Annotated in this window: 48 protein-coding genes and 1 pseudogene (2 of these 49 cut by a window edge); 25 read left to right on the top strand and 24 right to left on the bottom strand. The window is 42.3% G+C overall.

The window, feature by feature from the left end; genetic code table 11:
• On the bottom strand, positions 1–534 hold the 5' end (the start) of the coding sequence (locus MAE_RS12385) for a bifunctional orotidine-5'-phosphate decarboxylase/orotate phosphoribosyltransferase (protein WP_012265870.1). The gene continues 900 nt to the left of window position 1, outside the view; only the first 534 of its 1,434 coding nucleotides appear in the window; its start codon is at positions 532–534; its stop codon lies beyond the left edge, outside the window.
• Positions 535–545: 11 nt separating this feature from the next.
• Positions 546–1,550: a CHAD domain-containing protein gene (locus MAE_RS12380; protein WP_002798949.1), complete on the bottom strand. Its 1,005-nt coding sequence runs from the start codon at positions 1,548–1,550 to the stop codon at positions 546–548.
• A 118-nt stretch (positions 1,551–1,668) separates the two neighbouring features.
• On the opposite strand from MAE_RS12380, the gene MAE_RS12375 reads away from it, so the two are divergent.
• Complete coding sequence (locus tag MAE_RS12375) at positions 1,669–3,198, top strand: glycine betaine ABC transporter substrate-binding protein (protein ID WP_002798948.1); 1,530 nt, start codon at positions 1,669–1,671, stop codon at positions 3,196–3,198.
• Here the strand turns inward: MAE_RS12375 and cysS are convergent.
• Positions 3,181–4,623, bottom strand: a complete 1,443-nt coding sequence (cysS, locus tag MAE_RS12370) for a cysteine--tRNA ligase (RefSeq protein WP_012265869.1) — start codon at positions 4,621–4,623, stop codon at positions 3,181–3,183. The two genes, MAE_RS12375 and cysS, sit on opposite strands and share 18 nt — an antisense overlap.
• A 546-nt stretch (positions 4,624–5,169) precedes the next feature.
• Between cysS and MAE_RS12365 the strand changes: the two genes are divergently transcribed.
• Complete coding sequence (locus tag MAE_RS12365) at positions 5,170–5,445, top strand: hypothetical protein (protein ID WP_002768833.1); 276 nt, start codon at positions 5,170–5,172, stop codon at positions 5,443–5,445.
• Positions 5,446–5,702: 257 nt separating this feature from the next.
• On the opposite strand, the gene MAE_RS12360 is transcribed toward MAE_RS12365, so the two are convergent.
• Positions 5,703–6,860, bottom strand: coding sequence for an NAD(P)/FAD-dependent oxidoreductase (locus MAE_RS12360; protein ID WP_012265868.1), 1,158 nt, complete (start codon positions 6,858–6,860; stop codon positions 5,703–5,705).
• A gap of 121 nt (positions 6,861–6,981) precedes the next feature.
• Here MAE_RS12360 and MAE_RS12355 point away from each other — a divergent pair, with 121 nt between their 5' ends.
• Both MAE_RS12355 and MAE_RS12350 read left to right on the top strand, forming a co-directional pair.
• Positions 6,982–7,623: a Uma2 family endonuclease gene (locus MAE_RS12355; RefSeq protein ID WP_012265867.1), complete on the top strand. Its 642-nt coding sequence runs from the start codon at positions 6,982–6,984 to the stop codon at positions 7,621–7,623.
• 24 nt (positions 7,624–7,647) lie between these two features.
• Positions 7,648–8,289 (top strand): Uma2 family endonuclease, encoded by a 642-nt coding sequence (locus tag MAE_RS12350; RefSeq protein WP_002798941.1) that lies wholly within the window; start codon positions 7,648–7,650, stop codon positions 8,287–8,289.
• 3 nt (positions 8,290–8,292) lie between these two features.
• Here MAE_RS12350 and recN read toward each other — a convergent pair whose 3' ends face one another.
• The 3 genes from recN to MAE_RS12335 form a co-directional block, all read right to left on the bottom strand.
• Positions 8,293–10,020 carry a DNA repair protein RecN gene (gene recN, locus MAE_RS12345; protein ID WP_002798940.1) on the bottom strand — a complete coding sequence of 576 codons (1,728 nt, stop codon included), beginning with the start codon at positions 10,018–10,020 and terminating at the stop codon, positions 8,293–8,295.
• Positions 10,021–10,266: 246 nt separating this feature from the next.
• The gene (gene rppA / locus MAE_RS12340) at positions 10,267–10,947 is read right to left on the bottom strand and encodes a two-component system response regulator RppA (protein WP_012265866.1); all 681 of its coding nucleotides are present in this window, start codon (positions 10,945–10,947) and stop codon (positions 10,267–10,269) included.
• Positions 10,948–11,042: 95 nt separating this feature from the next.
• Positions 11,043–12,101, bottom strand: a complete 1,059-nt coding sequence (locus MAE_RS12335; protein ID WP_012265865.1) for a DUF2157 domain-containing protein — start codon at positions 12,099–12,101, stop codon at positions 11,043–11,045.
• Positions 12,102–12,279: 178 nt separating this feature from the next.
• Here MAE_RS12335 and MAE_RS12330 point away from each other — a divergent pair, with 178 nt between their 5' ends.
• From MAE_RS12330 to MAE_RS12320, 3 genes are all read left to right on the top strand, one after another.
• On the top strand, positions 12,280–12,750 hold the full coding sequence (locus MAE_RS12330) for a DUF29 domain-containing protein (protein ID WP_004158521.1): 471 nt from the start codon (positions 12,280–12,282) through the stop codon (positions 12,748–12,750).
• An 816-nt stretch (positions 12,751–13,566) separates the two neighbouring features.
• Positions 13,567–14,007 carry a Fur family transcriptional regulator gene (locus MAE_RS12325; protein WP_002798934.1) on the top strand — a complete coding sequence of 147 codons (441 nt, stop codon included), beginning with the start codon at positions 13,567–13,569 and terminating at the stop codon, positions 14,005–14,007.
• A 58-nt stretch (positions 14,008–14,065) separates the two neighbouring features.
• The gene (locus MAE_RS12320; protein WP_012265863.1) at positions 14,066–15,712 is read left to right on the top strand and encodes a DUF3685 domain-containing protein; all 1,647 of its coding nucleotides are present in this window, start codon (positions 14,066–14,068) and stop codon (positions 15,710–15,712) included.
• A 190-nt stretch (positions 15,713–15,902) separates the two neighbouring features.
• On the opposite strand, the gene lysS is transcribed toward MAE_RS12320, so the two are convergent.
• Both lysS and MAE_RS12310 read right to left on the bottom strand, forming a co-directional pair.
• On the bottom strand, positions 15,903–17,624 hold the full coding sequence (gene lysS, locus MAE_RS12315) for a lysine--tRNA ligase (RefSeq protein WP_002797240.1): 1,722 nt from the start codon (positions 17,622–17,624) through the stop codon (positions 15,903–15,905).
• 275 nt (positions 17,625–17,899) lie between these two features.
• On the bottom strand, positions 17,900–18,469 hold the full coding sequence (locus MAE_RS12310) for a TIGR04376 family protein (protein ID WP_002797241.1): 570 nt from the start codon (positions 18,467–18,469) through the stop codon (positions 17,900–17,902).
• Positions 18,470–18,838: 369 nt separating this feature from the next.
• On the opposite strand from MAE_RS12310, the gene MAE_RS29540 reads away from it, so the two are divergent.
• The 5 genes from MAE_RS29540 to MAE_RS12285 all read left to right on the top strand — a co-directional run bounded on the left by MAE_RS29540 (position 18,839) and on the right by MAE_RS12285 (position 23,747).
• A complete protein-coding gene (locus MAE_RS29540) occupies positions 18,839–19,687 on the top strand; it encodes an IS630-like element ISMae21 family transposase (protein ID WP_012264307.1) in 849 nt (282 codons plus the stop codon).
• A 159-nt stretch (positions 19,688–19,846) separates the two neighbouring features.
• Complete coding sequence (locus tag MAE_RS12300) at positions 19,847–20,761, top strand: alpha/beta fold hydrolase (RefSeq protein ID WP_012265861.1); 915 nt, start codon at positions 19,847–19,849, stop codon at positions 20,759–20,761.
• A 34-nt stretch (positions 20,762–20,795) separates the two neighbouring features.
• Positions 20,796–22,016 (top strand): (E)-4-hydroxy-3-methylbut-2-enyl-diphosphate synthase, encoded by a 1,221-nt coding sequence (gene ispG / locus MAE_RS12295; RefSeq protein WP_002798930.1) that lies wholly within the window; start codon positions 20,796–20,798, stop codon positions 22,014–22,016.
• Positions 22,017–22,325: 309 nt separating this feature from the next.
• Positions 22,326–23,372, top strand: a complete 1,047-nt coding sequence (hisC, locus tag MAE_RS12290) for a histidinol-phosphate transaminase (RefSeq protein WP_012265860.1) — start codon at positions 22,326–22,328, stop codon at positions 23,370–23,372.
• 102 nt (positions 23,373–23,474) lie between these two features.
• Positions 23,475–23,747: a hypothetical protein gene (locus tag MAE_RS12285; RefSeq protein WP_002798928.1), complete on the top strand. Its 273-nt coding sequence runs from the start codon at positions 23,475–23,477 to the stop codon at positions 23,745–23,747.
• A 128-nt stretch (positions 23,748–23,875) separates the two neighbouring features.
• Here MAE_RS12285 and truB read toward each other — a convergent pair whose 3' ends face one another.
• The 3 genes from truB to MAE_RS12270 all read right to left on the bottom strand — a co-directional run bounded on the left by truB (position 23,876) and on the right by MAE_RS12270 (position 27,765).
• On the bottom strand, positions 23,876–24,757 hold the full coding sequence (gene truB / locus MAE_RS12280; protein WP_002798927.1) for a tRNA pseudouridine(55) synthase TruB: 882 nt from the start codon (positions 24,755–24,757) through the stop codon (positions 23,876–23,878).
• A gap of 280 nt (positions 24,758–25,037) precedes the next feature.
• Complete coding sequence (tsaD, locus tag MAE_RS12275; protein WP_002798926.1) at positions 25,038–26,072, bottom strand: tRNA (adenosine(37)-N6)-threonylcarbamoyltransferase complex transferase subunit TsaD; 1,035 nt, start codon at positions 26,070–26,072, stop codon at positions 25,038–25,040.
• Between the two features lie 121 nt (positions 26,073–26,193).
• On the bottom strand, positions 26,194–27,765 hold the full coding sequence (locus MAE_RS12270) for a hydantoinase B/oxoprolinase family protein (RefSeq protein ID WP_012265859.1): 1,572 nt from the start codon (positions 27,763–27,765) through the stop codon (positions 26,194–26,196).
• A gap of 226 nt (positions 27,766–27,991) precedes the next feature.
• Between MAE_RS12270 and MAE_RS12265 the strand changes: the two genes are divergently transcribed.
• Positions 27,992–28,174: a hypothetical protein gene (locus tag MAE_RS12265; RefSeq protein WP_002763844.1), complete on the top strand. Its 183-nt coding sequence runs from the start codon at positions 27,992–27,994 to the stop codon at positions 28,172–28,174.
• On the opposite strand, the gene MAE_RS12260 is transcribed toward MAE_RS12265, so the two are convergent.
• Positions 28,175–28,630, bottom strand: a complete 456-nt coding sequence (locus MAE_RS12260; protein WP_012265858.1) for a response regulator — start codon at positions 28,628–28,630, stop codon at positions 28,175–28,177. It abuts the gene before it with no gap.
• Between the two features lie 818 nt (positions 28,631–29,448).
• On the opposite strand from MAE_RS12260, the gene MAE_RS12250 reads away from it, so the two are divergent.
• Entirely contained in the window at positions 29,449–30,030 is a 582-nt protein-coding gene (locus MAE_RS12250; RefSeq protein ID WP_012265857.1) for a DUF1997 domain-containing protein, read from the top strand.
• Between the two features lie 8 nt (positions 30,031–30,038).
• Entirely contained in the window at positions 30,039–30,389 is a 351-nt protein-coding gene (locus MAE_RS12245; protein ID WP_012265856.1) for a Rieske (2Fe-2S) protein, read from the top strand.
• A gap of 377 nt (positions 30,390–30,766) precedes the next feature.
• Here the strand turns inward: MAE_RS12245 and MAE_RS12240 are convergent, their stop codons facing one another.
• The 3 genes from MAE_RS12240 to MAE_RS12230 form a co-directional block, all read right to left on the bottom strand.
• A complete protein-coding gene (locus MAE_RS12240; protein WP_041804084.1) occupies positions 30,767–31,579 on the bottom strand; it encodes a DUF362 domain-containing protein in 813 nt (270 codons plus the stop codon).
• 15 nt (positions 31,580–31,594) lie between these two features.
• The gene (gene dusA, locus MAE_RS12235) at positions 31,595–32,590 is read right to left on the bottom strand and encodes a tRNA dihydrouridine(20/20a) synthase DusA (protein WP_041804723.1); all 996 of its coding nucleotides are present in this window, start codon (positions 32,588–32,590) and stop codon (positions 31,595–31,597) included.
• Between the two features lie 334 nt (positions 32,591–32,924).
• Positions 32,925–34,289, bottom strand: a complete 1,365-nt coding sequence (locus MAE_RS12230) for a hypothetical protein (protein ID WP_041804083.1) — start codon at positions 34,287–34,289, stop codon at positions 32,925–32,927.
• A gap of 206 nt (positions 34,290–34,495) precedes the next feature.
• On the opposite strand from MAE_RS12230, the gene MAE_RS12225 reads away from it, so the two are divergent.
• A complete protein-coding gene (locus MAE_RS12225) occupies positions 34,496–35,785 on the top strand; it encodes a glucose-1-phosphate adenylyltransferase (protein ID WP_012265852.1) in 1,290 nt (429 codons plus the stop codon).
• 398 nt (positions 35,786–36,183) lie between these two features.
• On the top strand, positions 36,184–37,281 hold the full coding sequence (locus tag MAE_RS12220) for a patatin-like phospholipase family protein (RefSeq protein ID WP_002798918.1): 1,098 nt from the start codon (positions 36,184–36,186) through the stop codon (positions 37,279–37,281).
• A gap of 194 nt (positions 37,282–37,475) precedes the next feature.
• Here MAE_RS12220 and MAE_RS12215 read toward each other — a convergent pair whose 3' ends face one another.
• From MAE_RS12215 to MAE_RS12205, 3 genes are all read right to left on the bottom strand, one after another.
• Entirely contained in the window at positions 37,476–37,997 is a 522-nt protein-coding gene (locus MAE_RS12215) for a TolB family protein (RefSeq protein WP_002798916.1), read from the bottom strand.
• Positions 37,998–38,166: 169 nt separating this feature from the next.
• Complete coding sequence (locus tag MAE_RS12210; RefSeq protein WP_002761945.1) at positions 38,167–38,703, bottom strand: TolB family protein; 537 nt, start codon at positions 38,701–38,703, stop codon at positions 38,167–38,169.
• A gap of 12 nt (positions 38,704–38,715) precedes the next feature.
• Positions 38,716–39,531, bottom strand: coding sequence for a Ycf66 family protein (locus MAE_RS12205; protein ID WP_012265851.1), 816 nt, complete (start codon positions 39,529–39,531; stop codon positions 38,716–38,718).
• 687 nt (positions 39,532–40,218) lie between these two features.
• Here MAE_RS12205 and MAE_RS12200 point away from each other — a divergent pair.
• The 8 genes and pseudogenes from MAE_RS12200 to MAE_RS12165 form a co-directional block, all read left to right on the top strand.
• A complete protein-coding gene (locus tag MAE_RS12200; protein ID WP_002798913.1) occupies positions 40,219–41,901 on the top strand; it encodes an iron uptake porin in 1,683 nt (560 codons plus the stop codon).
• Positions 41,902–42,057: 156 nt separating this feature from the next.
• The gene (gene pyk, locus MAE_RS12195) at positions 42,058–43,833 is read left to right on the top strand and encodes a pyruvate kinase (RefSeq protein ID WP_012265849.1); all 1,776 of its coding nucleotides are present in this window, start codon (positions 42,058–42,060) and stop codon (positions 43,831–43,833) included.
• Between the two features lie 185 nt (positions 43,834–44,018).
• A complete protein-coding gene (locus MAE_RS12190) occupies positions 44,019–44,831 on the top strand; it encodes a HEAT repeat domain-containing protein (RefSeq protein WP_012265848.1) in 813 nt (270 codons plus the stop codon).
• Between the two features lie 55 nt (positions 44,832–44,886).
• A complete protein-coding gene (locus tag MAE_RS12185; protein WP_012265847.1) occupies positions 44,887–45,318 on the top strand; it encodes a DUF29 domain-containing protein in 432 nt (143 codons plus the stop codon).
• A gap of 148 nt (positions 45,319–45,466) precedes the next feature.
• Positions 45,467–46,090 (top strand): HEAT repeat domain-containing protein, encoded by a 624-nt coding sequence (locus tag MAE_RS12180; protein WP_012265846.1) that lies wholly within the window; start codon positions 45,467–45,469, stop codon positions 46,088–46,090.
• Between the two features lie 63 nt (positions 46,091–46,153).
• Positions 46,154–46,927, top strand: a complete 774-nt coding sequence (locus MAE_RS12175) for an ABC transporter permease (RefSeq protein WP_012265845.1) — start codon at positions 46,154–46,156, stop codon at positions 46,925–46,927.
• A 166-nt stretch (positions 46,928–47,093) separates the two neighbouring features.
• A complete protein-coding gene (locus MAE_RS12170) occupies positions 47,094–47,987 on the top strand; it encodes an ABC transporter ATP-binding protein (RefSeq protein WP_012265844.1) in 894 nt (297 codons plus the stop codon).
• A 124-nt stretch (positions 47,988–48,111) separates the two neighbouring features.
• A pseudogene (locus MAE_RS12165) lies at positions 48,112–48,310 on the top strand (DUF4277 domain-containing protein); the annotation flags it as partial.
• 506 nt (positions 48,311–48,816) lie between these two features.
• Here MAE_RS12165 and MAE_RS12160 read toward each other — a convergent pair.
• The 5 genes from MAE_RS12160 to MAE_RS12140 all read right to left on the bottom strand — a co-directional run.
• A complete protein-coding gene (locus MAE_RS12160) occupies positions 48,817–49,566 on the bottom strand; it encodes a PEP-CTERM sorting domain-containing protein (RefSeq protein WP_012265842.1) in 750 nt (249 codons plus the stop codon).
• A gap of 200 nt (positions 49,567–49,766) precedes the next feature.
• Positions 49,767–51,044 carry an NAD(P)/FAD-dependent oxidoreductase gene (locus MAE_RS12155; protein WP_012265841.1) on the bottom strand — a complete coding sequence of 426 codons (1,278 nt, stop codon included), beginning with the start codon at positions 51,042–51,044 and terminating at the stop codon, positions 49,767–49,769.
• A 64-nt stretch (positions 51,045–51,108) separates the two neighbouring features.
• Positions 51,109–52,278 carry an MFS transporter gene (locus MAE_RS12150; RefSeq protein WP_231859776.1) on the bottom strand — a complete coding sequence of 390 codons (1,170 nt, stop codon included), beginning with the start codon at positions 52,276–52,278 and terminating at the stop codon, positions 51,109–51,111.
• A gap of 38 nt (positions 52,279–52,316) precedes the next feature.
• Positions 52,317–53,891: a PfaD family polyunsaturated fatty acid/polyketide biosynthesis protein gene (locus MAE_RS12145; protein WP_002761929.1), complete on the bottom strand. Its 1,575-nt coding sequence runs from the start codon at positions 53,889–53,891 to the stop codon at positions 52,317–52,319.
• Positions 53,892–54,036: 145 nt separating this feature from the next.
• Positions 54,037–57,671, bottom strand: partial view of a 3-hydroxyacyl-[acyl-carrier-protein] dehydratase FabA gene (locus MAE_RS12140; protein WP_012265840.1) — the 3' portion only. The gene runs 1,369 nt beyond the window's last position; the window shows 3,635 of its 5,004 coding nt (coding positions 1,370–5,004); its start codon lies off the right edge, out of view; the stop codon is at positions 54,037–54,039.

Genomic DNA, 57,671 nt, shown 5'->3' with positions numbered 1-57,671 from the left:
TTCGGGAGTTCCCCAGGTGCAAGCTTCTTTGACGACTTGCAGATAAAAAGGATTGTCGCAACTGGGAAATTCTTGCAGATTAATTGCGCCTTGATTGGAAGTATGACAGAGGATAAAAGCGCCATGCTCGGGGTAAACTAAAAAAGGAGCAACGTGATCCTGTCCGGAGTAGGGATTGAGAGTAACCGCGTCCACCTGCCAAGTTTTAAAGATAGTCTCGGCTAAAACACTGCTAGTATTAATATCGCCGTGTTTAGCATCCAAAATTACTGGGATATGAGGGGGAATTGCCGTTAAAATTCGCTGTAATAATTCTAATCCCGCTGATCCCAAAGCTTGATAAAAGCCTAAAGTTGGTTTGTAGGCACAGACAAAAGGGGCGGTTTCATCGATAATAAACTTGAGCCACTGTTCTAAATTAACAATTAATTCTCCCGGGGTGGAGGGCATCATTTCGGGGTTAGCATCTAAACCGAGGACAAGTAGAGTCTGGTTTTGACTAATGGCGTGGTTTAACTTTTGAAAAAAATTCATCGGTTCTAATCTCAGGATTCTGGATTAGTTTCTAATTTTACACTATTTGGCCGAAAAATAGGCTGTAAAATTGTCTGGTGCAGACTTTTTCTGGTGTCAGCGTCAAGGAATTTCTTTTGTAGCGGTTGCCATTCTTGCCATTTTTGGTGACGGATATTTTGGAAAATTTCTAGTAAGGTGGGCATTTCCTTGGCAAGACAATTGGGGAAAATTTGGCTAAGAAAATCCGAGAGAACACAACAATCCTGCATTTCTCCGAGAATACCTTGAAGGTTTTTAATATCTTCTAGGTACTCTTGATATTTGTCGCCATAAAACTGAGTGAATAACTCCATATTATAGCGGGAACGCTTGGCTTCTTTACGGAGATCGTGCAGTAATAATCCTTCTTTTTCCAATAAGTCATCAATTTCTTGACTAGAAAACTCTCGTAATCTTTTATAGTCCTCTAAATTTACCCCAACTAACCAGCCTTCATGGAGTAAAAAGCGACTCGCTTGCGGTAATAATAAGTCTGGTAAAACTGTGGCAATATCTAATTTTCCCATCGGTTGATAGGTGGGATTATCCAACCAACTGGCAAAATCTGCCTTAAAATTGAGAAATTTATCGGACTTTAAGAGTTTTTCTACCTTAGCAAAAGCCTTCTCCCTTCGGTGTTCGAGAACTTGTAAAACTTTCTTCAGTAAATCCTGTTCTTTCGGGGGTAAAATTGGCTGATAATGACCGACAAAAGCCGATTTTAACACATCTAAATCCCGCAATTCTCCTAAAATTCTGCCCAGATTACCCACCCGTTTTTGATCGGCAGATTTCGGCATGGTTAAAGCGGGGGCAAAACCAGTTAAGGTACTGCGAAGACGGCGCATTCCCACACGAATTTGATGTAATTCTTCCGTATCCTGATCGAGTAAAACCCCAGCTTCGTGTTTAAGAACTTTATGAAAATGTTTATCAATACCGATATAGGCCCAATCGGCAACAGTTTTAGCCCGAGGATTAAATTTGTTAGTCATTGGTCTTTAGCGAGGAAATAATGTCAAGATGGTGATAGAATCTTTAAATCAAGACTGGAAATAATAGATCCCATTTATTCTACACAATAGGATGAAGCAGCAGCTTTAAGAGAAGTTTATGGATAGTTTTTGGCTAGATTATGCGGGGGAAATCGCTTTTCGCACTGGAGAGCATCTTTTCTTGACGGGAATAGCCATGGCTATGGGTAGCTTAATCGGGATTCCTCTAGGTATTTTAATTAGTCGTCAAGCTATTCTCGCCCCACCAATTATAGCGATCGTTAACACCCTACAGACCATCCCCAGTTTAGCCCTATTTGGTTTTTTAATTTCCGTGCCTTTTTTGGGAGGAATCGGCAAAATTCCCGCTATTGTTGCCCTAACTCTCTATACCTTATTGCCAATTGTTTTAAATACCTATCTGGGCATCAAAAAAGTTGATCCCGAATTAAAATTAGCCGGGTTATCCCTAGGCATGACCGACGGTCAAATCCTGCGCTATATCGAATTACCCCTGGCCAGGGCGACAATTTTGGCAGGAGTGAGAATTGCGACGGTGATTGCTATCGGTGTGGCTACGATCGCAGCTGCCATCGGTGGCGGTGGTTTGGGAGTGTTTATTTTTCGCGGTATTGCCACGGTCAACAATCAGTTAATTTTGGCGGGGGCAATTCCTGCCGCTTTTTTAGCCCTTGTTGCCGATTGGAGTCTCGGTCGGCTAGAAAAGACCTTTTCCCCTTCGCAACGTCCGAAAAAGCCCTCTAAATGGCAATGGGGCTTAGGTTTAATCGGGTTAGCCCTGCTATCTTTCCTCTTGACTCAAATTTTCCATTCATCCCCCGGCACAGTGGTGATCGGTTCCAAAAATTTTACCGAACAGGTGATTTTAGGGGAAATTTTGGCACAGGAGATCGAAAAAGAGACGAATTTACGGGTTGAACGTCAATTTAATCTCGGTGGTACTCTGATCTGTCATGAAGCGGTGAAAGCGGGTAAAATCGACGGTTATGTGGAGTATTCTGGCACGGCTTTCACGGGAATTTTGCAAGAAAAACCCCTTAACGATGCCCGATTAGTCTTTGAAAAGCTGCAAGAGATTTATCCAGAAAAATTTAATCTAGAAGTCTTTCCCAGTTTAGGATTCGAGAATACTTTCGCCATTGTTATCCGGGGAGAAACCGCCAGTCAATACAATCTTAAAACTCTCTCGCAAGTGGCTAAATATACACCCAATTGGCAAGCGGGTTTTGGTTATGAATTCTTGGAAAGGGAAGACGGTTATAAGGGATTAGCGAAGACCTACGGGCTAAATTTTGCCGGACCCCCGAAAGTGATGGATTTAGGGTTAATGTACCGCGCTTTAGCCGAAAAACAAGTGGATTTAGTGGCGGGAAATTCCACCGATGGCTTAATTCCCGTGCTAGATTTAGTCATCCTAGAAGATGATCAACGCTATTTTCCTCCCTACGAAGCGGTACCGATTTTTAACCGGGATAGTTTGCGAAAATATCCGCAATTGCGACAGGTTTTAGCGAAACTCACTGGCAAAATTACCTCCACAGCTATGCAGAAATTAAACTATCAGGTGGATGGACGCGATCGCAAAGTGGAGGAAGTGGTCAAAGAATTTCTAGTCTCCCTCTCTTAACCATTTAGTTACTCCCCCGGGTTGGTCGATTAAAGTAATGCCTTGGGCTTTTAATTCTGCGCGAATGCGATCGCTTTCGGCGTAATTTTTCGCTTTTTTTGCCTCTGTCCGTTGTTGGATGAGATTTTCGATATCCGCTGCACTAATTCCCTCAGAAACAGGGGTTTCTCCCTGGTCAGCGGCCATTTCTAAGCCCAAAACCCTAGACAATTTCACCAAAGTATGCCATTTTACCGCTAATTGGGCTAGATTGCTGTCTGTCTTACCCGCATGGGTTAAATTATTACCTTCCTTGCGTAATTCCTTAGCGATTTCAAATAACACCGCTAAACCACCGGCAAAGTTAAAATCGTGATTTACCGCCTCTTGAAAGCGATTTTCTAGCTCTTGGTCAGTAATTGCGGGATTATCTGGCGGAAGATGCTTATAACCAAAGGATAAACCCTCTTGTAAAGTATGCCAGCCATTAGTGGCCGCCTGCAATCCCTCATCGGAAAAATCGATCGGTTTGCGGTATTGGGCGCCTAAAATTAATAATCTCACGGCTAAGGGGTCATATTTTGCCAATAACTCGCGAATAGTGATGAAATTACCGAGGGATTTCGACATTTTTTCCCCAGCCACCTTAACCATGCCATTATGTAACCAATAGTGGGCCAGAGGTTTACCCGTAGCCGCTTCACTTTGGGCAATTTCGTTTTCGTGGTGGGGAAAAATCAGATCACTTCCCCCCACATGAATATCGATAGTTTCTCCCAATTGTTCTTTGACCATGGCCGAACATTCAATATGCCACCCCGGACGACCTTGACCCCAGGGAGAATCCCAACTAGGTTCCCCCGATTTTGCCCCCTTCCAGAGGGCAAAATCAAAGGGGTCTTGTTTCTTAATTGCTTCCGGGTCGTCGGTTTCTACCCGGCCGCTGGCGCCGGCTTGCAGATCATCCAGTTTTCGCCCTGATAGTTTGCCATAATCAGAAAAACGACGGACGGAATAGTAAACATCGCCATCGCTGGGGTAAGCATAGCCTTTTTGTTCTAATTCATAGACTAGGCGCTTGATACCGTCGAGGGTATGAGTGGCCCGGGGATAAGCGTCCGCCGGTCTTACTCCTAATTTTGCCATATCTTCAAAGTAGGCCTCGATAAATCTCTCGGCCACGGCTGCCATGGTGGTATGTTCATTTTTAGCCCGATTGAGAATTTTATCGTCAATATCGGTAAAATTCTGAATATAGCGCACTTTGTAACCGAGATACTCTAAATAACGCCGCACCACATCCCAAACCACACAGGTACGCGCATGACCCAAATGGCAATAATCATAGACGGTAATGCCGCAGCAATACATGGAGACAATGCCGGGGATGAGGGGGGTAAAGGGTTCTTCGCGACGACTGAGGGTGTTGTAGAGGATTAAGGTCATGGAGGGGGAATTTTTTTCTGGGGAAAAAGGCTAGTCCAATTTTATAGCAGTTATCAGTGATCAGTTATCAGTAATCAGTTATCAGTAATCAGTTATCAGTGATAACTGATCACTTTCCCCAGGGTGAGCGCATCTCAAACCCTATTGACAATTGGCCAATTTTGTGATACGCATGGGCATTTCAAGTGATACCAGTCAATCAGAATAGTTAGGAACTCGACCTATTTGGTCGATTGTTGCTCAACAATTGAGATGGCGAATTCTCCTCAAATATGCCTGAATCGTGGGTAGGCAACTCAGATAAAGTTCATTTTGTCAAGGATTGTCTAAGATGAGCTTACCCTGAATTTCCTTACTATATTTTGTGTTTTTTGTCAAGAGGTTTTTAGGGTTTTAGTAAAGATATGACGGTAAGATTCGAGAAGATAGGACTGTTTTGATGACAACTATTATTGATAGAATCGATAGAATAACGAGAGGAAAGCTTGATTGTTTGCCTCAACCGACAATTTTTAATTGTTAATAAACTTTGACCAGACCCTAACTATGAATGAACCACCTAATAGCGCTGGCGATGAAATCCAATTACCCCGGGGAGAAAGAGTTGACCAGCTAAGAAATCTCATCGAAACCCTACGCATTGCCGATGAAGTGGCCAATCGCGGTTATTTGATTACCAGCGCCGAAGTGGCCGATTTAATGGATATTAATCCAGGGGCCGTTACCAGTCGCGGCGACCATTGGCCGTGGCGAAATTGGGTAATCTCCCGGGTCAGACGCGAGGGAAACCAAATTCTTTGGCAGTTGGAAAAAGTCGATTAGGATTAATTGCAACCATCAGTTAATTTCTCTCTTAACTTTTGTCAATTAGCAATTAGGGTTTGCTAAATAAATCTAAAAACCTTGTTGGGTAAGACTTTTAGACTTTTGGTCAATCAAAAAGTCCCAGATCTGGGAGGGATCGGGGGGAAAATCCCTGGACTTTTTCCCTGAAAATTAGGTAATTTACCAGATGAAAATGGGTAAAAACCTACACCCCACACCCCACACCCCACACCCTGTCCCCACGAAAAACTTTTTCAGCAAACCCTAATTATCTCGTCATTTTCCCCGAGCAGATGACGCGCAAAACGTCGGGCCAGGGGCGGAGCCGATACAAGTGTACTGGTAAAACCAGAAAATACCTGCAATCCCAGTTTATCGGCGATCGCTCCCACTAGAGGCCGTCCCGAGGGAGCAAAGGCCACTAGACAATGATGACAGCTGCCGGGGAGAGAGGCTAAAGAGGGCAGCAATGTCCCCACGGCGGTGCGGATTGCTTTTTCCCCGGCCAGAGGGTTTAAAATCGCATCTGGATCGGTGATAATGGCGCTAATTTGCCCTAGATAAAGACTTTGATCCCGGAATTGTACCGCTCCCGTTTCTAAAACACTGGCAATTATTTCTGGGGTTTCTCTCTGCCAAATGCCCTGCTTTTCTAGTTGGGTGATTTTTTGCTCTAATAGCAATCTAGCAGCAATTGCGGGCATAACTAGGGTGTTTAATTTGATCTCAGTGGGGGGAATTTTGATCACCTGGGCATGGGTAAAATAGACGGGAGCAGCAATACCGGATTTTTGCAGTAAAGACCGGGTTAATCCCCCGGCACAGACGATTGTTTCCCCAGCAGAATAATTATTTTTAGGAGTTTTTACGCCGGTAATTCTCGATGCAGTTTCAATTAATTCGATGACAGCTTCCCGAATAATCTTGCCTCCTAGACGCAGAAAAGCTTGTTGATAGGCAAGATTAGTTTTTTCGGCGTCAATGTGACCGTGGGGCAGTCGTAAAACTCCGGAGATAGCTGCGGGATTTAATAGGGGTTCTAAAGCGATCGCTGCTTGCGGATCGAGAATTTCGGGAGTAATAGCAAAGATAGCAAATTTTTCGGCCACAGTGGCTGGGTCATCTTCAGGGTTCACGGTGAGAATTAGCTCTATGTCCCGGTATTCGTTATCTATGCCCAATTCCTGCGATAAATTGCGCTGAATTTCTCGACCTTCTTGATATAATTTTCTCTGGATTTCTGTGGTGGCCGACCAATAGGCTAAACCCCCGTAACTGTAGAAAGTGGCGTTGAGGGGATGGGTTTCTTTTTCTAATAAGAGGACTCGACTGCCTAGGTTAGCTAGTTCATAACTTAAGGCAGAACCGGTGATACCACCACCGATAATTATGTAATCATAAGTTGTGGTCATAATTGGGCTAATTTTTTCTCAATTAATCTATTCTATCATTATACTTGCTCAGTTCCCTGGTTCTGATTTAAGCAATAATTGCTATAATTAGAGAAAAAGTTCAAAGCGGGATAGGATAACTATGCAACAGCTAGAAACTAGGGGGATAACTGACTCATGGATTAAAGGTAGTTGGGAAGAATACTTAGAAGCAATTAAAAACTTCCCAGAGAATCAAGGAAAAAGTTATTATTACAATGGCTATTATCGATTAGAAATGACTCCTATTGGATTTGAACACGCTAGAGATCATCATGTTGTCTTTTTGGGGGTGAGTCTCTACGCTATCCTCAAAGAAATTCCTTTTCAAGGACTCCCTACTTGTTCCTATCGCAAAAGAGGAATTAGAGAAGTGCAGCCAGATATATCTTACTATCTAGGAGAGAAAGCGAATCTGATACCAAATGGGACTTCGATTATTGATTTAAATCAGTATCCTCCACCAGATTTAGTCATTGAAATCTCAAAATCTACCCTCAATGATGACTTAGGTAATAAACGCTTACTCTACGAAGAATTAGGGGTTAGTGAATACTGGAGTGTTAAGGTAGATGATCCTCAAATATTCGCTTTTGAAATAATCGATCGAGGTAGCAAAAGAATTGATATATCAAAGGTTTTACCTAATTTAAAACTTGCGGTTTTAGAGTCAGCTTTACAACAGGCACGCAGCAAGGATCAAAGTCAGGTGGGACGTTGGTTAATCACTCAATTTCAAGGTTAACCCAATAAAATCGAGGCTAAGATTATGCAACAGCTAGAAACTACTATCTCGACAGATTTATGGATTAAAGCTAGTTGGGAAGAATACTTAGAAGCAATTAAAAACTTACCAGAAAATAAAGGAAAAAGTTATTATTACAATGGCTATTATCGATTAGAAATGACTCCTATTGGTAACGATCATGCCAGCGATCATGCTATTTTGATCTTCGCTGTTAGTCTCTATGCTACCCTAAAAAATCTGGCCTTTAATGCCAAAGATAATTGCAGTTTTCGCAGGTCTGGTTATCGAGAAGTCCAACCGGATATATCTTATTATTTTGCAGAGAAAGCTAATCTGATTCCCTACGGTACTTCGATGATTGATTTAAATCAGTATCCCCCACCAGATTTAGTCATTGAAATCTCAAAATCTACCCTCAATGATGACTTAGGCAATAAACGCTTACTCTATGAAGAATTAGGAGTTAGTGAATATTGGAGTGTTAAGGTAGATGATCCTCAAATATTCGCTTTTGAAATAATCGATCGAGGTAGCAAAAGAATTGATATATCAAAGGTTTTACCTAATTTAAAACTTGCGGTTTTAGAGTCAGCTTTACAACAGGCACGCACCAGAGATCAAAGTCAGGTGGGACGTTGGTTAATCAGTCAATTTCAAGGTTAAATCTTACTGTTTTTTGGCAGCCGCTTTCTCCAATAAAGACTCGGCAAAAGCGATGGCATCTGCTGCCGAATTTCCTCCCGTTAATTGTGCCAATTCTTCCCTTCTCGTCTGACGATTATCAAGAGAAGTAACCCGGACAACCGTGCGAATTTCCGAGAGATTAGTGGGATTATCTTCGGCAATCATTTGTTTATAAACTCGAAAATGGTGATCAGCTAAAGCAGCCACTAAAGGTTGATGGGTAACGCACAAAACTTGATATTGTTGACCTAATTGATCTAATTTATCGGCAATTGCCTGGGCAACTTTTCCCGATACTCCCGCATCGATTTCATCAAAAATTAGGGTTGCCGCTGCCGATTGGGATTGGGAAAAACAGGACTTTAACGCTAGGAGAAAACGACTCATTTCTCCTCCGGAAGCGGTACTGGATAAAGGTTGGATTTTTTCCCCTGGATTGGGACTAAAATAAAATACCACTTGATCGACTCCCAGACTGCTAGGATTACCCGGGGCAATCCGACAGACAAAAATCACCTTTTCCATGGCTAAAGGTTTTAATTCCTGTACCAATTGTTTTTCTAGTTGACTAGCGGTTTCTTGTCGCAAAAAGGTCAACTGGGTGCTAGTTTCTCGATAGATGTTTTCCTGTTGCTGACAAATTTTTTCTAATTCTTCAATGGATTGTCCTTCTCCCGTCAACTCCGCTAATTCCTGCTGTAATTTCTGATAATAATCGAGCGCTTCGGCTAAACTTGGGCCATACTTGCGACAAATGCGCTTAAGTTGGACAATTCTCTCTTCTATCTCGTTCAATCTCTCGGGATCTGCCTCTAGACTATCCCCATAAACGTTGATTTCCTGTCCCGCTTCCACCACCTGATTTAATGCCGATCGCACCATCTCTAAAATTGGCTCTAAACTTGTATCATAAACCATCATATTTGTCAAGATATTTTCAGCTTTTCCTAACAAATCGGCGACGGCCGGTTGATCGCGATCGTTTTGGTAGAGTAGTTGATAGACTTGATAGCTGGAATTTTGCAAATCGACAGCGTGGGAGAGTCGGTTTCTTTCCTGTTCCAACTGTTCCAACTCGTCAGCGTCAGTTAAATTAGCTGATTCTAGTTCTTTTAGTTGATATTCTAATAAATCTAATCTCTGTAGGCGATTTTGTTCCGATTGCAACCTATTATTTAAAATATTCTTGCTTTCTTGCCAGTTAAGGTAGGCTGTGGCTACCTTTTCCCGCTGCCGCAGCAGCGATTCACCCCCGTAGAGATCTAATAATTCCCTCTGTCGATTAGCGTCCATTAACTGAACTGTTTGACCTTGGGCGGTGATTTCTACCAAAAAATCTCTTATTTGCGCCATTTGTTGGCGATTAGCGACGACTCCGTTAATCCGAGAACGAGAACGCAAGGAATTATTAGTAATCACTAATTCCCTGCTAATGGTCAGACTATTATCCTCTAATAGGTCAATTTCCTGACTTTCTAGCCAAGCAATTAATTCTGGAGTTAGAGAAAAAGTCGCTTCTAGGGTTGATTGTTGGCTTCCCTGACGGATGACGCGATGATTGACTTTACCCCCGAGAACAATATCGATCGCATCTAATATAATTGATTTTCCTGCCCCCGTCTCACCGGTCAGTACATTTAATCCGTTCCCGAAAGTTAATTCTAAGCGATCGATGAGGGTAAAATTTTCAATTTGTAGGCAGGATAACATATATCAGTAATCAGTAATCGGTAATCAGTTGCTAAGTAGGTAGGCGTTAAAAATTATCAGACACCCCCCTTATTAAGGGGGGATTAAGGGGGGATCCCCCCGCCTATCGGCACCCCCCTTATTAAGGGGGGATCCCCCCGCCTATCGGCACCCCCCTTATTAAGGGGGGCAGGGGGGATCGAACCTAAAATCCATTTTTAATTTAATTATAACCAGTTACTTATTCTCATTATCTTTCAGCATTCCCTAATTTTCCCCGAAACGGTAGCCCTTCCCATAGACAGTATTAATTAGAGGTGTTTCTCCGGCCGCTTCGATTTTACGACGCAGCAAACGCATCAGGGCAGGAACCACATTACTATTAGGTTGCTCTCCTTCTGACCAGAGATGCTGATAAATTTGTTCATGGGTGAGAAGTTGACCAGGATGGGTCATAAATAAAGTCAACAATTGTACTTCTTTTGCTGATAAACTGATCGTGCGACCGTGACGATAGGCCACTTGATTTTCGCTATCGAGTTCTAAATCAGCAGATTTTAATTTACTGCTATTACTAGCTTCAAAATTGGGAGAACGACGCAATAAAGCGCGGACTCTCGCTAATAATTCTCGCAGTTGAAAGGGTTTGACTAAATAATCATCAGCACCGGCATCTAATCCCGCCACTCGATCGTCTATGGTATCCTTAGCGGTTAGAAACAAAACGGGAGTGGTGTCCCCTTGATTGCGTAAATATTGACAGATTTGTAATCCGGATTGCTGGGGTAACATCCAATCGAGAATTAAGAGGTCATAATTATTCTCTTGTGCCAATTCTAAACCCGTCCGACCATTATCAGCAATATCAACTTCATAGCCTTCTTGAGCAAGAATTTGTTCTAAGGGTTCGGTTAATTCTTTTTCATCGTCAACAATAAGTATTTTCATAAAAGTAAAAAAGATGGTGTCGGGTGTTGGGGTGTTGGGGTTTTGGGGTTTTTTAGTTGAATCTCCCCATTTCCCCATATCCCCATTTCTCCTAATTATCGATCTTTGGGTAATAAATTGCGCCATTCGAGAGGGATATAACTTTCAATAAATCTAGCTAGGGTTGGGTAATGACGCTGATATAAAACTCCCATATAGATAATACCAAGTCCTAGGACGGTTAGGGCAAAGGGAAAAAAAATTGAATCGGCAAAGAGACGATAGGAGAGATAGGAAAGATAGCCAAATACTCCGATCCCTCCGAAAACCACAAATAATCTTCTTTTTAGCAGGACGGATAATAACATCAATCCCAAGTTAATTAGACAGTACAAAAATCGTTGCGCTTCATTATCATCGATGAGGAGAGATAGACTAAACCAAAACATAATTAATCCGAATAAGTACAGCCAAAAAGCAAAATCTCCCCGACTGCGACGCTGACGTACATCAATTAAATAGGCAGTTATTAAACAGGCAATTCCAAACCAAAAGGATACCCACAGTCGTACTTTCCATGTATATTCGTTCTCTCCAAATAGTAAAGGGGTTAAGTCCATTGACATATACCACAGACTAAAGGCAATGGGTGCAGTTAAAAAAGGAAATTTAACAAATCGCAAAGTTATTAATCCTGCGATAATCGTGCCTAATTCCATTAAAAACCAACCGCCTTTAGTCCAGGTATAGAAATCTGGATAAATGGCCATATTTCCGGCTTGCCAGTATCCTGTCCAGCGTTGTAAACCGTAGATTGCTAAGGGAGTCATTGCCACTGCCATGGTAAATAAAAGGCCGCCGGGGATTTTGAGATTTTGCTGAAAATAGAGATTTTTACCGGTGAAAATAAAACAAATTGCATAAAACAGGGCGATAAAAAATAGTCCCGCACCGCCGAAACTCTCCCAAGCTTTGTTCATAAACCACCCCAGGGCGGAGATGACAATTAACGCCCCAAAATAGTAGGCTACATTAGCAAAATTAAAGCGAGGGCGATTAACTTCATCTTCTTGGGGATAACGGGATAAAAAAGCCGTCCATAAATTTTCAGCTTGGCTGGCAGTAATTAGGTTTTGTTGTACTGCCCAATCAAAATCTTCTCTTTCTAGTCTCATAATATTCTCTAGTCCTTAAGCTAAGATGTATTTTAACCGCTTATCCTAAGGATAAGGGAATAGGGCATAGGCGCAGATGTTAAATCCTGTAGTAAAACTTAATATTTACCGCTAGAAACATCCGAAATCCGCAAAATAGAGTATAATTCAGTCTAGATTAACTATTATCGAAGCAATTATGATAACTAAATCAGAACTCTATGAACAAGATTTTCAATTATGGCTGATAACAACAATAGGTCAGTTAGAACAAGGAGATTTTCAGGCATTAGATGTATCTCATTTGGTTGAGGAGTTAAAAGAATTGGGTAAATCAGATAAAAATGCCTTGGAAGGAAATTTAATGATTTTGCTGGCTCATTTACTGAAATTAAAAGTACAATCCTCCGCCCCTGAAAGCATGAAATCTAGCTGGTATAGCTCCATTGTCGAACACAGGGAACGAGTTATCGCCTTACTAGAAAACACCCCTTCTTTGAAATCTCATCTAGCAATCGCTATCGATAAAACCTATCCTAAAGGTCGCAAAATTGCCATCAAGGAAAGTAAATTGGCTGACTTTGGAATTGCGATTCCTCCAGAGGAAGCATATCCCTTAGACTGCCCTTTTTCCTTAGAACAGATTCTTGATGAAGATTTCTATGGCTGATAATTTATATTAATCCATCGGCTAAGACCCATTCAAAATGCTTCTAAAAAGTCTTCAAATCTCAAAAACTGGGAAGCTATACAAGTCACATCTGTCTCCCGATACTAAGCGATTCGACTGACTTTAAATAGAGCTTACAAGCTTTTTTGCCCAACCCTAGTTAATCAGCTTTCAAGAATAAGTAAAAATTATAAATTTAAGGTAAATAATTAAAATATTTAAATATTTGGGGCGATTAGTTCAATGTAACAAGTAAGTTACAAGATTTTGATTTTCCCAGAATTTGCCAAAATTTGGCTGTAAATCGGGGTTGCCTACATTTAATAATATGGTATAATCGTGGTATGCTGTTGGCTTAGTTTAACCTTTAAGCTTTAAATCAACGGAAAACCAAGGCAATCAGGGGACTATATCGATTCTCTTGCCCAAAAAAAGCCGCTAGTGGTGACATTTTTTTATGTTGCAATTTTTGAAGTTTTGTAAAGGCTATTGACTTAAAGCCAGAATTGTGTATGCTGTACTGCATTTAAACTGCCTAGGGAGAATTGTAGTACAAATGCTCGAACTCCTTCTCCCTGCTCCCTGCTCCCTGCTCCGGTGCTTCCATACACTCTTAACAAGTAATTTAGATAGTCAACAGCTTAACTTACCCACTGATAACTTACCCACTGATAACTGATAACTGATAACTGATAACTGATAACTGTCTCCTGTCTCCCCAAAACGATAAAAACTGGGGCAATGTGGACATCGATCGAAAGACTAAGCTAAACTGGTAATGACTATGTATTAGGGCGGAGGTCAACGGATACAACTATGGACAATTTGGAGGTAAAACAAAAACCGATCCGGTGTTTAGAAGATGCGATCGAAAGGTGTCAAACTTTAGGAATGCGGGTTAGTCGTCAGCGTCGCTATATTTTAGAATTGCTGTGGCAAGCGCAGGAACACCTATCAGCGAGAGAAATTTATGATCGTCTCAATCTGCAAGGAAAGAACATCGGTCATACCTCAGTGTACCAAAACCTAGAGGCCCTATCGGGTCAAGGCATTATCGAATCTGTGGAACGCTGGGACGGCAGACTCTACGGTAACATCAGCGATTCCCACAGTCACGTCAATTGTCTGGACAGCCAACAAATCATCGATGTGCATATCGAACTTCCCCCAGAATTAATTAAACAGGTCGAGGCATCAACGGGGGTAAAAATTACCGATTATCGCATCGATTTCTATGGCTATAAACAAAACAAATGAGCCAGATAACTGTATAATTGACCCTGTGAATAGTATCCGTTGACAGGCTGCAACTCTTGTGATCGATCGCCCTCTCACCTTAATTATCATCGATAATGACCCGATTTTCCGCTTGGGTCTGGTGCAGGCCTTGTCGCAGATAGAAAATATTAGTATCGTCACCGAAGGGGATTTAGAAACAATTTTCGCTTTGACTCTTAATCCGGCCCCCGAAATTATCCTTATCGATCCTCTCTTTGATTGGTCTTACTGTGAAATTCTCCACTCTCGCTATCCCGAAAGTAAAATTGTTCTATTAACCTTTCCTCTCGATTCCCGACAGCAACTAATCGCCAGAGAATTAGGCATCGCCGGTTATATTCCCAAAGGCACAAACCTAGAGCAATTTATCACTATTTTAGGACAAATTTCCCGGGATGAAACCCACGATGTTGCCCCTTCTGCTCTCACCATTGCTACCCGTCCAAGTTTAGCTCCTAGCCATTGGTTAATCACTGCCGGAAAAACGGGATTAAATCGCATCGAAAGTGAATTACATTTAATTGATCTCCACCTCAATCAACAGTCTTTATCCGGCTTTGATCGCTTTTATTGGCAGGGGAGAAAACGAGAACTTTTAGCAGCCCTATGGCTAGTGAGAAAACTAATTCCCCTGGAAGGTAGCTATTACAATTCACCTTCAGCGACACCTCCGATAATAATTAACAATATCGATCGGGAATTACCAATTTTAAGCCGCGAGCGTCCCCTGTGTGTTTCGGCGGTTTTTGAGTCCACTTTAGCGGTCATTCGATCGCCTTTAATTAATAGAACAAAGATTAGTTTTGAAATTGATGTTTTACTGGATAATCGGCAACGGGAATTATTGTATTTAGTTCTCGATGAAATTCGTAAAAATGTCGATGAAATGAGATATTTACAGATTAGCAGCGGGGAATTAACCAGTCGCTTAAATCTGATTATTTACGATATCTGGGAGAAAGTTACCCGTAAATTTTTAGAAATTAATGCCTCGGTTTATGATGAAATTAGTAAAGGTAGACTTAACGAAATTATTCTGGAAGAAAGAGAGGCAATTCAAACAGAAATCCTCAATAAAATTCCTTTTACTCTTGACTTATTTTCCTATTTAGTGTACGAAAATAGTTTAACTATTGACGGAGTAGGATACCGAGCTAATGCTCCTGAAACTATCGCCAGAGCCGAAATTCTCCTGCAAAATCTCATTCATAATATTGCCAATGCAGTGACGGTAATTATTCTCAATAACTTCTCGGAATCCGAAAGAGTCAAACAAAAACTTTACCGGTCAGAATTTCTCATCGCCAGAAAATTAGCTAAAATCCGCAATGAATTATCTTGGAAATACCGACGGCAACAATACTGGCAAGACCCCAAAGATATATTTGAAAGTCAATATCAATTATTTCACTATAGCGAGGGAGAAATCCAATCTCTAGCCATTTATTCCCCTCGACAGGAAGAATTAAATAGTTTAACAGGCATACCCTGGTTAGTTTCGATCGCCTTAGAATTAAGAGACTCTTTATCTCCTCGTTTACGCGCTTTTTTTCGGGTGGTGGGTAAGGGAGTAGTCTATATTCTTATCCAAGTTATCGGTCGCGGTATTGGTTTAGTAGTTCGCGGGGTTTTACAGGGAGTTGGTAACACTTGGCAGGAAGTCAAAGGTAAGAAGGGATCATGAATGATAACTGATAACTGATAAGTAAGTAGTTATAATTAAATTGAAGATGGATTTTGCCTCTGATCCCCACTGCCCCTAGGGTTGATTCATAGTAGGGTTGATTCATGAATCAACCCTACCCTGCCCCTTGATAAGGGGGGTGTCTGACAACTTTTAACACCTATCTACTTAACTGAAGTGACCCTAACTTTTACAATTCCTTGTCAAAACTGTATTTATCGCGAATTTGTCCGACAAAAAACTGTCCTTTCGATGGTGCGGACTGAAAATCTTTATATACTGCCAAAGGTAGATCATGATAAAGATAGATACCACCGTGATTAAATTCCACTTTCAGAATTTTTTTGTCCTGATCGTAGTCAAAAGATTTAATCGCCGTACTTTGGCTTTTTAATAAGGGGAAAGCAATCACATCGCGAATACTGGCAGAATCGGTTAATAACATGATCAGGCGATCGATGCCAATTCCTAAGCCTCCCGTGGGGGGCATTCCGTATTCTAAAGCGGTTAAAAAGTCCTCATCAACTCCCTGCGCTTCCAAATCTCCAGCCGCTTTTTTGAGTGCCTGTGCTTCTAATCTTTGCCGTTGATCGATGGGATCGGTTAACTCAGAAAAACTATTAGCTAATTCCCGTCCAACCACATATAATTCAAATCTTTCCACGAGGTCAGTTTTTGAGCGATGAGGTTTAGCCAAAGGGGAAATTTCCACGGGAAAATCTAGCACAAAAGTGGGCTGTATTAGGGTTTCTTCGACTTTTTGCTCAAAAGCTTCATTTAAGAGCTTACCGATGGTTTTACAGTCCTCTGGAACGCCAATGCCGGCATTTTCTGCGGCAATACGAGCCGACTCGAAATCCTCAAAACTATTCAAGTCAACCCCAGTTATTTCTTGGACTAATTCGTGCATAGTCACTCGTCGCCAAGGAGGAGTTAGGTCAATTTCCCTGTCTTGATAGGTGATTTTCAGCGTACCTAAAACATCTTGTGCAGCGTTAACAATAATGTTTTCGGTTAACTCCATCATGTCATAATAATCGGCATAGGCCTGATAGATTTCGATGGAAGTAAACTCGGGGTTATGTTTAGTAGAAACCCCTTCATTGCGAAAAATTCTGCCTAACTCGAAGACTTTTTCAAAACCACCCACTATTAATCTTTTTAGATGTAACTCGGTGGCAATGCGGAGATATAACTCCATCTCCAGCGTATTATGATAGGTGATAAACGGTCTAGCATCGGCTCCTCCCGCTTCACTTTGTAGCACGGGAGTTTCAATTTCAATAAAACCTTCTTGGTCTAAATATCTGCGAATGGCAGCGGTAATTTGGGCGCGACGGCGAAAAGTTTGTCGCACTTCGGGATTAACAATTAAATCCACATATCTTTGTCGATAACGTTTTTCTACATCGGTTAAACCGTGCCATTTATCCGGGAGAGGTAAGAGGGATTTGGTGAGAATTTCGTACTCGTTTACATAGATAGATAATTCCCCGCGTTCTGTGCGTTTAATTGTGCCTTTTGCTCCTAAAATATCCCCCGTATCGGTCAGTTTAATCACCGTGTTAAAGGCATTCGGCACGGCGGCCATGGTTTCACTAATGCGTTTTTTATCGAGGTATAATTGAATCGTTCCCGTTTCATCTTGCAGGTTAAAAAAGGCTAGTTTACCCAGAATTCTTCGGGCAATAATCCGACCAGCAATTGCTACTTCAGCGCTAATTTCTTCCCCCGGTGCTAAGTCAGCGTACTGCTCTTGTAGTTGTTGAGCGTGAGCGGTAGATTTCCACTGGTAAGCGTAGGGATTTAAGCCAGCTTTTTGCAATCCTGCCACTTTTTCTAAACGAGCGTCCCGGATTTCTTCGAGGGTAGAGGAGGGTTGATTTTCAGGATTTTGTGCTTGAGATGCCATCGTTTTCTAAGAGGAACAATTCTGGGGAATTTTTTAGGTGTTGGGTGTTGGGTGTTGGGGTTTTAGGGTTTTAGGGATTTCAGTTATCAGTTATCAGTAAACAGTTAAGTAAGTGGTTTCAATTAAATTGAAGATAGATTTTGTCTTTGATCCCCCCTTGATAAGGGGGGTGCCGATCCCCCCTTAATCCCCCCTTGATAAGGGGGGTGTCTGGCAATTTTTAACACCTACCTACTTATCAGTTTACTGTTTACTGTTCACTGCTCACTGAAAAATTATCGTCCCATTTCTCGCTTTAATTTTTTCAATTCTTCTTCCATTTCCCATTCTTTAAATTTTAGATCGAGATTATCGTAGTTCGAGCGCTGATAGTCCGATTCTTGGGGTTGATCCCAAAAAGTGGTTTCCCAGTCACGGGACTGATTTTTAGGGGCTTTTTCGGCTTTAATTTGCACTTCTTGACGACGTTGTTGGACCTGTTGCAGTAACTCTTGGGATTGACTCAGACGTTTTTTCACCCCTTCCATCCGTCCCCAAAGTTGATTACCCTGACGAAATAGGGCCGCCTCGCGTTCACTAGCAGCCTTCAGCAAGTCCTGCCGTCCAGCAGCCTTAGCCTTATCAATTCTAGCGTGCCAAGTTTGGATATCTTGGGCAGTGGCCAAAATTTGCTGTTCGAGACGTTGACGCTCATTTTCTAGGGCGCTAATCAGTTTAGCAGTATCGCGCTCCTGTTCGCGCAGTTGTTCTACCAGTGCCTGTAATTCTAATTGGGGATGACTTCTGAGAAATTCTTCCAGTTGGGTTTCAAGAAAGCGACTGACATCATCAAATAGATTGCCCATCTGTGCAATATCCTAATTTTTCAATTAAAGTCTAGGAGCGATTTTAGTCCCCCTCTTTTTAGCATAGGCTAGATCAACCCTAGATTTAAATAGGGTCTGCTGAAAAAGTTTTTCGGTGGTGACAGGGTGTGGGGTGTGGGGTGTGGGGTGTGGGGTTTTACCGGTTTTGAAGTGGCCAATTACCTAATTTTCAGGGAAAAAGTACCTGAATTTTCCCCCTGATCACTCCCATGCCTGGTACTTTTTGATTGACAAAAAGTCTAAAAGGTTTACCCAACAAGGTTTTTAGATTTATAGTCATTTCAAATAAGTGTGAGACGAGGGAAAAATAAGGTAAAATCAAGAGAAACGAGCAACCCATACAGAAAAATGTCTTATAGCCTAGACTTGAGAAAAAAAGTAATCGATTATGTAGAGAATGGGGGAAGCATAACCAAAGCCGCCGCTCTATTTAATATAGGAAGAGCGACGATATATAGATGGCTAGGTAGGGAAAAACTGGAAGCAACAAAGGTAAAACACCGTCAGAGAAAGCTGGACTGGAAAGCACTGTCAAAAGATGTCCAAGAAAATCCCGAGGCAAGATTAAGAGACAGAGCCGAGAAATTTGGAGTGAGACCAAGTGCCATTTGCTATGCCTTAAAAAACATGAAAGTTACCAGAAAAAAGAAGGAACTTCGTTATAGAGAAAGAAACCGAGAAGAAAGAATGAAATACTACAGAGTGCTGAGAGAATTGATTAAAATATATGGAAGTGAAAGCCTTGTATTTATTGATGAGTCAGGGTTTGAAGAATTTCAAGCCTGTTTTTATGCTTGGTCAAAAAAAGGGAAGAAAGTCTTTGGAGATAGACAAGGAAAACGAGGAAAAAGAGAGAACCTTGTCGCTGGTAGAAGAAAGGGAAAAAAAGACTTTATTGCACCGATGGTATTTACGAGAAGCCTGAATGCCGAAGGTTTTGAAGGGTGGTTATCTTTATATTTGTTGCCCTCTCTAACCATAACATCAGTATTAATTATGGATAATGCACCAATTCATCGGAAGACAGTCATTAAACAACTGGTAGAGGAAGCAGGTCATCAGGTCGTGTTTTTGCCAAAATACTCTCCTGATTTAAATGATATCGAACATGATTTTAGTGCATTAAAGAGGGCAAGAATGTATGCTCCTGTGGGGACACCCCTTGATGAAATTATTCGTACTTATTGTGTCGCCTAGTGTCTCGTTCTTATTTGAAATAACTATATTCAGCAAACCCTAAATATATTTGGGAAAAGTAGTACAAAAATGTTATTCGGCTGCCGGTTAGGGACGGGGAAACCAGTATAATCAAACTAGAATAATATTTCCTGAAAACCTCTTAATTGTTTGACTTAAGTGACAACTTCACCAGCTTGGACAGAACGCATCGGTTATCAACGGGATTGGGTGTGGCGCGGTTGGCAGATTCGTTATAGTTTTATGCCGGCAAAAAACCCCCAAGATGCCGATAAACCCCCTTTAATTTTACTGCATGGATTTGGAGCGGCGATCGAACATTGGCGCCATAATATTCCTATCCTCAGCCAAAATCATCGAGTTTACGCAGTAGATTTATTAGGTTTTGGTGGTTCGCGCAAAGTACAGGTTCCCTATAGCGTTAATCTCTGGGTGGAACAAATACACGATTTCTGGCAAACTTTTATGAATAGACCGGTGGTATTAGTGGGAAATTCGATCGGTTCTTTAGTTAGTATGGCCCTAGCGGGTAAATACCCAGAAATGGTAGCCGGATTAGTTATGCTCAGTTTACCCGATGTCAGCCGTCGGCGGGAAATGATCGCCGATTGGTTATTAAATATCGTCACTCCCATCGAAAACTTTTTCACTTCTCCTTGGCTATTAAAACCGATTTTTTACTATCTGCGTCGTCCGCAAGTCTTGAAAAAATGGACAGGAATCGCCTACGAAGACAAGAAAGCAGTCAGCGACGAATTAGTACAAATTATCGCCGCCCCAACCCTAGATGAGGGGGCAGCCGAGGCGTTTATTTCCCTAGCGCAAGCTGTCAATCATCCCGAATATTGTCCACCGGCAAAGTTAATTTTACCACGTTTAGAAATCCCGATTTTATTGTGTTGGGGCAAGCAAGATCGCATGGTTCCCGTCCAGTTAGCCCAGGGTTTTGTCTCCCTTAATCCTAGGATTAAATATGTAGAATTTGACCGGGCTGGTCATTGTTTACAGGATGAATGTCCTGACCGTTTTAACCCAATTTTATTAGAGTGGCTAGAATCTGTTGCTGTTCTTTGAGAGAATAGGGAGAGTGATTGTTGGTGATAGTCCTATGCAAACCTTGGAATCGACGCTCAACCCTCCCGCAACTGCCTCCGAATTCGACACCACGATTCACCGGCGCAAAACCCGTCCCGTCCAGGTAGGTAGCGTTACCATCGGTGGTGGTCATCCCGTGGTCGTGCAGTCGATGATTAACGAGGATACCCTTGATATAGATGGTTCCGTGGCAGGTATCCGTCGCCTCCATGAAATCGGCTGTGAAATTGTCCGCGTCACCGTGCCGAGCCTGGTTCACGCCACCGCTTTAGCTAAAATTAGGGAAAAACTGCTCGCCACCTATCAACCTGTGCCGTTAGTAGCCGATGTACATCACAACGGCATGAAAATCGCCCTAGAAGTGGCCAAGCACGTCGATAAAGTGCGGATTAACCCCGGTTTGTACGTTTTCGAGAAACCGAAAGCCGACCGCAGCGAGTATAGTCAAGCAGAATTTGATGAAATTGGCGAAAAAATAGCCGAAACTCTGAAACCTTTAGTAGTTTCCCTGCGAGATCAAGATAAAGCGATGCGAATCGGCGTTAACCACGGTTCTCTGGCCGAAAGAATGCTCTTTACCTACGGTGACACCCCCGAAGGAATGGTACAGTCGGCTTTAGAATTTATCCGCATCTGCGAATCCCTCGATTTTCGCAATCTGGTCGTTTCCCTGAAAGCTTCCCGGGTGCCAGTTATGGTAGCCGCCTATCGTCTCATGGTTAAGCGCATGGACGAGTTGGGTATGGATTATCCCCTGCATTTGGGTGTTACTGAAGCAGGAGATGGGGAATACGGACGAATTAAATCCACTGCCGGGATTGCCACTCTCTTAGCGGACGGTATCGGTGATACGATTCGCGTTTCTCTGACGGAAGCTCCCGAAAAGGAAATTCCCGTCTGTTACAGTATCCTCCAGGCCCTGGGACTGCGGAAAACCATGGTCGAATACGTTGCCTGTCCTTCCTGTGGTCGCACTCTTTTTAATTTAGAAGATGTCCTGCAGCAAGTGCGCGCAGCGACTCAACACCTCACCGGACTCGATATCGCCGTTATGGGTTGTATTGTCAACGGACCGGGAGAAATGGCCGACGCAGACTATGGTTATGTAGGGAAACAGGCCGGTTATATCTCCCTTTATCGCGGTCGCGAGGAAATTAAACGCGTCCCCGAAAGTGAAGGTGTAAGCGAGTTGATTAATTTAATTAAAGCCGATGGCCGTTGGGTAGAACCTTAATTAGGGTTTGCTGAAAAGTTTTTCCTGGTGGCAGGGTGTGGGGTGTGGGGTGTGGGGTGTGGGGTTTTACCCATTTTCAGGGAGTCAATTACCTAATTTTTAGGGAAAAAGTCCCTGAATTTTCCCCCCAATCACTCCAATCGCTGGCACTTTTTGATTTCAAAAAAGCCTAAAGATATTATCCAACAAGGTTTTTAGATTTATTCAGCCAACCTTAATTAGTTTTACCGGTAGGGGTTGACATCTATTCAACCCCTGATAATCAGCTATAATAAAAAGCTTGCTAGAAATTGCCGCCCCAGAGAGTTCATGCTACCCACACGCGATTGTGTTCGTCAAACCCCCGCCTACACTCCGGGAGAACAGCCCCAAACCGCGGGATTTACCAAACTTAACACCAATGAGAATCCCTATCCCCCACCGGCGGAAATTTTTGCCCACTTGCAAGAGCAATTAGAGAAAGTCCGACTCTATCCCGATCCTATCTCCAAAGAGTTACGGCAAACGGCGGCGGAATTATACGGCATAGCAGCCGATCAGATAATCGCGGGTAATGGCTCCGATGATATCCTCAATATCGCCCTGCGAACTTTTGTTAACCCTTGCGAAAGCGTCGCTTTTTTAGATTTAACCTATTCCCTTTACGAGACAATTGCCCGGGTACACGGGGCAAATATTATCGAATTTCCCACTAATGATAAATTTGCATTGGAAGGACCGATTATTTGTCCGGAAGCTAAATTAATTTTTCTGGCTTCCCCTAATCCTCCCCTCGGTAAACATCTTGATCGCGACTATTTAGAAGCAACCTGTGCTAATGCGTCGGGATTGGTATTAATTGATGAAGCTTATGTGGATTTTAGTGATGACAATCATCTCGATTTTCTCTCCCGTTACGATAATGTCATCATTAGTCGCACTATGTCGAAAAGTTATAGTTTAGCGGGGTTAAGAGTCGGTTTCGGGTTTGCTTCCAGGGCCATTATCGAACAGATGGATAAGGTGCGTGATTCCTATAATTTAGATCGCATCGCTCAAACTTTAGCCACAGCAGCTTTAAAACACCATAATTATTTTGAGCAAGTTTGGCAAAAAGTCCGTCAAACCCGCGGCCGTTTAATTACTTCTCTGCGCGAGTTGGGATTTATTGTTTTTGACTCGGAAGCTAATTTTATCCTCGCTTCTCCCCCCCAGATTAGTGCCAGTGAGTTATATAATCAACTCAAAGAGCGTCAGATATTAGTGCGATACTTTAAACATCCTCGCATTCAGAATTATGTGCGGATTTCTATCGGGACCGATGGGGAGATTGATCGCCTTTTATCTGCTATTCAAGAGATTATGGGAACAAATTAATCTCTATTTCCGTCAAGGTTTTATTAACACTTTAAACCCTGATAACTTCTTGAAAAAAAAGGCTAGATCGATCGGAACAAAGCAGCGACAAACAAGGGTCTAATGGCCTGTCGTTTCTCCCGATTACTAGCCTTGGCTATCAAGATTATTAGTCCGACAAAAGGATTAAATACTAGCGCACAAATTTTTGAACTTATGCAATTTTATCCCCAAGGAATCACAGTTCAAGAATTGAGCCAACGCTTAAATCGTCCCGTTTCTATGCTCAATCTTTGTCTAAAATCTTTGGTTGCTTCTAAAAAAATCGTGGCCAAAAAAAATCATAATCAGTGGGTCTATACTAGACCTATTGTAAAAATCAAAAACTGTTGTTAGGGTTAGGAGTCGGTCGTCAGGAGTCAGGAGATAGGAGATTATTTTATTTATTCTCCCCACACCCCACACCCCACACCTCACACCCTGTCCCCACGAAAAACTTTTTCAGCAGACCCTAATTATTACCCCTATTGCTGAATAACTATTTTAGGCTGTAGATAGTATTCATCTTCTGCGACAACTATCTCACCAATGCCGAGAAATTGAGCCTCTAAAGACTCCACAGCAACCAGAGAACCGATTATAACATTTGTATCGGTGAGATTAATTTTTCTGCCGTGAAACCAATCGATAACTCTCTCTGGTGTGAAAGAAATCCAGTCTAGATGTGCCAAGGCAATGCGAGGCGAAATTAAACCCTCGGAATTAACCATTAAAGCTTCGAGATTAATACTATCAGCTAATTGAAAACCACAGCTTTCCGTGCGAGTTAAACTGGCTAAAGTGCCACCCACAGCTAACACCTTGCCCAAATCTCTGGCCAGGGAACGGATATAAGTCCCCGATCCACAGTGAATATCTAGCTCTATTTGTGGAAATTCGCCCTCTAACCAGTCTAAAACCGTAATTTGGTCAATTTTGACCTGACGAGGCTCCACTGCGATTATTTCCCCTTTGCGCGCCAATTCGTAGAGACGGCGACCATCCTTGTGAATAGCACTATACATCGGCGGAATCTGGGCAATATTGCCAATAAATTCCGCTAAATGGGGCTTAACTGCCTCTAAAGTTAAATCGGGCCAGGGACAAGTAGCGATCGCTTTTCCCGTAATATCATCGGTATCGGTGCTGAGTCCTAACTGGATTTTTGCCCGATAAGCCTTATTTTCGGGTAAATAGGCCAGTAATCGGGTGGCAGCCCCGACGGCGATCGGTAAAACTCCCGTAGCCATAGGATCTAAAGTTCCGCCATGGCCGACTCGTTTTGTCTTAAGAATTTTTCGGACTTTGGCCACGCAATCGTGAGAAGTCCAATCGGGGGGTTTATTGAGATTTAAAAAGCCAAACATTATGAATTATCAATTATGAATTATGAATTATGAAGTGGGGTGGTGGGGTGATGGGGTGATGGGGAGAATAGATAAAAGCAATCTCCTCAATTCTGAATACTGACGGCTGATATCTAAAAATCTGACGTATTAAGTAGGGAGGCGCAATTATTTATAGGATGGGTTAGCGGTAGCGTAACATGATCGGGCGTTGGGCTTCATGCTGAAAATAGTTAAAACCCTACACCCTACACCCTACACCCCACACCCTGCCCCCACCGAAAACCTTTTGCCGCAAACCCTACTTATATAATTGCATAACTTCGCTTAAAGGTAAACGGGAACGAACACCGATAGAAAGGTCAGAAAAATGACCAAGATCATAATGATCAACGGCAGCACGAGCAATCATAGCGGCGTTATCGGTACAGAGTTTAAGCGGCGGAAAATAGACGGTTAAATGATGATTTTTGGCGGCAGTTTCCAGATGATTTCTTAAGGCACTATTGGCCGCCACTCCTCCCCCGATTGCGATAGTTTTTAAGCCATAATCTAAGGCACAATTGATTGTCCGACGGGTTAAACTTCTGGCTACCGTATCTTGAAAACTAGCGGCTATGTCAGCTACAGGTAAATTATCTGGCTCGAATTTCTCTACTAAGCGCAAAACAGCAGTTTTTAAACCACTAAAACTGGAATCGTAGGCATGAAAACCGCCGGTTGGTAAAGATATTTTACCCTCAGGTAAGGGAAAAGCTTGCGGATTACCATCTTTAGCCATGCGATCGATTATCGGACCACCCGGATAACTCAAGTTTAATAATCGTGCCACTTTATCAAAAGCTTCTCCGGCTGCATCATCTCTAGTGGTTCCTAATTGTTGATATTTGCCGCAGGCCTGCACATGGATTAAACTGGTATGACCCCCAGAGACTAAAAGAGATAAAAAAGGAGGTTTAAGATCAGATTCAGCGAGATAGGAAGCATAGATATGACCTTCGAGATGATGAATGCCGATAAAGGGTTTATCGTGAACAATAGCCAGGGTTTTAGCCGCCGTCATTCCCACCATTAAAGCACCTACTAAACCGGGGGCAACTGTGGCGGCTATTCCATCAATTTCTGACCAATTTAACCCCGTTTCTTGCCAAGCTTTTTCTAGACAAAAATTAATGGTTTCTAGGTGTTGTCGGGAGGCCATTTCCGGCACAACACCGCCATAGAGACGATGGAGATCAATTTGAGAAGAAACCACACTACTCAACACCAGGTTATTGTTAACAATAGCCACAGCCGTTTCATCACAACTGGTTTCGATCGCTAAGATAATTGTCATAAATTAATCAGTAAATCGTCAGACACCCCCCTTATTAAGGGGGGATTAAGGGGGGAGCCATCTTTAATTTAATTATAACCACTTACTTAATTTTGCTTAGGTACTTAATTAAAGTTATCGTTCAGCAATTTCCATAGCCACCACCGCCGGGGGTTTCAATAATAAAAATATCACCAAGGTTCATTTCTACAGTCGCAGTACCGGGCAATTCTTCGATAGTTCCATCGTTTCTTTCCACGGCATTACGTCCTATTTTACCGGCTTTTCCTCCCGCTAGTCCAAAGGGGGGAATCTGGCGATTACCCGATAAAATATTAGCAGTCATGGACTCTTGAAATTTAATTCTTCTAATCACACCATCACCTCCAGAATATTGTCCCTTGCCGCCACTATCGGGGCGAATGCTAAAACTTTCTACTAACACAGGATAGCGCATTTCTAATACTTCCGGATCGGTGAGACGGGAATTAGTCATCTGGGTTTGCACGGCAGCGGTTCCCGCAAAATTTGCCCCCGCACCAGAACCGCCACAAATAGTCTCATAATATTGATATTCTTGATTGCCAAAAGTGAAATTATTCATCGTCCCTTGGCTGGCTGCTTGAATGCCTAAAGCACCGTATAAAGCATTAACTATTGCCTGGGAAGTTTCTACATTTCCCGCTACTACGGCCGCTGGATAAACGGGATTAAGAAAACAGCCAGACGGGATAATTAAATGGAGGGGTTTGAAACAGCCAGCATTTAAAGGGATTGCCTCCTCCACAAGGGTACGAAAAACGTATAAAACTGCCGCTCTTGTCACTGCTAGGGGTGCATTAAAATTATTATTTAACTGGTCAGATGTGCCAGTAAAATCAATGGTTGCTTGACAATTATCAATATCTATGCTAATTCTGACCTTGATGACAGCACCGTTATCCAGATAATAAGTAAATTCACCATCTTTCAGGACAGATATAGCTTTTCTAACCGCTAATTCCGCATTATCTTGAACGAACTGTTGATAGGCTTTAACCATAGCTAATCCGTAGCGCTCAACCATATTATGTAATTCTCTTTCCCCCTTGGCATTAGCGGCTATTTGTGCCTGAAAATCGGCAATATTTTGGGCGATATTGCGTGCAGGAAAAGGACTATTAGTTAAGTGATTAATTAATTCTTGTTCCCGAAACTGTCCCGCTGCTACCAGCAAAAAATTATCGAATAAAATTCCTTCTTCGCTAATATGGACAGAATGGGGAGGCATAGAACCGGGGGTAATTCCACCGATATCAGCTTGATGTCCCCGGGAGGCAAGATAAAATAATATTTCCTGATTTTGGCGGTCAAAAATAGGACTAATTACTGTGACATCCGGCAGGTGAGTACCGCCATTATAAGGATTATTAGCCAGATAAACATTCCCTGGACGAATCGTCTCACCTTTATCCTGAATTAAGCTTTTGACACTATCGGCCATAGAACCTAAATGGACGGGAATATGAGGAGCATTTGCGATTAAATTTCCTACCTCATCAAAGATAGCACAGGAGAAGTCTAGGCGCTCTTTAATATTGACACTTGCTGCCGTATTTTGGAGAGTAATCCCCATTTCTTCGGCAATAAATTGATAGAGATTTTTAAAGATTTCTAGATAAATAGGATCGGCAACGGTAGTTATTTCTGTGCGGTGAGAATTGAGAGGGGACATAGGAAAGTCAGTTATCAGTTATCAGTTATCAGTTATCAGTTAGCTGTCTATTGTCTTTTTTCTCCTCCTGTCTCGGAGTTTACTGTCTGCTCACCCAAGAGAAGATTTTTGATTTTTGCGGGAGATCTAGTTACCAGTGATCACTGGCTGTTCACTGTTCACCGATCACTGTTCACTGATATGGGCTGACTGATATATAATCGCAGTCAGTACCAGAGGGTGAATTATGGATAAAACCAGCTTGATCGATAAAGTGCAACAAATGGCCAATAAACGGGATTATTTACTGCAATTGCGCGATAAACCCGACATTGGGGGTCTGAGATTAGATGTTAATCAAGCTCTTGAGGAGTTGGATGAATTACTCGATGAGTTTCAAGCAACTTTTCCTGAAGAAAAACTTAGTTAACTATCCGACCCGACGGAATTGAGATTTGTCCGATTGTGCTAATTTTCCCAAGTCATCGATCGCTTTGATCAGATCTTGGGAAGATATATCTTTAGGGCAGTATAGATCAAAGGCTGTAGTTTGATTATTTTTTTCCATTGGAAGATTTGCCAAGGAACTATAGGCGATAATGCGGACATAAGGGTCGAATTGTTTGATCTGAATAGCGGCGCTCTGTCCATTTAAGACAGGCATCCGTACATCTAAAATAATTACATCTGGTTGATAAATTTTCGCCAATGCGATAGCCTGTTGACCATTAACAGCAATTCCCACCACCTGACAATGCGGCTGCTGGGAAATTAAAGTCTTGAGTACTAAACAAGTTAGCTCGTGATCTTCGGCAATTAAGACTTTAATTGTCTCTCTCGGCTTCATGATTATTTTCCTTTCCCTAGAGGTCTCACTTGTTATCATTTTAGAGCCTGTTGATCTTTTGGACTTAACTTCACGACACTTCCCACTTCCCCACCTCCCCACCTCCCCAATTCATAATTCATAATTCCCCCACTCCCTTCTCTCTTTTCCCTTCTCCCCAACTCCCACTCTGCAATAACTACTGGCAGCCAGAAATACGTTCGGTTACTATCACACTTTGTGCTTTTTGTCAAAAAAACTTTTTTTTTGCAATAAAACTACACAAAAAAAAGATCATCGTTGCCGGTGAAATTGACTAATTTACCTGTCTTAATTAGGATTACCTTGTAGGTGTGGCAAGGGTTTCAACCATTGCTGCCCAAAAAAGCACAAAATAACCCATTATGAAATTCAGTAAAATCGCTGTAAGCATTATAACATCGTTGTTAAATAAAAATCTTTCTCAATTAATTTTTAAGAATTTGTAAATATTGCGGAATGTTAATTTAAATATTCTCAAGTTTTTGGAGTCAATAGATAAGTTTTACTTATCTATATCGAAAAATAGAACTCCTGCAAAAATCCAACATCTACCATTGGGTTAGAATTCAGGAGTCGGTCGTCAGGAGACAGAATTCTCCGAGTCAGGAGATTATTTTTATTTATTCTTCCCACTTCATAATTCATAATTCATAATTCCCCTTCTCCCCCACTGTTGACTTAAAACCCCCCACTGATCACTGAAAAAGGCCTAACTTTGGGCAAAAATCTGGTTTGTGTCCCCTCTTAGCGATAAAATTTCTACATCTGGACCGTCGAAAAGTATAAGTTTTGTAAAGTAAAATTAAGAAGGGAGACAAATTTAAGATAGCCAACTTATGGAAGTAACTTTTACCGCTGCCGAATCCCTAGAAATTGTTGTTGCTGAACAAACCATCCCGATTCAGCATTATCTGCGTCAACCGCAAAGATTAGTACAGGCTATCGTTGAGACTAACTTAACGGAACACTTGTCCGAGAATCGGTTTCGCCTAAAAATGCGTCCCCTAAACTTCTTGAATATGTACTATTTTCAGCCCACGGTTATTCTCAATGTCTGGGCTACCTCTGAGGGGACGATATTTTTGCAATCAGAAGACTGTCAGATCAAAGGTATTGATTATATCAACGATCGCTTTAGCCTCAATGTTAAAGGCAAACTCGCTCCTGTGGAAAAAAATAATCAAACCTATCTAGCGGGAAAAGCCAATCTTGAGGTGAAAGTCGCCCTACCACCGCCATTATGGTTAACCCCGCGTCCGCTGTTAGAAATCGCCGGTAATAGTCTCTTAAAAGGGGTTTTATTGCGGATTAAACAGCGTTTAATGAGTCAATTGTTGCAAGATTACCAACAATGGGCTAAACAGGACATTATTGCCCAAAATTACCCCGAAACGATTCTCGATCTCTCCCTTAGTTAAATAAAAATATGAGTTGGACAAAAGTATTATCTGTAGATTCCCTTGCCCCCGGCGCCCGTCAAGTGGTAAAAGTGGGGGAAAATTCCATTCTGTTGATTAACAATAACGGTCAATTCCACGCCGTCGGTAATCGTTGTCCTCATTTAAAATTATCGATGACGAAGGGCCAAATTACCGAGGATGGCGCGATCGTTTGTCCCTGGCATCGTAGTTCTTTTGATCTCTGTAGTGGTGCTGTCAAAGACTGGATTACCTGGCCCCCTGTGGTTAACAAAGCGATGGCGGCAGTTTCTCAACCCCAAGCTTTACCCGTTTATCCCCTTCGCATCGAAGACGGCAGCATCTGGATAGACGCTTGACATCTTCACCGAGGGGGGTTTTTGGGCAACCTAAAGAGCAGTTCACTCGACAATGGGGTAATCTTGGAGAATGCCAAACCCTACCTCGATCGCTTCCGTAAAAACCCAGTTATAGACTGTTCCCCTCCCCCGCTCCTAGGGTTGATTCCAGGTAGGGTTGATTCCAGGTAGGGTTGATTCCAGGTAGGGTTGATTCCAGGTAGGGTTGATTCCAGGTAGGGTTGATTCATGAATCAACCCTACCCCGCTCCAGTGATCCCCACTCTCCTGTATATTTTTTAAACAGGATTGCGCGAGGTCATTCTTTTATTCTGACTTCCCCTCCTGACGACCGGCGACCGACTCCTAACCCCACCAAGAAACTTTTTCAGCAAACCCTAATTAGTTCCGTTTAAAAGTTGAGAACGAAGCAAATCGATCGCATCTAAATAACTTGGCATCGGTTCATCACCTAACAGACAAGCACTGCGATCCACGCTAATCATATCATCACCCCAAAACACCTGACCGACAGGAATAGATTTTCCTCGATCCGGTCGCCAATTACTACTAAAATATTTGAGATTAGCGTCCACCACTGCCCCATCAAAAAGATGACCGATACAAAAATAAACATCCTGTAAAATTAGCGGTACGGAGGGGCGATGTAATTGCCCCCGCGAGTTGGGACTACGGGCTTTATAATGACTACGGGGAAAGAGTCCATAGAGATTTTTTAAAGAAGCAGAAATCAGGGGTTTATCCTTTAAATGGGTGCGTTTTAAGGTTCCAATCGTGATCCGACAATCCACTTCTTCGATAATTGTAGGGGCAAACATCGAGGGAAAACGGACAGGAAAAGGGGAAAGATTCGGATATTCTTGCTGGGGTAAACTATCAGCATCAAGAATAGTTATTCCAGGATCGAGAATAGATTTTACTCCCAAAATATCGATAATTTCTCTCAAAGAAATAGCCGAACATACTCCCTCTACCAAGATAATTTCTGCCCCTGGATTTACCCCTCTCAATCCTCGCAAAACTTGACTTAATACCGGCAGACTAACCGTTACTGGTGGTGGCACAGGATAACCTAAATTAGGTTTAATTAAAATACGTTTAGCTGTGATAGCTGCCGGGGGAGGTTGATAAACAAAATCCGCCATAGCTGAATTTTTTACCCCGGCAGTAATTGAGGATTGGGTAATCATAGAAAAGAAAATAAATCAATGGGAAATTGACAGATTAGCCAGATCATTTAGGGAGTTTACCTGCTGTAAAGCTTGCCAGATTACCCCGGAATCGGCCCCAGGAAAATGGCTATTTTCACTAATATAACGCTTCCAGGCCTTAGTTCCGGGCTGACCGGCAAAAAGCTGTAAAAGATGTTTGCTGATCTGGTGTAATTTATAACCTTTACTCACCCACTCATCGATGTAGGGAAGCATTTTTTTGATTACTTCTTCCCGGGTAGGAGGAGTAACCGATTCCCCATAAAAATCTCGATCGACTGTGGCAAATAAATAGGGATTATCGTAGGCTGCCCGACCGATCATGACCGCATCTACTAATTGTAAATGTTGTCTAGCCTGTTCTAAATTAATGATACCGCCATTAATTTCAATAAACAAATGGGGAAACTGATTTTTTAGGCGATAAACATCATCGTAACGTAAAGGGGGAACGGTGCGATTTTCCTTGGGACTTAATCCCTGTAACCAAGCTTTACGCGCATGGATGGTAAAACGTTGACAACCCGCATCCGCAACAATACGGACAAAATTCGCCATATTTTCGTAACTATCCTGATGATCAATGCCAATTCTCTGTTTTACAGTCACGGGAATCGATACAGCTTGATTCATTGCCGATATTCCCCTCGCGACTAATTCCGGGTTAGCCATCAAACAAGCGCCGAAATTGCCCTCTTTTACCCGAGAACTAGGACAACCCACATTGAGATTTACCTCGTCATAACCCATATCTTCGGCTATTTTAGCACATTCTGCCAAAAGATAGGGATTATCACCCCCTAACTGCAAAGCTAGAGGTTTTTCTGCTAGGGAGAACCCCAGCAACTTATAGCGATCGCCGTGTTTGATCGCCATCGTCGTGATCATTTCCGTGTAGAGAAGGGGACGAAGGCTAATTTGTCGCCAAAAATAGCGAAAATGGCGATCGGTATAATCCATCATCGGCGCCACACTTAAAATATTGCCCATCTTTCCTTTGATTTTCTCCTTGAGGGTAGCCATTGATCGCTGATCGGGACATTCTCTGGTGAACCCCAGAGAAGAACCAGTCTTCCTCTCAACATATTTTAAAGCCTTTTGGTAAGTAGGTAGGCGTTAAAAATTATCAGACACCACCCTTATCAAGGGGGGACTAAGGGTAGGGTTGATTCACGAATCAACCCTACTATGAATCAACCCTAGGACTAAGGGGGGATCGAACCTAAAATCTATTTTTAATTTAATTATAACCAGCTACTTAAGTTGACTATCTAAATTACTGGTTAAGACTGCACTGGAGAAGGGAGAAGGGAGCTTTTTTGACTTACCTCCGTGGGATATTTGCCCCTTTAATCGTGTCGCGGATGACGAGTTTTTGTTCTTTGGAATAACCAGCAAAAGAACGCGTAGCAAGTAACTCGATTTCTATCCCCGTACCCGATCGCAAAGATTCCACAGGTAAGGGTAATTGACCGATATCCAGAATAAATTGATTGCCGTCCTGTCGGACTAAATTAGCGGGCATATCTCCTTCATAGCGAGTGACAAAATCGGTTCTCGGACTGGTTTGCAGGTCGTCTGCTTGCCAACGAGTGACGCGATAACGCACTTTAAATTTAGTGCCGATTAAATTCGATTGGGAAGCTTTATCTTCGAGAAAAAGCCTTAAATCAGTACCATTTCCTGTAATACCTTTTGCTTCTAATTGGGTGACATCTCGTTCAAAAACAGCATTATAAACGACAAATTCCGTAACATTATTGCGTTTTTGAGTGGTTCCCTCGATCCAGAGTTCACTGGGGACAGTTACCCTCATTTCCTTTTGATCATCGAGGGTTAAAGTAAAACGCTGATTAGTAAACCGGTTAAACTCTTGGGGCGCATTCCAAATTAAAATAAAAGAACGTTCCGATCGATCTAATAAAATCCGATATTGATCATCGATCAGGGAACCGGGGGCAAATAAAGACATTGCCCCGGTGCGAGTTTCCCAAGTATTTTTAGATAGAATATAACCCCGTTCTTTTAACTCCGAAAGGGGAACAGTTGCGCTCGGTTGATCGGCAGTTAAAGGGCGATCGATTTGAATTAAAGTTAACTGTCCTAAACGCCCTTCGCGACCGTTACGACCACTATTACCCGTCGCCCCATCCAGACCATCCTGACAGCTAAATTCTCTGGTGGTACAGCTATAATTGGCATCACCCGGCCTACCGCTGCAGGTTTGAATTGTCCAGAAAGGTTGGGAACAGCGACAACCCTTGCCCCCCTGGCCTCCCTGACCCCCAAAACCCCCAGCGCCTCCGGCCGCATTGACCGTTACTTGTCTTAAAAAATCTAAATTAGTGGCATAGAGGGTTAAAGCGCCGCCATTGCCCCCATCACCCCCATCACCCCCATTGCCACCGTTACCACCACCGGCCGCCTGGAGATTTCGTGTGACGTTGCCCGGTTGACCGCTACAGTTGCCATCGCTGCCATTGCTGCCATTTTCACCATCGACCCCTTTTTGTCCTGAAATATCGAGTTTTAGGGGAGAACCATCGAGAAAAAGGGTTAAACTGTCACTATTTTTGCCTTGGCCGCCGACCTTGCCAGCTTTTCCGCTTTGGCCCTGTTTACCGAAAGTCTGTACATCGGAACCTTGGGCTAACCAAGAACAGCGATCGCCCGTCACCGTGGCGGGCATTAGGTACGGTAAAGGGAGAAAAAAGGTGAATATTAATGATTTAGCCCAAAAATTCATGATTTTAGCGAATTTATCCGCAAAGACTCCGATCAATTCCCTCTTGATGACTTTTAGATCTAGATTTTTGTTTCCCCTCTATCAATAAGGTGCGCTATCATCCTACACTTACTTTGAGAAGGAAACAGCCAATCGCGAGGGTTACGCGCGTGAAAAAAGTATTAGCTATTATTTTGGGTGGCGGGGCCGGAACTCGCCTTTATCCGTTAACGAAACTGCGGGCAAAACCTGCCGTCCCCCTAGCGGGAAAATATCGCTTAATCGATATTCCCGTCAGCAATTGTATTAACTCCCAGATTGATAAAATCTATGTGTTGACGCAATTTAATTCCGCTTCCCTCAATCGTCACCTCAATCGTACCTACAATTTTACGGGTTTTAGTGATGGTTTCGTGGAAGTTTTGGCCGCTCAACAAACCATGGAAAATCCTCAATGGTTCCAAGGCACGGCCGACGCAGTACGACAGTATATCTGGACGATGAAGGATTGGGATATCGATGAATATCTGATTCTCTCGGGAGATCATCTCTATCGTATGGACTACAGCAAGTTCATCGAACGCCATCGGGAAACCAACGCCGATATCACTTTATCGGTAGTTCCCATCGATGAACGTCGCGCCTCCGCTTTTGGGGTGATGAAAATTAATGATTCGGGGCGAATTGTCGATTTTTATGAGAAACCCAAAGGGGCAGAATTGGAAAGAATGCGGGTAGATACGACGATTTTAGGCTTAAGTCCCGACCAGGCCCGTCAAAGTCCCTACATCGCTTCCATGGGAATTTATGTCTTTAAAAAGAATGTTTTAATCGATCTGCTCGATGCCAATAAAGAACAGACCGATTTCGGTAAGGAAATTATTCCCTCGGCCGCTAAAGACTACAATCTTCAGGCTTATTTATTTAAGGGTTACTGGGAAGATATCGGGACGATTGAAGCCTTTTATGAGTCGAATCTCGCCTTGACCCAACAACCAAATCCCGCCTTTAGTTTCTACGATGAAAAAGCCCCCATCTATACCCGTTCTCGCTATCTGCCACCCACAAAAATGCTCAATTGTACGGTGACAGAATCGATGATTTCTGAAGGTTGTATTCTCAAAGAATGTCGCATCCATCACTCGATTTTAGGTATTCGTAGTCGAGTGGGCAAAGACTGCACGATCGAGGATACAATGCTGATGGGAGCCGACTTTTATGAGTCTTTCCCCGAACGGGAAAGTCTGATCGGGAATGCCAAAATTCCCGTGGGTATCGGTTCCGGTTCGACTATTCGTCGGGCAATTGTCGACAAAAATGCTCGCATTGGTTCCAATGTTTTAATTGTTAACAAAGATCGTGTGGAAGAAGCTAATCGCGAAGATTTAGGTTTCTATGTTCGCAGCGGCATCGTGGTTATTTTCAAAAATGCCACTATTCCCGACGGGACAGTGATTTAATCTATCAGTTATCAGTTATCAGTTATCAGTTATCAGTTTTTCCATTTTTCTAGTTATTATCGCTTGGATATAGCCGCAGGCTGATGGCTTCAGCTAATTACCTAGACAATTCCCTTGAAATCCTATCCTTTTCTAGAAGTGATAGCAAAATCTCCCGAGCAGCTCCTCTGAAAATCAGAAAAATTTCTATATTTTTGCATCCGATTCTAAGTTTTCAATTAACCTTAAATTAAAGCCCTAAGTAGGTGGGTGGAATTAAATATAAGATGAACGTAGGTTGGGTTGAAGCATGAAACCCAACGCCCGCATAGTTTACGCTACCGCTAACCCATCCTACAAATAATTGTGCCTCCCTACTTAGGACTTAGATAGAAGCCATTCAGGAGATAAGGATATTTATGAAAGCCAAAATTGCGATCGCTTGTCAGGGAGGCGGCAGTCAAACTGCTTTTACTGCCGGTGCATTAAAAGCATTATTTGACAATAAAGTGCAAGATTACTTTAATATTGTCAGTCTCAGTGGTACTTCTGGGGGTGCTATCTGTGCCTTTTTCACTTGGTATGCTCTCAAAAAAGGTGATAGCGTCGTTTGGAAAAGAATGATTGATTTTTGGGAAGATAATAGCACTCAAACTCCCCAAGAAAAGCTATTTAATGACTCAGCTATTAAAGCTCTAGAATTAGCCAGCAAAGGATTAATTCCCCAGTATAATCTCAGTCCTTCCTCTCCAATTACTAAAACCTTATTTTCCCTAGCTACCTACGGTTTACGCGGTCGCTTTACCAACTTTGATCAGTTACTAAGAGCGCATATTGATTTCTCGGAATTAGCCACTTGGGGAGCTAAACCAGAACCACCAATTTTATTAATGGGGGCCTGTAATGTCCTGACCGGAAAATTAAGTAAATTTAACTCGCGCGAGGAAGCAGTTAAAATTGAACATATCCTAGCTTCTGCCTGTGTTCCTAACATTTTTCCTGCTGTCACCATTGAAACTATGGCCTACTGGGATGGACTATTCTCCGATAATCCCCCCATCCGTTCTTTAATTCGCCGTGAATTTGTTGGAGTCGAAAATATTCCCGATGAAATTTGGGTAATTAAAATTAATCCCACCTCCAGAGATAAGATCCCCGTGCAATCCGATGATATTGCTGATCGCCGCAATGAATTAGAAGGTAATGTTTCCCTATTTCAAGGTCTCGATCAGATTGACTTTCTCAATCAATTATTTCTTAAAGGAGCCTTTAAAGAAGAATTCTTGCGCGAGATCGCCTTAACAGAACCATTTAAAATTCCTAAATCTTTCCCGGAAGATCCCGATCAAGATTACCATATTCCTATGATCGAAATGTCGGCGGAATTAGCCAATAGTCTCAACTACGAAAGTAAACTCGATCGCTCTCCTGCCAATATCCAGCGTCTGATTGCTGACGGGGAAAAACAGGGAAAACAATTTCTAGAACATCGACTAAAAGCTATGGGTTTAAGATAATTTTTGAGGGTTCAAAAACGGGAAAAATAAGGATTAAATTGCACAAAATCCTTAAATAGACCATTCAGTTGATTATTATTCATTCTTAATTCTCCTGACGACCGGCTACTGACTACTGACTCCTGACGACCGGCTACTGGCTACTGACTCCTAACCCTAACAACAATTTTTGATTTTTACAAGAGATCTAATGATCACTGATTTTCATTGACTAATACCCGTCCGGATAGATCGTAAATCATAATATCCCATTGCCCATTTTTTGCCGCTTCAAAAGCCACTTTAGAACCATCGGCACTGATGATCGGATTGCGTACTTCCGCGAGCAGATCGGGAGCAATTTCCCTTCTCTGTTGAGTTTGTCGATCGTACAGATAAATAGCCGTTTTTCCCTGACGACTAGCAGTAAAAACGATATAACGACCATCTTCACTAATGGAAGGACTAGAAGCGATCTGATCGAGAGAATTTAGTCCGGGTAAAGGCAGTAAACGGCGATCGATGGCATCAAAAAGATAGATAGCTTGGGAACCATTGCGATCGGACGCAAAAACGAGATAGCGAGAGGCAAGATAGGGAGTTAATTCACTAGCAGCACTGTTTAAAGTTCTCCCCCCTCGATCGAAAGGAAAAGACAATAAACTGGGATAACCCGCACATCCAGTTAACAAACTAATTACAGCAACAAGACTAATAAAAAAATAAACCTCTTGCATAATTAATTTTTGATGGTTCAAAAACGGGAAAAATAAGGATTAAATTGCACAAAATCCTTAAATAGACCATTTAATTGATTATTATTCATTCTTAATTCTCCTGACGACCGACTCCTGACTCCTGACCCTAACAACAATTTTTGATTTTTACAAGAGGTCTAATGACGTTTCACGGTTTGGGACTTTCAACGGGACTGCCATCGGCAATATCTAACTCGATATTCGGACCGCGATCAAGAACCTCCACATCCCATTGTCCCCGACGAGCGGACTCAAAGACAAGATAACGACCATCGGGACTAAGACGGGGATTTCGCAACCAACCGCGATAATTTTGACTCAATAACTCAGAACGATCGGTAATGCGGTCATATAAAGCGATGACGGGACGACCCTCAATAATCACCACATAAGCCAGATAACGCCCCGTTTGGCTTAAACTGGGGCTATCGGTAATTTCTTGACCCGTATATAATCCCCCTAGGGCTTGGTATTGTTTTGTCTGCAAATCATAAAGCAGCATCTGATTACTACCGCGACGATTAGACAGCAAAGCAAGCCAACGACCATCACCGCTCAGGGCGGGTTTTTCGTCATTATAGCGACTATTTAGGGTTCCTGTAGAAAAACCGGGGTTATTGAGATTACAACCGCCTATAACCCCTAAAAACAAGCAGATAAACAGTAAAAAGGGAGCTTTGGTCATCGGACCTACTCCTTAATAATCAAACCTAGTCGGATTATCATTACTCGACTCCCGTTCACTATTATCCGGTCTCTCCCAATCTTCTCGATCGCCGGCATCCCTAGGATCGATCGGTTGATAATCGACGTATTCCCCTTTAAATGGCGGATCATCCTCAATTATTGGGCGAGGACGACGTTTTTGGCTAGTGCGGGGCGGTTTACTGCTCGTCTCTTCACTAGCGGGACGACGACGGGGACGGGGACTGGTTTCTTCCCAATCATCACCGCTACGGCGCTGATCATAAACATCTCGATCGCTAGTGGGGGAACTATTGCGGGGACGACGATTAGCCGTTTTGCGACTGCTAGGATCGGCCGGCCGACGGGTGCGGGTGCTGCGGGGTTCCTCGTCCTGATAACTAGAAGTGCGGGAAGAGCGGGGATCATCGTAACCGCGTAAACGGGGATTATCTTCGTAACGTTCCTCCGGTTCGTAGGTGTCGAGGGGTTCCAATTCGGCCCGATATTCCCGACTCACAGGACGTTCATCCACAAAAGACGTGCCGCGGCGGGCCTGTTCCGTGGTTAAACCCCTTAATTTTACCGTCTCGAAGGCAAAAAACACCGCTGCCCCGGTCAGCAAAAATTGTCCGAATTGCAAAATCGGATCCAGTCGCCACCCTTGAAAAAGTAGAATTAAACCGCACAGTAAACCAACGGCGGCAAAAAATATATCATGATCCCTGGAAAGTTCCGGCCGCACCGAGCGCAGGAAGTATAATCCCGCTCCGGCCACTGCCAGAAAAATTCCTAAGATACTGGCCGAATTCAGCCCAAAATTGACCATCTTTATCTCCCTTCTCGGTGCTTAAATTCAAGAATCGAGTCTTTATCTATCGCCGTCAGTTTTCAGCAGCAATCCTGCTGTTTTTAACTCAAGGAGTCGATCTATATCCTAACCCCCAAGTCTAGCACTATATCTATCATCCTCGATTCTAACTTACTCGATCGAGCCTAGCTCACACAACTATTGTTGAGGAAGTGGAGAAGTGGGGAGACCACTTCGTGCGCGTTGCGGGGGGAAGTGGGGAAGTGGGGAGATTTGATCAGTGAACAGTGAACAGTAAACAGTGAACTGAAAACTCACATCTGATAACTGATAAGGCTGAGATTTTAACAAAATCTTTAGGAATTGCCCATTGACAGGATTGACTAAATGTGATGTATGGGTTTCGGGCATTTTATTTTAACGTGATTTTTTGATCACTTTTGAGCGATCGCTATCGTTGGGAAGTTAATCGCCGCAAGTCTGAAAGGAGGGATTTTCATTGATGCACATTATGGTTAATTTGTAAAGTGCGTAAGTCCTAATTTTAATAAGATCAGACAGAAATTTTTCTGTCATATCATAAAATTAACTTAACCTAGACAAGAGGGAATTAGCATAGAATGTGATTATAATTCAGGCTAAACATATAGTCTGTTTGTATTCATAGTCCATTCAATCCATAGAATAAGGTGTGAGGATTGACCCATGTCAAAACTATTCAAGAATTTAGTAAAGGTAACTCCTTTAGTATTAGGTGCTTCCGTAGCGGCTGCTGGCAGCGCAGTGGCTCAAACTATGCCTGGTACACCTCAACTCAAGGTTGATCCAGTAGCGCAACAACAACTCGATCGCATTCAACGCGCCCAAAATAGTCAGCAGATTAATACGGGTGTTTATCAGGGTTCCATGTCCCAGGTGACTAGCGTTAACCAACTGCGGGACGTATCTCCCACCGCTTGGGCCTACGAGGCATTAAGAAGTCTTGTGGAACGTTACGGTTGTATCGTTGGTTATCCCGACCGTACCTTCCGTGGTGATCGCGCCACCACTCGTTGGGAATTTGCCGCTGGTTTAAACGCTTGTTTAAACGTCATGGAACGTTTAATTCAAGATGGTGTCGGTGTACTCAGAGAAGATATCGATAAATTAAAACGTCTTGTTCAAGAATTTGAGACCGAACTAGCGGCTTTAGGGGCTAGAGTAGATAACCTTGAACAGCGCGTTGCTTTCTTGGAAAACAATCAATTTTCCACCACCACCAAACTCAGAGGTGAGGTGATATTCAGTATCGCCGATAGCTGGGGTGGTCAAGCTGCCATTAGAAATACCAACGGTACGGTGACTGAGGGCAGCAATCAAGATGAAACTCAAACAGTATTTAATAATCGGGTACGACTCAACTTTGAAACCAGCTTCACTGGTAAAGATTTGTTGAGAACCCGTTTACAAGCGGGTAACTTTAACAACACTTTCAACCAAAATGGACCGACGAGAACCAACATGACCCGTCTGGCATACGATGACGGTCGTGACAACGATGTAACCATCGATGACTTGTTCTACCGCGCTCCCATCGGCACTCCCTTCGGTAACATCACCGTTTGGGTTGGTGCTAACGGCCTGAACCTTGATGACGTTTTCATCACTGCTAACCCCTTCCTCGCCGATAGCGGCACGGGTGCTTTATCCCGCGGTCAACGCTACAATAACATCGTCTTCCGCGGTCCTTCTGGCACAGGTGCAGGGGTTCGATTCAATGTCGGCGATGTTTTCCAAGTTACAGGGGCTTATCTGGCTGGCAGTGGTGCCTCTAATCCTAACGAAGGAAACGGTTTGTTCAATGGTTCCTACAGTGCTGGCGCGCAGGTAGGTTTCTCCTTCATCAAATTTGCCGATATTAACTTCGTTTACGTTCACAGTTATCAAACCGCTGCTGATATTAGTTCTGGTTTATTCGGTAACATCAGCAGCCCTCTGACTGAGCGTCCCTTCGGTAACGTTGGCACTACCGCTAACCGTTTCGGTCTTCAAGCGAGCGCCCAAGTTATCCCAGGAGTCTTAAATCTAGCGGCATGGGGTGGCTATGCCGATGCTTCGGCCACGGGAGTTAATGATGCGATCGGAGACAATAACACTGGTATCTGGTCTTGGAACCTTAATCTTTCTGTCCTCGATCTCTTTGCCGAAGGTGCAGCCCTGTCCATCGGTGGGGGTCAAGTACCCCGTTCCGATAAAGAAAGCAGCACCTCTTACATGGTAGAAGCTCAGTATAAGTTCCCCGTCACCAAAAACATCCTGATTACCCCTGGTGCCTATGCGGTCTTCAACGCTAACAACGATGGTAACGCCATTTTGGTCGGTGTCATCCGGACAACTTTCCGCTTCTAAGCTAAGTTGATTGATTAAACAATCTAAAACGGTGGGATTTGTAGATCTCACCGTTTTTTTACTTTTAACTTTTCACTGGATATAACCATTTATGAGAAGATGATCGGAGCGTACCAAACGCCGCTATACTTACTTCGCCTATTTAGTTGCTTATCTATGCACTCTCTGTCTTTCCCCCGTCGCACTAAAATTGTGGCCACGATTGGCCCAGCCTCGCAAAATAAGGAAACATTACGTCAGATGATCAAGGCGGGGGCGACGACATTTAGATTAAACTTTTCCCATGGCGATCACGATTACCATCGTCACAGCATTAACCTGATCCGTCAGTTAGCCTTTGAACTCAATCAACCGATTGGCATCCTTCAGGATCTACAGGGGCCAAAAATTCGTTTAGGTAAATTTGCCTGTGGGTCGATTACCCTGAAACCGGGGGAACCCTTTACCCTTACTTCTAGGGATGTGGAATGTAATCAGGACATAAGTTCCATTAGCTATCCCTCTCTGGCCCAAGAAGTCCCAGAAGGTTCAAGAATTCTCCTCGATGATGGTAAAGTCGAAATGCGGGTGGAAGCGGTGGATCGTTTGAAAGGTGATCTTTCCTGTCGCGTAGTGGTTGGGGGTGTCTTATCCAGTAATAAAGGGGTAAATTTTCCCAACGTTTATCTGTCGGTAAAAGCTTTAACCGATAAGGACAAAAAAGATTTAATGTTCGGACTGTTGTGGGATGTGGATTGGATCGCCCTCAGTTTTGTGCGTAATCCCCAAGATATCCTCGAAATTAAAGAATTAATCGCCAGTGCGGGGAAATCTATCCCCGTGATCGCTAAAATTGAAAAACACGAAGCGATCGAGGAAATGGAGGCAATTTTATCCCTCTGTGATGGTGTGATGGTGGCTAGGGGAGATTTAGGAGTAGAATTACCAGCCGAAGACGTGCCAATCCTGCAAAAACGCCTGATTAATACCGCTAATCAGCTAGGCATCCCGATTATTACCGCCACTCAAATGCTTGACAGTATGGCCAGTAATCCTCGTCCCACCCGCGCCGAGGTTTCTGACGTAGCTAATGCGATTTTAGATGGCACTGATGCGGTCATGCTTTCCAATGAAACGGCTGTGGGTCATTATCCCATCGAAGCGGTGGCAACCATGGCCCGCATTGCCGAAAGGATCGAACGGGAACAGATCAATAGTGCCGCTCGCTCTAACAATAAACAATCGATTCCTAACGCTATTTCCTCGGCAGTTAGTCAAATTGCCGAACAATTGGGGGCAGCGGCAATTATTACCCTGACAAAAACCGGCTCTACTGCCCGTAATGTCTCCCGATTTCGCCCCAAAACCCCGATTTTAGCCGTTACTCCCCATCGAGAAGTGGCACAGCAGTTACAGCTAGTTTGGGGCGTAAAACCGATGTTATTACTCGATTTACCCTCCACCAGCCAAACTTTTCAAGTGGCGATGAATCTTGCCCAGGAAAATAACCTCCTCGCGGATGGTGATTTAGTGGTGATGACGGCGGGAACTCTGCAAGGGGTGGCCGGTTCCACGGATTTAATTAAGGTGGAAGTGGTAAAATCCCTTTTGGGCAAAGGTACGGGTATCGGCCAGGGCGTGGCTAGTGGCCGGGCGCGAGTGGCCCATAATGCCCGCGAAGTGGGTAGTTTTAGCAGCGGGGAGATTTTAGTCGTTCCCACCACCAGCGCCGAATATGTGGATATGATGCGGAAAGCTGGCGGAATTATCACCGAGGATACCGCGATGAATAATCACGCCGCTACTATCGGTTTAAAATTGGGTATTCCTGTGATTGTCGGGGTTAAAGATGCCACGAAAATTATCCGCGAAGGGGTGATCATTAGTCTCGATGCTCAACGGGGTTTGATTTATTCTGGTATTGGCAAGGGTGCGGCGACTATGAAAAACTGAGTCGGTCGTCAGTATTCTCCGAGTCAGGAGTCAGGAGACACGAGACAGGAGACAGGAGACAGGAGACAGGAGACAGGTTTTATTTATTCTCCCCATCCCCCCACACCCCACACCCCACACCCTACACCCCACACCCTACACCCCACACCCCACACCCCACACCCCACACCCATTTTCACTTGTCTATGAGCGATTCTTACTCTGCTGCCGTCGATAATCCGGCCTATACCGTTGAACAAGCGATCGCTAATATCCAGCAAAGAGAAGACCTAGGCGCGCGTTATTATGCCGCTTGGTGGTTGGGTAGATTTCGTGTTCGTCAACCGGAGGCGATTTCGGCGTTAATTGCCGCTTTAGAGGACGAAAGCGATCGCACTCCCGATGGCGGTTATCCCCTGCGACGCAACGCTGCCAGCGCTTTAGGGAAATTAGATGATCTCAGTTGTCTTCCCGCCTTGATTGCCTGTCTCGACTGCGAAGATTATTATGTGCGCGAATCGGCTGCCCAGGCATTGGAAATGCTTCAGGATCGAAGCGCGATCGCACCTTTAAAGAAACTATTAGAGGGTGGCATCGAAGTGGCCGTTTTAGTGGCGGGAAAACCCCATTTAGTCCAACCCTACGAAGCGATTATCGAAGCCTTGGGAACCCTGCAAGCGACGGAAGCGATTCCCCTGATCGAACCATTTTTAAAGCATTTCGTCGAAAAAGTGCGTTATGCGGCTGCCCGCGCCCTCTACCAACTCACGGCTAACCCCCACTATGGCGATATTCTGATTAATGCCTTGCAAGGGGAAGAATTACAGCTGCGTCGTTCTGCTTTAATGGATTTAGGCGCTACGGGTTATCTGCCGGCTGCCCCTGCGATCGCTAATACTTTGGCGGAAAATAGTCTGAAACTGGTTGCTCTCAAGGAACTTTTAGAAAACCATCTAAAAACTAATTCTAGGGGCGAAAATATCTCGGAAATTCTCACTTTAATGGATAGTTTATTGTAATTAATCATTGGTTATTTTGTATCTAAATTAAAACCGATGCAATCCAGAGGTTTTTATGCTAATTCAAACTGATTATGTCGGCTGGCTGAACGAGACAATCACTCTGTTAAGACAAAAAAACTTTGATAAAGTTGACTGGGAAAACTTGATCGAGGAGATAGAAAGTTTGGGCAGAAGTCAAAAACGTGAACTCCGCAACCGGTTAACCACCATCTTAGAACACTGCCTCAAACTTTGCTATACTGATTACGTTGAGGATTATCGAGGTTGGCAAGAAACTATTAGGCGCAGTCAACGGGAACTAGAAGAACTTTTGAGGGATTCTCCTAGTTTAAAACCCTACTGGGAGCAAGTATTTTTAGATTGCTATGCCACGGCTTTAAAAAGCTTGCGAGATAACCCCGATTATCAATCCTTTAACTTTCCCGATGATTGTCCTTTTCCCCAAGAAATTAGTCAGATTTTACAGAAAAAAGTTTGGCGATAAAATTATCTTTAAAAGTTTGTTGGTGGGGTTAGGAGATAAGAATCAGTCGTCAGGAGATTATTTTTATTTATTCTTCCCACTTCATAATTCATAATTCATAATTCCCACTCCCCAACCCCTAACCCCTCATCCCTTCTACTGATAACCAATGCTTCCTACCGTTGAGACTTTAATTATTGCCGTAGAAAAAGCCGACTCAGCCAATGAGTTACTAACCGCCGTGGAAAACTTAGCCGCCGCCAAAAGTGAAGCGGCAATACCCACCCTCACCGATGTGCTGAGATATAATAACCCCGGTGCCTCCGTGGCAGCCGTGGATGGTTTAATCGCCATTGGCAAAGCGGCGGTTCCCTATTTACTGGCCAATCTAGACGGTTATAATTATGGGGCAAGAGCTTGGGCAACCCGCGCCCTAGCGGGAATTGGCGATGTGCGAGGATTGGACTTATTACTTGAGGCGGCGGTGAGTGATTTTTCCTTTAGCGTGCGGCGAGGGGCGGCTAGAGGCTTAGGAAATATAATTTGGTCTGATTTGGAGGAAAGTCGGGTTTCTGAGGCTCAAAAGGCAGTTTTTGCGGCACTGGAGAAACTTTCGCAAGGGGATCCAGAGTGGGTGGTTAGATATGCGGCGATCGTCGGATTAGAGGGATTAGGAACTGCGGCGGCGGCATTTCGCGGGGCGACTCGGGAACTTTTAGGACAGATTGGGGAGACAGAAGCGGAAATAGTGGTAAGATTGCGTGCCGATCAAGCTCTGGAACACTTACAATAAGCCTAAGTGAAAAAGTAGAAAAACTTATTTCTCTACAGTGAGAAACAATTACACTAACATTCTATGAAATATTGGCAGGAAATTTTAGCGATCGCTCAACGAATTTTAGTAGAATTAATCCGGCGCGGGCGTAGCTTAATCCTCTGGGGCATTTTCCCGATCCTTGTCCTGCTCTTAAATGGCTATATTATGGCAGAAAAAGGCAAAATTGAGCTTGCTGAGGCAATGGCTCTGGCTACTCCTCCCACCCTCGTCGGGGCGGCACTTTTCTTTAGTTGTTTGGGGGGAACCGTGGCGACGGTGGTAGCAGAAAGGGAACAACAAACGATTAAACGGTTATTTTTATCGCCTTTAAGCGGTGTTTCCTATTTCATCGGCATTTTTCTCGCCCATTGTGTGATTGCCGCCTGTCAGACAGTTTTAGTTTATTCTATTGCTAAACAGTATGGAGCCACTTTTAAAGGCTCAATTCCTCTAGAATTATTAATTATTTTCCTTAGTATCACCGCCTATGTGGGTTTAGGATTTATCCTTGGTACTCAACTGGCGAAAAGAACAGAAGATGTTAATGCTTTGGTGGGAACTTTTGGGGTTCCTTTATTAATTTTAGGCGGCGTTTTTCTCCCGACTGCTTTATTCCCCGACAATATTCTATCTCTGGCTAAATATAACCCGATCTACCACATGAATGAAGCTTTAATTGCTGTTTGGGCAAAGGGCGAAAATCTACAAGATATTAACTCTCATTTTCGCTTTCTCTGTCTTTTTGCTCTAGCTATGGTAGCAGGTGGTTGGCTTACCTATCGACAAATGTTAAACCTTGAACGCCGACTGTAAATCAGTGATCAGTGATCGGTGATCACTGATCAGTTATCAGTTAGAAAAGGCAAGAGTATTTATTGATTTGTCTTCCTATATCTTACACTCCCTAATCCTGTCTCCTGACTCCTGACTCCTGACTCCTGCCTCCTGACTTCTGACTATCCTTGTTACTTTATTAAAAATGCTGACTATTAATAATGTCAAAAAAAATTACGGAAGACGCTTAGTATTAGATCAATTAAACTTTCATATTGAAGCGGGGGAAATTTACGGTTTACTCGGTCCCAATGGTGCGGGAAAAACCACCACTATTAATTTAATTTGTAATTTATTGAAACCATCATCGGGAGAAATTACCTTTAATTATTTGCCAATTTCTAGAGTTACTAAAGAATTAATTGGGGTTGCACCGCAAGAAAATTTATTGTACAAATCCCTTACTTGTGAGGAAAATCTCAACTTTTTTGCTCAGATTTATGGACTCGATCGCCCCCAGCGTCGTCATCGGATTAAAGCCAGTTTATCCGCAGTAAATTTGCTTGATCGCGCCCGTAGTCCGGTGGAAACTTTAAGCGGTGGAATGCAGCGCCGGATGAATATTGCCGTGGCTATTGTTCATCAGCCAAAATTATTAATTCTCGATGAACCAACTACTGGTTTAGACATCGAATCTCGTTATGAAATTTGGGATTTAATCGGAGAATTACGGCGCCAGGGAATGACAATTTTATTAACTACCCATCTCCTCGATGAAGCACAGCGTCTCTGTCAACGTATCGGCATTTTAAAACAAGGTCGTATTATTGCCGAAGGTAATTTAAATCAGCTGCGTCAGCACATTCCTGCGAAAGAAATTATTATCATGGATACCCAGGATCAAGAAGCGGCCATAAATCGAGGTAAACAATTAGGATTTACTCCCAAATTTTACGGCAAAGATTTAGCTTTTTGGTTAGATGAACACCTAGAATTAAGCGAGATTATTCGGGCATTCGACGGCATTAATATTGATTCTATCTCCCGTCAGACGATACAGTTAGAACATATTTATATGGAAATTATGAATCAATTTTAAACCCGTTTTTGAAAATTTAGGTTGATGATCGGCATTTTTTTCAGTACTTGACCTCAATTAAGCTAGATCACCGTTTTTTTACCGTCATATTGTTGGAAAACTGAGGCGAGTGGGCTGTTCGACCATGACTCAATCAACAGAAATTCAAGTTAAAAATCTAGACCATCTAGGATTAGTAGCTGGAATTATAGATGAAATAGGAATCGTTGAAATTATTAACGAACAAGTATCAATGGGTTCCAGGAGAAATTGTCACAGCTGGGCAAGTCGTGAAAGCGATTATCCTGAACGGATTGGGATTTGTCTCCCGATCCTTGTATTTAGGGTCTGCTGAAAAAGTTTTTCGGTGGGGGTAGGGTGTGGGGTGTGGGGGATAGGGTGTAGGGTTTTACCGATTTTCAGGGGGTCAATTACCTAATTTTCAGGGAAAAAGTGCCTAAATTTGGCTCTTCTGGTTTCTGTGTGGAAATGAGGTCTATAATGATAGTTTCTTCAGAAAAATAGTCCCAAAAGTCTTTCTCAGTAAACATTTCACGATTCCATAAGCAAAAATTATCACACAAAGTCGAGAAGAGCCTAAATTTCCCCCCCGATCCCTCCAATGGCTGGCACTTTTTGATTTCAAAAAAGCCTAAAAATATTATCCAACAAGGTTTTTAGATTTATTTAGCCAACCCTATCTAGACATCATCTATATCTAGTTTAAAATGGTAAATTCCTCAGCAAAATGGAGAATCTTTGGCACAATTTGTAGATTCTTTGTTTGTTACTGAGGATTAGATTAAGCAAAAATTACCTCAACTGATTTTCAGTCAATAAAATTAACTACTTATTTTTTTTGATTTTGTCTAATTCCGCCAATAATACCGCCTCCTGCTAACAGAATTAGAGCTAAAATTGATGAGGGTTCAGGAGTTGAAGCAGAGACTAACATCAAAGAACGATCGGCTCTACCATCAATGAATTTTAATCCCGCTACTGACTGAGTAGCCCCTGCATTTACTAACAAGTCACTGAATTCTTGAGAAAAGAATAATTCAATTCCTTCAAGCACGAAAGTCAGAGTATTAAGATCAATATTAGGAATACCTGATGATGCAACATCAAAGACTTGCAAACCTGTATTGGCTGTATCAGTCACAAAAAAATTAAAATCTTCGTCAAAAGAATTGGAAAAATTGCCAATCGTGAATTGTGTTCCTAGTCCATTCAACTTGGTGGTATCTACCTCAAAGGTAAACGTTCCTAAAAACTCTTCTGTTCCGCCCAAGGGAACATAAAGAACAGGGTCATCATCATAGAGGAAAGTATAAGTCGTTCCTCGAACATTGGGGTCAGAATTGGGAGGCAATAAAACGGAACCAATGGAAAAGCCGGGGGCAGGCGTTGCGGTACTTTCAACATCGCTCAGTGTTAATCCAATATTTTCTAAAATAGCTAAAGTATTAGTATTTAGTTCTAGGCTTTCTTTTCCCTCAACTTCTAAATAAACTTGAGGTTCGGCATGAACAGAAAGAACAGGATTAAGAGCGATTACAGAGGTTAATCCTAATAGAGTTACTAGATGTTTTGAGAGCATTGTTTAAGTCTCCTGTGTCAATTTTTTAGAGTTTGTAGTCAAGAATCTTTTCTCTAACCTAAAGGAGGTTTCAAAAAAGATTAGAATTTTTCAACTTCTTTTAAGAAACTTATGGTTAACTGTAGTTGAATTTACTCAAAAGAGTCAACCAAAATACTTGAGTATAGTTGCTGATTATTGATTCTGTATTTTGCCAAACATTATCCTTTTCTCAAACGTTCCACTAATTCAACCGCACAACCGATGCCACTTTCATGAAATCCGTAGGAATCAATGCCTCGTTTTTTGATGTGGAAATATGTCCCTGAGAAGTAAATAGGGCCAGTTTCATTGAGTTGATAAATTTGTTTTTGGGCTTCTAGAGTATTCATGTCATAAGCTGGATGTCGATACTTAAGAATGCGGATAATTTTGTCTTCATCAATGGCGATAGGTGGGGTATCTAAGGAAACAAAATAATCTTTCTTGGCGGTAAAATTATGGACTTTGTTAGCATAATAAGTCACATAAGTATAAAGCTTTCCTTCTTTAGTTACTTGCCCATAATTCCAGGATTGCCATTTACTGCGATCGGGGTTCATAATAACTGGATCAGTGTGAACAGTTACGGCGGTTTCATTATACTTAAAACAGCCTAGGATGTTTTGTTCTAATTCAGTTGGTTCAGCAAGTATTCCTAATGCTTGATCAGCGTGAGTAGCCATAACCACCTTATCATAAACTTCTTCATCTGTGGTCGTTTTTATCGTTACTTTTCCGTCTTCTCTTTTTTTAACGGAAATCACTTCTTGCTCAGTGCGAATGGGTTTCTTTAAAGCATCTTTGACCCTTTCAACATAACGACTGCTTCCCCCTTTAACGGTTTGCCATTCGACCGTTTTTCCCCCTAAACCGCCTTGGTCATGAGTCATAAAAAAGCTGATAAAAGTTGAAGCGGGAAACTCCATTAATAAATCAGTAGGAATTGACCAAACGGCTGATCCCATTAGCATGACAAAGTTATCTCGAAAGGCTTGGCTATAGTTATTTTTATCTAGATATTCTTGCATAGAAATTCTCGTTTTTCCTTCCCAAAAATCAGCCCGTGCTTCTGAGAAAAAACGTTTAGCTTCTTGATAACAAGCGACTAATTCTGAAGGTTGCTGACGAGCGAATTCTTCCATCGGCAGTTCTAGATCTAGGGAATTAAACTGCATTCCAGTATCCAAATTATAAAAATTAAATCCGCCTAAATGATCTTGAGTCTCTGCTCCTAAATCAGCAAAAAATTTCATCAAGTTGGGATAATTAGGTTTATTACAAACCACAAAAGCCGTATCAAAAGAAATCCGTTGACCATCCTCATCCAAATCTAAGGTGTGAGCATGACCGCCGACACGACTACTTTTTTCATAGACATCAACCTCATATTGATCTTGAAGATAATAGGCGATGGGAGAGCCAGAAATACCCGAACCAATGATTGCTAATTTTTCCATGATTTTGTCCTTGAATAAATTGTGAATGGGGTTAATTAGTGTAGTTAAAATTCAAGAAACTTTCCTAACTATTCTCCGAAGAATGTTGATAGTCAGAATGGGACTTTTGGGACTGACTTAAACTCAGCAAAAATAAGACAAAAATGACTAACATTAATGAGAAGATATACCGAGTTCCCATCATGGTCATGACAATAGCTGATAGAATGGGACCGGCGGTACAACCTGCACTATAAATTGAGGTAAAGACAGCACTCCCGGAGGATAATTCATTAAGGGTAACGGTAGAACCAATCAGGGCTAATGATAAGGGAAAAATGGGACTCATTCCTACCCCAGAGACAAAAGCTAAAAAGGGGGTAATCATGGGATTTTCGATTAAAGATAAGCCAAAAACTGAAACAATTACAATAATTACACTACCGACTAAAACCTTAACTTTACCCATCTTATCGGCTAAATGAGTAATAGGAACGGTTGAAATTAATCCGCCTAAAATAAACAAGCCAAAGATTAAACCCATGCGCTCAATACCATAGTTTTGTTCGAGTAAAAAAAGTGGATAAAGAGAAACTAAGGTGGCAACACTGAAGCCATAAGCAAAAGCTCCTTGTAGGGGAAGTTTGAGCTTTTGAATAATGCTAAAGTTGGGCTTTTGAAACTTAACCGTTTTCTCTGGTAATCCAAAAAAGACAACAACAATTCCACTTAAAATCAAGCCACTTCCTAATAAAAAAGTGATCTTAGGAGAAAGATTATAGGCGACTGCTCCCATAATCGGACCGATACCAAAACCTAAGCTAAAAGCTAAAGCATCTAAACCATTAACCATGGCTCGATTTTGATCATTACAAAAATAGTTAATAGCGGTTTGTCCAGAAATCAGATATAAACAACAGGCCAAACCCATAACGCCACGAATGATAAACCAAAGAGATAATTGAGTAGTAAAGGCAAATAGAGGTGCAGTTATTCCCATTAAAAGGAATCCTAACATCATGGTTTTTCTTAATCCAATTTGGCGAAGAATACTAGCCACAATCGGTGTTCCTGCGGCAATGACAAAAAAGTAAAGAGTAGAATTTGCCCCAATAACAATATTGTCGTAACCCTTTTCTTTCATAAGGGTAGAAACAAAGGGATTAAATAACCCTAGGGAAATTCCCGATAAAAAGGCCACTAAATAAAGGGCGGGAAGTCCAACAGAAAAGGGAGAATTGGCATTTTTAGTCATCATGGGAAAATTCCAGCACAAGGTTCATAAGGGGGTTTTTAAAGAGGCGTGGGTCGATAAAAATGATAGGGAGACGGAAGATTAACCCCCTGTAACTTCAGACTTTGCAGACGATAGAGATAAGCTGCACCGCGCATGATATGAGTTGCTACATCCACCACTTGACGATTTTCGGAAAATTCTAAATAAGTTCCTCGAACCCAATCGTTAAATGAACCCATCGCCGGACCACACCAAATTTGATAATCCATTGTTCGTTGTGGCTGTCCACTGGTTGCCCAACGAGAAGAAAGCCCTAAATACCAGCGAAAAATTAAAGCCATTTTCCGTTTAGGATTATTATTTGCTCGTTCAATTTGTTCGGGATCTCGCTCTTGAAAATAAGCAAGGGTTTCTTGCCAAACGGCCTCTAATGGTTTTTGGAAAATTTGCTTTTCTATGGTTTGACGAACCTCGGTCGGAATGGCATCAATTCCCTCATAAGTTTGATACAAATCATATAATTTTTGCGCGCGCATGGGGAATAAACTTCCCCGTTTTAAGAGTTGAACTTTCACCCCCATTTCAAACATATCAGCACAAGGGGCCATTACCACATCGGCCATTGCTGCTTGGGCAAGTAATTGTTTGGTATGTTCAGATGTTCCCGCTTCAATACAAGCATGATTCACCGAACCTGTGATAATGTAACTCGCTCCCATCATAAAGGCCGCTAAGGCTGATTCTGGAGTACTAATCCCACCAGCAGCCCCCACTCTAATAGAACGCTCATACTGATATTGCTGTTGAATCTCATTGCGTAAGGCAATAATAGAAGGGAGAAGGCAAACCAAAGAACGATTATCTGTGTGACCACCAGAGTCAGCTTCAACGGTTATATCATCGGCTAAAGGAACTTTTTCAGCTAAAGTTGCTTGTAAGGTTGTAATTTGTCCCTGTTCAACTAAAGCTTTCAGCAGTTTAGGGGGAGCAGGTTTTAAGAATTTCTGAGCAACTTCGGTCCGAGAAATTTTGGCAATGATCTTATTTTGGGTTTCAATATCGCCTTGAGAATTTAGATGTAATCCTGATGCTCGGTAACGGACAATATGGGGGGTTAAATCCAGGTAAGCAGAGGCTTCAACAGTTCTTACCCCATATTTGAGGTAAAGTTCCACTGAACCCCGTTCTAGGGCTTCCTCTGAGGGGCTATGGATTAAATTGAAGGCATATCGTCCATTGGGTAAAGCTTCTTGAATGGTGTGAATGGCTTTTTCAACCCGTTGGGGAACTAACCCGGCTGCCCCAAAACTGGCTAAAAATCCCGCTTTTCCCAGAGAAATCACCAAATCTTCGGAAGCGATACCCCCGGCCATTGCACCCGCCCCATAAGCATAGTCTAAACCATGAAAGTCACAAAAAGCGCGATCGCCTAATTGTTGGGGTGATAGGGCATTAATCATGCTACGGGGCAGTATATCAGCATTAGGTTCGTGAGAAAGTCCTATCTGGTTATTTTTGACATATACATAACAAGGCTGCTCTAAATTGGCTAATTTTTCTCGAATTCCTTCACTATCAAAGGAGATAGATGGTTTAGGGGAGCTAGTAAGAGAATTATGGCTAGTTAACATGGGGTTTATTTCTCCATTGTTGTTGACTTTAAACTGACGGAAAAGAAAGATGGGTGTTTACTATTCACTGGTAACTGGGGTTATCCCAATTCGATGGTTAATGCACTAACCGAGTAGTCGAGATACACTGGTCTCTGTTAACTGTTCACTCTTCACTGTCTAATAGACACAGGGCGATGTCTTTAATTTCGTAAATTCTTAAGTCTTCTTTCCAAAGACTGGCATCTCCGATAATTGTGATTACATCATCTTCGACTCGAATATCGGAAATATGCACTTCTAAAGACATTAAACGATTTTCGGGTGTAATTTGTCCTCGATATTTCCAGGTGATTTGATGATTAATGGCTTGACCAAAGCGAGGATTTTTGAAAGATTTGCCTAAGTCTAATTGCAGCGCATAAGTTTGCATAGCTTGAAGAATAGACTCAACGCCTAATGCACCAGGCATCACGGAATCTTGATAGAAATGGAAGGGAAAATACCAATCTTCGGGAGTAATTGATTGGCTGGCATAAATATATCCTTTTTGATACTTACCCCCATCTTGAATTAGGAAAACTTTTTCGATAAAATCAAGATAATTTTGAGAAAGACGATAATGGGGTTTTTCAGGATTTACTGAATAGAAGGTTTGGTGAGTTAAGGAATCTTGTAAATTAATTTCCTGTAGGGTTAAATCGGATAAATTATTCAGTTGATACCAAGGTTTAAGACGTTTTCCACCATCAAGTCCCACTTGATTCGCTAACACGGCTGTGCTAAAGTCTCCAAAGACCATATTTCCCCGATAAAAAGGCTCACCTTCACAAGATAACTCAAACTCAAACTTTTGAATAATTGCCCCTTGAATAGCGGTGGTAGAAAGGAGACGAACTTTATCCGTAATGGTTTTATTACGGAGGTCAATTTCTTTGAGAATTGTTCCCTGTCCATCCAAATTACGAAAATGAAGATCATCTTCTGGGAATAATAAAGTTGCTCCCATATAAACCCCTAAGAAAATACAAGGTTGACCGGCAATTTCAATATAAGTACAGTAGGGCAAAGTGGGATAGGCATTATGGTTATAAAACCAAGCATTTTCTTTGACATCAAATTCGGTAATAATTTCCGATGGTTTTTGCAATTCATGACGTTTACCTTCGATGTCTAATACCCGACTGACTAACTGAAACTCCCCGTTAGGTAAACGAACCGATTGACGATTTTCATAAATGTCAAATTCTGATCCCAAACAGGCAGCCACTGATCCTTTAGCAAAGGTTTTTAATTGGTTTTCATTAAATAAAACCGATGACTGTTTTGATAATTGGGAAATATGGGGGAATGTTCCTGACTCAATGGGTGGGAAAATACTGGGAATGGTGTCTGTTTTTTCTACCAGTTGAACACCAATATTTTTAATAGTAGCAATGGTTTTTCCGCCAAAAATAACATCCACATTAGCCAGAAGATAAGGTTGAGGAGAAAGTCCAATTTCTAACACCTCCATTTGATACATTAAAGTTCCATGTTGGGGAGTCACTTGTCCCCGAAAACGGGCTGCTTGGGTTTGATTTGGAATCACCTGAAAACGAGCATCTTTCCTGTGAGTTTGTAACCCTAACCATAAACAATAAAATTGCACCAGTTGGATACTTCCTTCAATCATTAAATTCCCCGGTAAAGTGGGGTCATTTTTAAAATGACAAGAATAATACCAGTCCTCAGGAGTGATCTGTTTTGCTCCCACTGCTAACCCTAGTCCAGCTATTCCTCCTTGAGGATTTACCATCATCACTTTCTCTAACATTAAGAGTTTTTCTGGGGGTAATCTGAGGGAAGAATTTAAGCCATTTTGTTGATAGTTTTTCCCTAAACAAGCCTCAATATCTCCTCGACTTAGATTAAAAATTTCTTCCTTTTTAAAGGATGACTTAGAACAAGTTAAAAGAGGAGTAAACTGTTGTCTTTTAATCAAGTTTCTTTCTTTTTCTTCAGCCTCTTTTAGCACAATTCCCTGTCCTTTTTCTAATTCTTCATCAGAAAAGAGTCCAGCACAACCGTCATGAAATTTCATCCAAACTTGATCCCCAATTAACACCTCTCCTTGAAAGAAAATTAATAAGCTATCATCAGTTTTAACCGAAGATGTGATCTTAACTCGACACCGTAACAACTTAACGTTTTCGGGTTGTTCAAATAAGAAGGTTGCAGATAAATCTAATAAACGGAAAGAGCGTTTTCCTTGATTTTCAAAATCTGTCCCGATATAACTTAATAGCATCAGGAGTCCGTGGCCGGCTTCTTTACAAATTCCTACCGTTAATTGACCATCTACTGCATACCAAGCATCTTCTGGTACATCATATTCTGTTTCGATGAAACCTGATTTATAATCACCTAATTTTCCTTCTAATTGAGTCACCCGACTGACGAACAAAAAGGGAGGAGACGGCATTCTGACTCGTTGGGTATAATGATCAATGGGTTCATATTCTTGACCAAAAACCTTAGAGACTTTACCTTCAATAAATTCGAGGATCTCAGGTTGATCAAATAAACAAGGTTTAACGGTTTTAGGATGAGAAGAAATAACGCTTGTTCTTGAATGATCAACCGTAGAAATGGTTGGAACTTGGGAAAGAAGTTGAGTAGAAGAAGCGACTAAAACAGCGACTTTTTGAGAAGCAGTATTTTCTCGAATAATTGAATTTTGTTGCTCAGTTTGGGGTTCAATATTAGCTTTGGGTGCTGTGGTTAACACTGTCTTAAAAATCGCCTCTAAGGTTTCTGCTTCATCTGTTAAATAAAGAGGGGATAAGTCTAGTTCTACCCCATGACTGACTAATTGTGCTAACATCTTAATAATGGTCGCTAAATCATCAGCACCTCGACGATTAATACACAATGCAAGATGCTCTTTTTGACCAAGAGTTTCTGATATCCAACGAGAACAACTTCCTCCTGATCCTAATTCTAGAAAGATTTTCACTCCGTCTTGATAAGTGCGTTCAATTAAGCGAGGAAAATCTAACATTTTACACATTCCTTGACTTAAATGATCACCAATTTTCTCTTGTTCTAAGGTCAGAGAATCATAATGAGAAGAGGAATAAAAAATAGTATCAGGTGCTGTTCCCATTGTCACCGTATTTAGCTTAAGAAACTCATTGTATTCTGATTGCATAACTTCACAATGTAAAACCATATCAGAAGGCGAACGAAACCGATCACATTGTAATTTTTCAATCACCCGTAAACAACCTTGAGAATCTCCTGCGATCGCAACTTCTTGAGGGGTATTAATATGGGTTAAATAAACCTTACTTTCTGTTTTTAGACATTCCTGAACTGCTTCAGCTGTAGCCATTAAAACATAACTACTCCATGAATTTTCATCTATCGGTTGACCCCAAGATTCTGCAACGGCTTGTTTAGCTCCCATTAAACGGGTTTTAAATAGGGGAGAAGAATGAACAAATCGACTTCCTTGATCCGCATTTGGCCAGACTCCTAATGAATACATCATGGTACTTTCTCCCATGCTATAACCGAAGGCAGCATCAGGTTTAATTTTAAAATATTTCTGCATAATTTCGGTGAATAAAACCGCAAAACCCGTTCCCGTTTCTAAGAGAGATAAAGGGTTAGCAATGAATTGAGTTTCTAGGGTTTCTAAGTCTTGTTTAGAAAGGGGAGATTGACGGCGAGGATAAAGAGAGTTTGCTTGAAAAAAGGTAGCAGGATCACTAATTAAACTCTCTGCTCTCTCCCATAATTTAGGGAATAATTGAA

Origin of the sequence: Microcystis aeruginosa NIES-843 (assembly GCF_000010625.1) — a bacterium.
GTDB lineage: Bacteria > Cyanobacteriota > Cyanobacteriia > Cyanobacteriales > Microcystaceae > Microcystis > Microcystis aeruginosa.
The sequence above is the reverse complement of the archived record's forward strand: the minus strand, read 5'-3'. Positions and strand labels throughout refer to the sequence as shown.

What these genes read in the sequence shown, in the direction of transcription:
- MAE_RS12265 (WP_002763844.1), top strand. Translation starts at nt 27,992, where the DNA reads ATGGATAAAACCAGCTTGATCGATAAAGTGCAACAAATGGCCAATAAA.
- MAE_RS12335 (WP_012265865.1), bottom strand. Translation starts at nt 12,101, where the DNA reads ATGAGACTAGAAAGAGAAGATTTTGATTGGGCAGTACAACAAAACCTA.
- MAE_RS12190 (WP_012265848.1), top strand. Translation starts at nt 44,019, where the DNA reads ATGAGCGATTCTTACTCTGCTGCCGTCGATAATCCGGCCTATACCGTT.
- MAE_RS12240 (WP_041804084.1), bottom strand. Translation starts at nt 31,579, where the DNA reads ATGATTACCCAATCCTCAATTACTGCCGGGGTAAAAAATTCAGCTATG.
- hisC (WP_012265860.1), top strand. Translation starts at nt 22,326, where the DNA reads ATGCTACCCACACGCGATTGTGTTCGTCAAACCCCCGCCTACACTCCG.
- rppA (WP_012265866.1), bottom strand. Translation starts at nt 10,947, where the DNA reads ATGAAAATACTTATTGTTGACGATGAAAAAGAATTAACCGAACCCTTA.
- MAE_RS12180 (WP_012265846.1), top strand. Translation starts at nt 45,467, where the DNA reads ATGCTTCCTACCGTTGAGACTTTAATTATTGCCGTAGAAAAAGCCGAC.
- MAE_RS12205 (WP_012265851.1), bottom strand. Translation starts at nt 39,531, where the DNA reads ATGGTCAATTTTGGGCTGAATTCGGCCAGTATCTTAGGAATTTTTCTG.
- cysS (WP_012265869.1), bottom strand. Translation starts at nt 4,623, where the DNA reads ATGACCTTAATCCTCTACAACACCCTCAGTCGTCGCGAAGAACCCTTT.
- MAE_RS12285 (WP_002798928.1), top strand. Translation starts at nt 23,475, where the DNA reads ATGGCCTGTCGTTTCTCCCGATTACTAGCCTTGGCTATCAAGATTATT.
- lysS (WP_002797240.1), bottom strand. Translation starts at nt 17,624, where the DNA reads ATGGCATCTCAAGCACAAAATCCTGAAAATCAACCCTCCTCTACCCTC.
- MAE_RS12350 (WP_002798941.1), top strand. Translation starts at nt 7,648, where the DNA reads ATGCAACAGCTAGAAACTACTATCTCGACAGATTTATGGATTAAAGCT.
- MAE_RS12260 (WP_012265858.1), bottom strand. Translation starts at nt 28,630, where the DNA reads ATGATAACAAGTGAGACCTCTAGGGAAAGGAAAATAATCATGAAGCCG.
- MAE_RS12365 (WP_002768833.1), top strand. Translation starts at nt 5,170, where the DNA reads ATGAATGAACCACCTAATAGCGCTGGCGATGAAATCCAATTACCCCGG.
- MAE_RS12210 (WP_002761945.1), bottom strand. Translation starts at nt 38,703, where the DNA reads ATGACCAAAGCTCCCTTTTTACTGTTTATCTGCTTGTTTTTAGGGGTT.
- MAE_RS12220 (WP_002798918.1), top strand. Translation starts at nt 36,184, where the DNA reads ATGAAAGCCAAAATTGCGATCGCTTGTCAGGGAGGCGGCAGTCAAACT.
- MAE_RS12215 (WP_002798916.1), bottom strand. Translation starts at nt 37,997, where the DNA reads ATGCAAGAGGTTTATTTTTTTATTAGTCTTGTTGCTGTAATTAGTTTG.
- MAE_RS12250 (WP_012265857.1), top strand. Translation starts at nt 29,449, where the DNA reads ATGGAAGTAACTTTTACCGCTGCCGAATCCCTAGAAATTGTTGTTGCT.
- MAE_RS12230 (WP_041804083.1), bottom strand. Translation starts at nt 34,289, where the DNA reads ATGCCCGCCACGGTGACGGGCGATCGCTGTTCTTGGTTAGCCCAAGGT.
- MAE_RS12375 (WP_002798948.1), top strand. Translation starts at nt 1,669, where the DNA reads ATGGATAGTTTTTGGCTAGATTATGCGGGGGAAATCGCTTTTCGCACT.
- tsaD (WP_002798926.1), bottom strand. Translation starts at nt 26,072, where the DNA reads ATGACAATTATCTTAGCGATCGAAACCAGTTGTGATGAAACGGCTGTG.
- MAE_RS12360 (WP_012265868.1), bottom strand. Translation starts at nt 6,860, where the DNA reads ATGACCACAACTTATGATTACATAATTATCGGTGGTGGTATCACCGGT.
- MAE_RS12380 (WP_002798949.1), bottom strand. Translation starts at nt 1,550, where the DNA reads ATGACTAACAAATTTAATCCTCGGGCTAAAACTGTTGCCGATTGGGCC.
- MAE_RS12160 (WP_012265842.1), bottom strand. Translation starts at nt 49,566, where the DNA reads ATGCTCTCAAAACATCTAGTAACTCTATTAGGATTAACCTCTGTAATC.
- MAE_RS12355 (WP_012265867.1), top strand. Translation starts at nt 6,982, where the DNA reads ATGCAACAGCTAGAAACTAGGGGGATAACTGACTCATGGATTAAAGGT.
- MAE_RS12145 (WP_002761929.1), bottom strand. Translation starts at nt 53,891, where the DNA reads ATGTTAACTAGCCATAATTCTCTTACTAGCTCCCCTAAACCATCTATC.
- dusA (WP_041804723.1), bottom strand. Translation starts at nt 32,590, where the DNA reads ATGGGCAATATTTTAAGTGTGGCGCCGATGATGGATTATACCGATCGC.
- MAE_RS12185 (WP_012265847.1), top strand. Translation starts at nt 44,887, where the DNA reads ATGCTAATTCAAACTGATTATGTCGGCTGGCTGAACGAGACAATCACT.
- ispG (WP_002798930.1), top strand. Translation starts at nt 20,796, where the DNA reads ATGCAAACCTTGGAATCGACGCTCAACCCTCCCGCAACTGCCTCCGAA.
- MAE_RS12310 (WP_002797241.1), bottom strand. Translation starts at nt 18,469, where the DNA reads ATGGGCAATCTATTTGATGATGTCAGTCGCTTTCTTGAAACCCAACTG.
- MAE_RS12170 (WP_012265844.1), top strand. Translation starts at nt 47,094, where the DNA reads ATGCTGACTATTAATAATGTCAAAAAAAATTACGGAAGACGCTTAGTA.
- MAE_RS12325 (WP_002798934.1), top strand. Translation starts at nt 13,567, where the DNA reads ATGGACAATTTGGAGGTAAAACAAAAACCGATCCGGTGTTTAGAAGAT.
- MAE_RS12200 (WP_002798913.1), top strand. Translation starts at nt 40,219, where the DNA reads ATGTCAAAACTATTCAAGAATTTAGTAAAGGTAACTCCTTTAGTATTA.
- MAE_RS29540 (WP_012264307.1), top strand. Translation starts at nt 18,839, where the DNA reads ATGTCTTATAGCCTAGACTTGAGAAAAAAAGTAATCGATTATGTAGAG.
- MAE_RS12330 (WP_004158521.1), top strand. Translation starts at nt 12,280, where the DNA reads ATGATAACTAAATCAGAACTCTATGAACAAGATTTTCAATTATGGCTG.
- pyk (WP_012265849.1), top strand. Translation starts at nt 42,058, where the DNA reads ATGCACTCTCTGTCTTTCCCCCGTCGCACTAAAATTGTGGCCACGATT.
- MAE_RS12245 (WP_012265856.1), top strand. Translation starts at nt 30,039, where the DNA reads ATGAGTTGGACAAAAGTATTATCTGTAGATTCCCTTGCCCCCGGCGCC.
- recN (WP_002798940.1), bottom strand. Translation starts at nt 10,020, where the DNA reads ATGTTATCCTGCCTACAAATTGAAAATTTTACCCTCATCGATCGCTTA.
- MAE_RS12155 (WP_012265841.1), bottom strand. Translation starts at nt 51,044, where the DNA reads ATGGAAAAATTAGCAATCATTGGTTCGGGTATTTCTGGCTCTCCCATC.
- MAE_RS12270 (WP_012265859.1), bottom strand. Translation starts at nt 27,765, where the DNA reads ATGTCCCCTCTCAATTCTCACCGCACAGAAATAACTACCGTTGCCGAT.
- truB (WP_002798927.1), bottom strand. Translation starts at nt 24,757, where the DNA reads ATGTTTGGCTTTTTAAATCTCAATAAACCCCCCGATTGGACTTCTCAC.
- MAE_RS12150 (WP_231859776.1), bottom strand. Translation starts at nt 52,278, where the DNA reads ATGACTAAAAATGCCAATTCTCCCTTTTCTGTTGGACTTCCCGCCCTT.
- MAE_RS12175 (WP_012265845.1), top strand. Translation starts at nt 46,154, where the DNA reads ATGAAATATTGGCAGGAAATTTTAGCGATCGCTCAACGAATTTTAGTA.